The sequence below is a fragment of the Rhodococcus sp. P4_B6 genome (assembly GCF_056402215.1).
In genome coordinates, this window is sequence record NZ_JBFUHV010000059.1 from 1 (window position 1) to 49162 (window position 49162).

Here is a 49162-nt window from a genome sequence, read left to right on the forward strand (position 1 = left end):
GTCCGGGCAGACGACCCCGGTACCGCCTCAACCGGGGCGGTGACCGGCAAGCCAACCGGGCACTGCACGTGATCGTGCTCTCCAGACTCCAAGTACGACGACCGCACCCGCGCCTACCGGGACAAACGACTCGCCCCAAAGCAAAAGCCCAAACGCGACATCATCCGCTGCCTCAAGCGAGCCGTCGCCCGAGAAATCTTCGCCCTCCTCAACCCCGCAAACCCGGGTTGACACTCATAGGAGCATCACCTGGGGGGTCGCTCACCTGGGGGTAATCGCTCACCTGGGATTGGCGCCGACGACGACGGTGGCGCCCACCTCGCCGGACGTCTCGATCCGGGTGGTGAGCCCGGCCGCCGCGAACGCCTCGGCGGTAAGCGGGGCCTGACTCTCGCTGGTCTCGATCAGCAGATGGCCGCCCGGCGCGAGCCAGTCGCACGCCCCGGCGGTGACGCGCCGCTGGATGTCGAGTCCGTCGGCGCCGCCGTCCAGTGAGACCCGCGGCTCGTGGAACCGGGCCTCCGGCGGCATCAACCTGATCGCGTCGGTGGGCACGTAGGGGGCGTTGGCCACCAGGACGTCGATGCGTCCCCTCAGCGCGGTCGGCAACGGTGCGTACAGGTCGCCCTCGAACACCCGGGCCGGTTCGGCGAGGTTGCGTCGCGCGCACCGGACCGCGGCAGGGTCGATGTCGACCGCGTACAACTCGACGCCGTCGAGGGTGTCGGCGAGCGCGGCGCCCACCGCTCCCGAACCGCAGCACAGGTCGACCACGACCGCGTGCGGGCACGCGAGGGCGGCGGCCTGCTCGACGAGGAACGCGGTGCGACGCCGCGGCACGAACACCCGCGGATCGACCTCGATCCGGAGCCCGCAGAATTCGGCCCAGCCGAGGACGTGTTCGAGCGGGACGCCTGCGACGCGGCGGTCCAGCATCGAGGCGAGTTCGTCCGACGTCCGGGCGGCGGCGACGATCAGGCGCGCCTCGTCCTCGGCGAACACACAACCGGCGGCGCGCAGCCTCGTGACGAGGACGAACTCGAGGGACGGGGAGAGAGACACTGGCATGGGAGAGCCTTTCGGAATGCCGATGGGCGCTCTCCCGGTCACCTTATGTCGGTACGACCGCGCGGTCGCGAAGTGAGAGCACCCGACCTGAACGAACGGACACGGGTCTCACCTCCTCGATACGGATCCTGCTCGGAGTCGCAACACTACCGACAGCGGTGGTCGCCGGGAAGCCGAACAGCCGGAATCGGCATACACCGGAGCGACGGTGGGTATCCCCTGGGCGTGCCGAGCTGACCAGGTGGATCGGTCGTCGGCGCGAAGCTCGGACCGCTCCATCCGCATTGTGCCGGCGGATACAATCGAGGTTTCCGCGCTACGTATGGCGGATCTCGGATAGGACCTCGTATGGCCGATCAGGCGAAGCTTCTCGACTATCTGAAGCGCGTCACCGCGGACCTCTATCAGGCGCGGGAGAAGCTCCGTGAGGTCGAGGGCGTGAGCCGCGAACCGATCGCCGTCATCGGCATGGGCTGCCGGTTCCCCGGCGGTGTGCGATCGCCGCGGGACCTGTGGCGGCTGGTCGAGTCGGGTTCGGACACCGTCGCCGGGTTCCCCGAGGACCGCGGCTGGGGCCTGGCGGATCTTTACGACCCGAAGGCCGAGCAGGCCGGTAAGACGTACACGGTGCAGGGCAGTTTCCTCGACGACCCCGCCGGGTTCGACCCCGAGGTCTTCGGCATCTCGCCGCGCGAGGCGCTGGCGATGGATCCGCAGCAGCGGCTTCTCCTCGAGACGAGCTGGGAGACGTTCGAGCATGCCGGCATCGACCCGCGGTCGGTGCACGGCAGGCAGGTCGGCGTCTTCACCGGGCTGTCCGGCATCGACTATGCGGCGCGGGCGGGCGGCATGCCGCCCGAGGATCTGGAGGGTTACTTCATCACCGGCAACGCGATGAGCGTCGCGTCCGGCCGGGTGGCGTACAGCTTCGGACTGAACGGACCCGCGATCACGGTCGACACCGCGTGCTCGTCGTCGTTGGTGTCCATCCACCTCGCCATGCAGGCGCTGCGCAGCGGTGAGTGTGAACTGGCGCTGGCGGGCGGAGCGACCGTCATGGCGACCCCCGCGGTGTTCGTGGAGTTCAGCCGTCAGCGCGGGCTGGCCCGCGACGGGCGGTGCAAGGCGTTCTCCGCCGCGGCGGACGGCACCGCGTGGGGTGAGGGCGCGGGGATGGTCGCGCTGGAGCGACTGTCCGACGCGGAGCGCAAGGGCCGCCGGATCCTGGCCGTCATCCGGGGCAGCGCGGTGAACCAGGACGGCGCCAGCAACGGCCTGACCGCACCGAACCGGCAGGCTCAGGAGCGGGTGATCGCGCAGGCACTGGCGAATGCGGGGCTCGGACCCGGCGACGTCGACGTGGTCGAGGCGCACGGCACGGGCACGAAACTGGGTGACCCGATCGAGGCGGCCGCCCTCCTGGCCGGTTACGGCCGCGAGCGCCCCGCCGACCGTCCGTTGTGGCTCGGCTCGGTGAAGTCGAATCTCGGGCACACCCAGGCGGCCGCGGGCGTCGCCGGGGTGATCAAGATGATCATGGCGATGCGGCACGGTGTCCTGCCGAAGACTCTGCACGTGGACCGGCCGACCCCGCACGTCGACTGGTCCGCCGGTGCGGTGTCGCTGCTCACCGAGAACCGGGAGTGGCCCGAATCCGACCGTCCCCGCCGGGCCGCGGTCTCGTCGTTCGGCATCAGCGGCACCAACGCCCACGTCGTGCTGGAAGAGGCGCCGCCGGTCGAGCCTTCACCTGACGAACCACCCCGTCCACCTGACGAAGTCGTCGCCTGGTTCGTGTCGGGACACACCGAGCCCGCACTGCGCGCGCAGGCCGAGCGGTTACGCGAGTACGTCACCGGCCACCCCGACCTGACGCCGGCCGCGGTGGCAGGCGCCCTGCTGGGTTCCCGGGCCACGTTCGACCACCGCGCCGCCGTGATCGGCGCACAGCCCCACGCCCTGCTGAACGGCCTCGACGCGCTCAGCCGCGGCGCGCCCAGCGCCGACGTGGTCACCGGTGTGGCGCTGGAGGCCGGCGACCGTCCGGTGTTCGTCTTCCCCGGCCAGGGTTCGCAGTGGGTGGGCATGGCCACCGAACTGCTGGACACGTCACCGGTGTTCGCCGACACCGTGCGGGAGTGCGCCGAAGCGCTGGCTCCGTACACGAACTTCTCGCTGCTGGACGTGCTGCGCGACCGCGATCCTGCCGCGCTCGACCGGGTCGACGTGGTGCAACCGGCGCTGTTCGCGATGATGGTCGGGCTCGCCGGGCTGTGGCGTTCCCACGGCGTCGAACCGGCGGCGGTGGTCGGGCATTCGCAGGGCGAGATCGCGGCCGCGTACGTCTCGGGGGCGCTGAGTCTTTCCGACGCGGCGCTCGTCGTGGCGGCCCGCAGCCGGGTGATCGGCGCGTCGGCCCGGCGGGGCGGCGGGATGGCGTCGGTGACGCTGCCCGCGGACCTCGTGCGGGAGAAGATTCAGCCCTGGGCCGGGGCCGTCGAGGTCGCGGCGATCAACGGTCCGTCCGCGACGGTGATCTCCGGCCCCGTCGACGCCCTCGACCTGCTGATCGCACAGTTGCAGAGCGACGGCGTCCAGGCCAGGCGGATCGCGGTGGAATACGCCTCGCACTGCGCGGACGTGTCCGTACTGCGTGAGCCGATTCTCGACGTCCTCGCGTCGATCACCCCCCGCCGGTCGCGGATTCCGTTCTACTCGTCGGTGACCGGTGGCGTGCTGGACGGCACCGCGCTGGACGCCGACTACTGGTACCGCAATCTGCGCCGGACCGTCCGGTTCGAGCAGGCGACGAGATCACTGGCCGCGGACGGGTACCGGTTGTTCGTCGAGTCGTGCAGCCACCCCGTCCTCACAGTGGCGTTGCAGGAAACCCTCGACTCGGCGGGCGTCGCCGGCCGCGCCATCGGCACCATCCGCCGCGACCGCGCGGGGCTGCGGCAGTTCACCGCCGCGCTCGCCGAGGCGCAGGTCCACGGACTGCACGTCGAGTGGGACCGGGTGAGCTGGGCCCGGCACGACAACCGGCAGCAGTGGGTGGACCTCCCCACGTACGCCTTCCAGCATCGCCGCTACTGGCTGGAGAGCCCGGTTCCGCAGGGCGATTTCGCGTCCACAGGCATGGAGTCGGGCGGACACCCGATGCTCGCCGCGTCGGTCGAACTCGGCGACGGCCGGGGCGCCGTGTTCACGGGACTGCTGTCGCCCCAACGCCTTCCCTGGCTGAGCGACCACGGCGTCGACGGCACGGTCATCCTGCCGGGCACGGCTTTCGTGGAACTCGCCCTGCACGCGGGGAACCGCGTCGGGTGCGGCCGGCTCGAGGAACTCGCCATCGAGGCACCCCTGGTGATTCCCGCGGAGGGCGAGGTGGCATTGCAGGTGAGCGCGCTCGCCGACGGCGAGGCGGGCCGATCCACGGTGTCGGTGCACTCCCGGCCCGCGGATGCCGCGCCGGACACGCCATGGACCCGGCATGCCACCGGCACGCTCACGGTCGCCGCGGACACCGCCGACTCCCTCGAACAGCAGTGGCCACCCGCGGAGGTCACGCCGATCGACGTGCGGGGCCTGTACGACGTGCTCGACGACGCCGGCTACGAGTACGGCCCGGCCTTCCGGGGCCTGAAGGCGGCGTGGCGCCGGGGCGACGACCTGTACGGCGAGGTCCGGCTGAGCGGAGAGGACCCGGCCGCCGCGGTCGCGGGGTACGGGATCCATCCGGCGGTACTCGATGCGGCGCTGCACCTGATTGCGCTCGGAGCCGCGGACACCGGCATCCGGCTGCCGTTCGCCTGGGACAAGGTGCAACTGCACGCCGTGGGCGCCACCGCCCTGCGCGTGCACGTCACCACGACCGGGCCCGAGCGGTACCGGGTCTCCGCGTACGACGCGGCAGGCAGACCGGTGTTGACCGCCGAGTCGCTGGCGCTGCGGCCGCTCGGCGAGGCGGGTGTGCCTGCCGCCCGGGTCCGCGACAGCCTGTACCGGGTGGAGTGGATGCCGGTGGGTGCGTCCAGCACTTCGCCGGCGGACCTGCTGCCGCTCGACGAGGCGCTGGCGGGCGGCGATCCGGACGGTCGCGTGCTGTGGCTCGACCGCGCACCGGGCGACGAGGCGGACGTGCCGGCCCGGTCGCACGCCGCCGCGGAGTCGACGCTGCAGGCGGTCCGGTCCTGGCTCGGCGACGATCGCCTGGCCGAGACCCGCCTGCTGGTCACGACGCGGCTCGCGGTGGCGGTCCGGGACGACGACCCGGTCGACGACGTGTCCGCCGCGCCCGCGTGGGGGCTGATCGGCGCGGTGCAGAACGAGCACCCGGACCGCATCACCCTGGTCGACCTGGACGCGGCGGCCGGTGAACTCTCCGATCCCGCGCTGCTGTCCATGGCCCTGGCCTGCAACGAACCTCAGCTGGCGGTCCGGGACGGGGTGCTGCTGGCGCCGATGCTCGCCGCGGTGACCCCCGCGACGGCCGCGCCCGACGAGGGCCCCGCCACGTTCGGCCCGGACGGCACCGTCCTGATCACCGGCGGCACCGGCACCATCGGCAGGCTGATCGCCCGGCACCTCGTCGCGCAGCACGGGGTGCGGCGGCTGGTGCTGACCGGCCGGCGCGCGCTCGACGCCGAGGCCGAAGACGAACTGCGGGCCGAGTTCGCCGAGTCGGGAACGGACGTCGACGCTGTCTCGTGCGACGTGGCCGACCGCGACGCGGTGGCCGCGCTGCTCGCCGGCATTCCCGACCTGTCCGGCGTGATCCACGCCGCCGGCGTGCTCGAGGACGCCACCGCCGCCACCCTGAGCGCGGAGCAGTTGCACGCGGTTCTGCGCCCCAAGGTGGACGGCGCCTGGCATCTGCACGACCTCACGCGGGACCGCGACCTGTCGGCGTTCGTGCTGTTCTCCTCGGCGGCGGGCGTGCTCGGCGGCGCGGGACAGGCGAACTATGCGGCGGCGAACGTCTTCCTCGACGCACTCGCACAGCACCGCCGTGCCCGCGGGCTGCCCGCGACGTCCATGGCCTGGGGGCTGTGGGACCGGCCCAGCGGGATGACGTCCCATCTGAATGCGGCCGATCTGGACAGGTTGCAGCGCAACGGCATCGACACCATCAGCCCGGAGGCAGGGCTGGCACTGTTCGACGCCGCACTCGCCGTGAATCGTCCGTTGATCGTGCCGGTCCGGCTGTCGACGCGCGCCTCCCGATCCGAGGGCGAGTCGCTGCCGCCGATCCTGCGCCGGGTGCTCGGGGTCCGTCGTCGCCGCGCCGCTGCCGCCGATTCCCCGACCGGCCTGACCGAGGAGTTGCGGGCACTGGACCCCGGAGAGCGGCACAGCCGGGTGCTCGACATCGTCACCACCCACGTGGCGGCCGTGCTGGGTCACGAAGGCAAGGAGGCGATCGACCCGGAACGTGCCTTCAAGCAACTCGGTTTCGACTCGCTGACCGCGGTGCAACTGCGCAATCAGCTGGCGACCGCCACCGGTGTGCGTCTGGCCGCGACGGTGGTGTTCGACCATCCCACCGCGGACGCGCTCACCCAGGAACTGGTGTCCCGCCTGCTCGGGGACGAGGCGGCTCCGCAGCCGGCAGGCCCGACACGGGCCCGGCGGGACGACGACCCGATCGTGATCGTCGGGATGGCGTGCCGCTACCCGGGCAAGGTGTACAGCCCGGAGGACCTGTGGCGACTCGTCCGCGACGGCCACAACGCGGTGGGCGCGTATCCCCACAACCGGGGCTGGAATCTCGACGAGGTGTACGACCCCGACCCGAACCGGCCCGGCACCACGTACATGAAGGAGGGCGGGTTCCTCTACGACGCAGACGAATTCGACGCCGCATTCTTCGGAATCAGCCCGCGCGAGGCGATCGCGATGGACCCACAGCACCGGCTGCTCCTCGAGAGCGCCTGGGAAGCCCTGGAAGAGGCCGGGATCCAGCCGACCGCGCCCGGGCTCACCGACACCGGTGTGTTCGTCGGGCTGATGGGCGGCGACTACGGCTTCCACCTGATGGCGCAGCGCAACGTCGACGCCGAGGGCTATCTGATGACCGGGACCAGCAACAGCGTGGCGTCCGGCCGGATCTCCTACACGCTCGGCTTCACCGGTCCCGCGGTCACGGTGGACACGGCGTGCTCGTCGTCGCTGGTGGCCATGCATCTCGCGGCGCGGGCGCTGCGCGACGGTGAATGCGCGCTGGCGCTGGCCGGCGGGGCGACGGTGATGGCCACACCCGGTGTGCTGGTCGAGTTCAGCCGCCAGCGCGGGCTCGCCTCGGACGGACGCTGCAAGCCGTTCTCCGACCGGGCCGACGGCACCGGGCTCAGCGAGGGCGCGGGAATGGTGGTGCTGGAACGGCTCAGCGACGCCCGGCGCAACGGGCACCGGGTGCTGGCGATCGTCCGCGGATCCGCGGTCAACCAGGACGGGGCGTCCAACGGGTTGACCGCCCCGAACGGGCCGTCCCAGGAACGCGTCATCCGCCAGGCTCTGGCCGACGCCGCGCTCGGCCCCACCGACATCGACGCCGTGGAGGCGCACGGCACCGGCACGACGCTCGGCGACCCGATCGAGGCGCAGGCGCTGCTCGCCGCGTACGGGCAGGGCCGGGAGGGCAGGCCGCTCTGGCTCGGTTCCGTCAAGTCGAACATCGGCCATTCCCAGGCGGCGGCGGGCGTCGCCGGCGTGATCAAGATGGTGATGGCGATGCGGCACGGGGTGCTGCCCCCGAGCCTGCACGGCGACGTCCCCACCCGGCACGTCGACTGGACCGCGGGCGAGGTGTCGCTGCTCGGCGAATCGGTTGCGTGGCCGGAAACCGGGCGGCCCCGGCGGGCGGCCGTGTCGTCCTTCGGGATCAGCGGCACCAATTCGCACATGATCCTCGAACAGCCACCCGAGGACGTGGTGCCGGAGGCCTCGCCGCCGTCGGCGTCGCCACTGGTGTGGGTGCTCTCAGGGAAGACCGGCGACGCACTGCGCGCGCAGGCCACCCGGTTGGCGGAATTCCTCGACACGAGCGAGACCGAACTCCCGGACCCGGCCGACCTCGCCTACTCGCTGGCCACCACCCGATCCGGTTTCACGCACCGCGCCGCGGTGATCGGGCAAACGCTGGACGACCTGCGCGACGGCCTCGCCCGCATCGTCACGGAGCGTCCCGGCGGCAACGTCGTCACCGGGACGAGCGCCCGCGGCAAGACGGCGTTCATGTTCACCGGCCAGGGCGCGCAGCGCATCGGCATGGGCCGCGGCCTCTACGACACCTACCCGGTGTTCGCGACGGCACTGGACGAGGTCTGCTCCGTCCTCGACGAGCATGTGGAAACGCCGGTACGGCAGGTCATCTGGGACGAGGACGACGGCGCGAAGCTCGACAGCACCGAATACACCCAGCCGGCCCTGTTCGCGATCGAGGTCGCGCTGTATCGGCTGCTGCGGGAGTGGGGCATCACCCCCGACTACCTGATCGGCCATTCGATCGGCGAGATCACCGCGGCCCACGTCGCGGGTGTCTTCAGCCTGCCCGATGCGGCTGCCCTGGTCGGTGACCGGGGACGGTTGATGCAGTCCACCAAACCGGGTCTGATGATCGCCGTCCGGGCACGCGAGGAGGACATCCTGCCGCGGATCGACGGCCGCGTCGATCTCGCGGCCGTCAACGGCGCCGAATCCGTCGTCCTCGCCGGCGGCGAACGCGACGTGCACGCCGTCGCCGCCGAACTGTCCGCCGCCGGACTGAAGACCACGAGCCTGCGGGTCGAACGGGCCTTCCACTCGACCCTGATGGATCCCATCCTCGACCAGTTCACCGCCGTGCTGTCCAAGCTGACGGCGCAGCCGCCGAAGATCCCGGTCGTCTCCAACGTCACCGGACGCGTCGCCGCCGCCGAGGAACTCGTGTCCCCGGAGTACTGGACCCGGCACATCCGGCACACGGTGCGGTTCCACGACGGCATTCGCGCCCTCGACGAACTCGGCGTCACCCGCCTCGTCGAGGTCGGTCCCGGCGCGACCCTGGCGGCACTCGCCGCCGAGGTCGTCCCAAACACGATCGCCACACTGCCCGGGCGCGAGAACGAGGCGCACGGGATCATCGAGGCGGTCGCCGCCGCCTACGTGCAGGGCGCAACCGTCGACTGGGATCGGGTGCTGCCCGGCCGCCGCCGCGTGGCCCTGCCCACGTACGCATTCCAGCGCCGCTCCTACTGGCCGACGGCGGCCGTCCGGAACACCGGCGATCCGACCGAACTGGGGCTGACCCCGTCCGATCATCCGCTGCTCGGTGCCGCGGTGACCCTCGACGACGATGCGACCCTGTTCACGGGACAGCTGTCGCTGCACCGGGATCCCTGGCTCGTGTCACCGTCGGTCGACGACGGCGACACCCCGGTACCCGACCACGGCGAGGCGAAGACGGTGCTGCCCGCGGTGCCGGTCGAACTCGCCCTGCACGCGGCCCACCACGTCGGTCTCGACCACATCGACGAACTCACCCTGCACCACCCGCTCGTCCTCCCGACGTCGGGGCTGGCCTCGATCCGGGTGCTCGTGTCGCCGCCGGGCACCACCGGGGCCCGCAGCGTCACCGTCTCGTCGAAGTCGGGTGACCCCGACAGCCCGGACAGCTGGGTTCGGAACGCGTCGGCGACAATCGACGACGTCACCGGCTCGTCGGCCCAAGTGCCGCAACAGGATCCGGGCGACACCGAGACCGAGGTGCGGCTCGGGGACGGCGTCGACACGAGTGGGTTCGGCATCCACCCGGTGCTGCTGCAGGCCGCGATCGAACCCCTCCTCGGGTGGGACGGCTGGCCCCAGACGTGGTCGGGAATCCGTCTGCACACCGTCGGTGCCGACGCGGTGACCGCCCGGTTCACGCCCGGCGACGACGGGAGGCACCGCGTCGCCGCCGTCGACCCCGCCGGTGAACCGGTGCTGACCGTCGATGCGCTGCGCGTGGTGCAGCGGGCGGACGACGGGGGTCGTCCGGCGTCGCTGCGACTGCACCGGACCGCCTGGATCCGGGTGGAGGTCGCGCCGTCCGAGCCTCGCGGACCGGTGGTCGTCCTCGGCGCCGACGGGTTCGGCGACCCGGGCACCGGTTCGACGTTCCCGGGGTGTCCCGACCTGGAGGCGTTGCGGACGGCGATGGAGTCCGGGCCGGACGAAGACGACCGGCGTCCGTGGACGGTGCTGGTCGGGTGCGCGACCGACGGCGACCACGGTCCGGACGCGACCCACGAACTGTGCGCGCGGGTGCTGCGACTGCTGCAGGAGTGGCAGGACGACGACACGTTCGCCGACAACCCGCTCGTGATCGTGACCCGCAACGCCATGGTCACCGACGACGGGCAGGACCACGACGCTCGCCCCGACCTCGCGGCCGCGGCGGTGTGGGGCCTGGTGGGCTCCGCCCAGAACGAGAACCCGGACCGGTTCGTGCTGATCGACCTCGACGACGCATCGGACGCCGAGGCCGCGATCACGTCGGCACTGGCGAGCGGGGAACCGCAGGTGGCGGCCCGGAACGGCACCCTCTGTGCACCGCGGTTGCGGCGCATGCCCGCCGTCGACGAACCGACCCCGTTCGATCCCGGCGGCACGGTGCTGGTCACCGGCGGCACCGGCACGGTCGGGTCTCTGGTCGCCCACCACCTGGTGACCGAGCACGGGGTACGACACCTGCTGCTGACCAGCAGGCGCGGGCCCGGCGCCGAGGGCAGCGACCGGTTGCGCCGTGAACTGGGCGATCTGGGCGCCGAGGTGAGCATCGTCGCCTGCGACACCGCGGACGAGTCGGCGGTCGCCGGGTTGCTGGCGGGGATACCGTCCGAGCATCCACTGACGGCGGTGATCCACGCGGCAGGCGTGATCGACGACGGCACCCTGGCGTCGCTGACGCCCGAGCGACTCGACACGGTCCTGCGGCCGAAGGTCGACGCGGCCTGGCACCTGCACCGGTTGACCGCGGACAGCGACCTGCGGGCGTTCGTCGTGTTCTCCTCACTCGCCGGCGTCCTCGGCGCTCCCGGGCAGGCGAACTATGCGGCCGCGAACATGTTCCTCGACGCCCTCGCCCACCACCGGCACGCCCTCGGGCTGCCCGGACTCTCGATCGCGTGGGGCATGTGGGCGACACCCAGCGCCATGACCGACAACCTCGGTGCCATCGACCTCGCCCGCGCCCGCCTCAGCGGGATGGTTCCCATGCCCGCAGCCGACGGCCTGGCGCTGTTCGACAGCGCGCTGGCCGCCGGTGCCCCCACCGTCGCGGCCGCGCGGTTCGACCACTCCGGTTCGGCCGCACCGTACGTTCCCCCACCGCTGCGGGGCCTGATCCGGGAGTCGCGCCCCCACGCCGCGGGATCGGACTCGGTCGTGACCGGGCCGAAGGGGTCGGGGCCGTCGGACTGGTCGCAGCGACTCGCCGACCTGTCGATCCCCGAACAGCGGCACCTGATGCTCGACCTCGTGCGGGGCGGGGCCGCCACCGTGCTCGGCTACGACGCGTCCGACTCCGTGGACCCCGACCAGGCGTTCAAGGAACTCGGCTTCGATTCACTCGCGGCCGTCGCGCTCCGCAACCATCTCGGCGCCGCTACAGGGCTGCGGTTGCCGCCGACCATGGTGTTCGACCACCCGAGTCCGCGGGCCGTCGCCGAGTTCCTGCGCTCGGAACTCGTTCCGGATCCGATGTCGGTGGCGCTCGCCGACGTCGACCGGCTTCGCGCCACCATCGCCGAACTCGGCGACGACGCCGAGGCGCGGTCGGCCATCGCGCACCGCCTCGGAAGCCTCCTCGCCGAGGTCGGAACGTCCGACGACGCGCATGCCGCCGCGGTCGACAAGATTCATGCCGCAACGAGTGAGGAGATCCTGGACCTGATCGATCGCGGTCTCTGACCGGGAACAGCGTGGGTGATCGCCGCCGGGAACACCGGCCCCGCAGGCGATACGATCGTCGCCGTCACAGGCCTCGAAAGGAATCACACGCCCCATGCGCCGCACCCTTGCTCTGACCGCCCTCACCGTCTGCTCCGCGGCACTCCTCACCGCCTGCGGTGGTGGCGACACCGACACCGCAGCATCCGAGACCACGTCCGCCTCGGCGTCCGTGGCGGCGCGGACGACCGCCGCCACCGCGCCCGGCAGCCGAGTGTTCGCGGTCGCCGACGACCCGCAGACGGCCGCCGACTATCTGGCCTACCTGCGCGCGAACAACCAGACCGTCACCGACGACGACCTGGCGGTCCATCAGGCCGGCGAGATCTGCACCGCCCTCGACGCGGGCAAACCGCTCGACCAGGTGCGTGAGGAGTGGACGCCGATGCTCACCAACGACGGCGTCTACCCGTACATCATCGGCGCGATCACGCGGTACTGCCCGGACCACGAGAACGTCCTCAACTAGGCGCTCCGCGCCCGTGCGTGGTTAACGAGTCTCTGCGCTCGCCGGCCACGCACGGGCGGCGGAGCCGCCCTGTGGGAATACCTGGACGCAGCGGGTGTTACACACCATGCAGTAGTTGAACAATCAATTACCTGAGTACGAGGAGACACCCCATGCCAGCCGTGACGGTCGACAACATCCTTGCCCTGCCGCGTATCGACGCGCCTGCTCCCGGCGCCGTCGACCGCCCGGTCCGTTCGCTCACCACCGCACCCGTCGGGTACGAGGGCGAAGGGTTCCCGGTGCGCCGCGCGTTCGCCGGCATCGACCTGCCGGCCCTCGACCCGTTCATCCACATGGACCAGATGGGCGAGGTCGACTACGCACCCGGTGAACCCAAGGGCACCCCGTGGCATCCGCACCGCGGCTTCGAGACCGTCACCTACATGATCGACGGCATCATGGAGCACCAGGATTCCAACGGCGGCGGCGGAACCATCGGTGGCGGCGACACCCAGTGGATGACCGCGGGTGGCGGCATCCTGCACATCGAGACCCCGCCCGAGCATCTGGTGACGAGCGGTGGCCTGTTCCACGGCGTCCAACTGTGGGTGAACCTGCCGCGCGACAACAAGATGGCCGCACCCCGCTACCAGGACATCACCGGCGCGAAGGTGGCCCTGCTGTCCTCGTCCGACGGCGGCGCTCTCGTTCGCGTGATCGCCGGCGACGTGGACGGTCACCACGGTCCCGGTTCCACCTACACGCCGATCAGCCTCGTCCACGCGACGGTCGCGCCGGGCGCGAGCCTGACGCTGCCGTGGAACCCCGAGTTCAACGCGCTCGCCTACGTCCTCGCGGGCGAGGGGCTCGTCGGGTCGGAGCGCCGTCCGATCCGCATGGGTCAGACGGCCGTCTTCGGACGCGGTGACACCCTGACGATCGCCGCGGCCGACACGCAGGATTCGCGGACCAAGTCGTTCGAGGTGTTCGTCCTCGGCGGCAAGCCGATCCGCGAGCCCGTCGCGATGGCCGGACCGTTCGTCATGAACACCAAGGCCGAGGTGCTGCAGGCGTTCGAGGACTTCCAGGCCGGTCGCCTGGGTTCCGTTCCCGCAGCGCACGAGACGCTCGCCTGACGGGTACGTGAGCGGCAAAGCGCGCGCGAGCACACTTTGCCACTCACGTACCGGAAGTCCCAGCGCGACAACCGCTCAGGGGGCGACCCGTCAGGGTCGCCGGATCTTCGCGTCGATGCGGTGGATGCGCAGGTCGTGTGGCGGGATCCGGAACGTCTCGACCACCCGGACCGTCGCGAGGGTGCGGCCGAGGAGTCCGGCGTCCAGGAGGTAGTCGACGGTGACGTCGTCGCCGTCGACCGTCCACACGCAGTCGCGGATCGACCGGATCACCCGGTACTGGGGGCCGCCGGACAGGCTTCGGCGCAGGTGATTTCCGGAGAATGCCGTCTTCAGCCCCATCTCGTACCGCACGGCCCGGGGTTCGATGGGCACCGAGTTGCCGTCGTGGCTGAGCAACGCGTCCAGATAGGCCCGGGCGACATCGACCTGTGTGTTCATCTCAGTAGTCGAACACTTCGGTCGCGGCGAGCACCAGCGTTTCCGCGTCGTCGCAGCTAGGTGCGGACGCCGCGACGGACGCCGTCAGCCGGTTGCCGATTTTGTCCCGTTCGCTCATCGGGCTCGACGGCACGTTCGTGTCGAACACTTCCCCCGGATAGAAGTAGTAGTGGCATTCGATCGCGTCCCGGAAGTAGGTGAACGGCTTGTCGTCGAGTTCGACCGTTTCGGGTCCGCCGGCCTGCGACGGTTCCGGCGACAGCGCCAGCTGCACGGACGCCTCGGCGCCGCCGCGGAGTGTCAGGAGACATTCGTAGGGGCGGCTGCCGGGGGTGAACGCCTCGACGCCCCGTCCGGACAGCTGCTCGACCACCCGGCACGGATCCTGTTGCGCGAGAGGAATATCCGACGGCCAAGACACCGGGGACCCCAGCCTGCCCACGACCGATGCGAGTACCGTGCGCGCCTCCGCGCAGTCGTCGCCCGCCGCGGAGTCGCCCGTCCCGCCTGCCCCGTCGAGGTACGACACGTGCCCCCAGCGCCCCGGCGCGTCTGCCGCGCCCGGGACCGGCGGCAGCGAGAAGTAGAGGGTGCACGTGCCCGGGAGTGCGCCGGCCGCGGGACGCACCTCGATTCCCGACGTCGCCTCCCCCGCACCGGTGCGCTCCGTGGGTTCGCGTTCACCCACCGTCACCTCGACCCAGACGGGGTTGGCGGGTGTGCCGCGGGCAGGCACCAGTTCGGCGTGGCAGGTCGACAGGTCGCCGACGGGCCCGTACGCGGTGACCTGCCCGAACGAGGCGATCAGATCTCGGTCGAGCAGACCGCACGGGGCGAGGTCGCGGGCCGCGGCGGCGACGGCCAACTCCGCGCGGGTGTGCTCGCTGACCGGCAGGCCGTAGATCGGCTCGCCTGTCCGGGTGACGCTCGGCGCCCCCGCGACGACGCCGGAACACGACACCAGCAGCATCGCAAAAGTGGCGGCCACCAGCGGTGATACCACCGTCGCGCTGCGGCCCACCGCTCTCTCCTCACTCGGACTTCGAACCCCGGCACGCGAACGATGGTGCCCGGAGTACAGTCTGAGTATGCAGCGCGCACTCCTCCTTGGTTGCCGCGACGGGGTCTGATCCAGACTGGCTTCCCGTCGCGGGGTTTCGCGTGCGCCGGTCGACACAGCCGTTGGACTCAGAAAGTCCACATCGAACCTGGAGATCAATCCCATGTCCCCCGCTGACGCCTTTACCTCCGGAACGCGCACCATCACGCCGCCTTCCAAGCCTGCTCCCTCCGATCAGCCGGAATGGAACACGCAGAAGAATTCGTCGATGCCGACGTTCCGCTACCGCTCCTTCTCCGAGGAAGTGGAGCCGGTGTCGCTGCCGGATCGCACGTGGCCCGACAAGATCATCGACCGCGCCCCGCAGTGGTGCGCCGTCGATCTCCGTGACGGCAACCAGGCACTGATCGACCCGATGAGCCCCGCCCGCAAGCGCCGCATGTTCGAACTGCTGGTGCGGATGGGGTACAAGGAGATCGAGGTCGGCTTCCCGTCGGCGAGCCAGACGGATTTCGACTTCGTCCGCGAGATCATCGAAGACGGCGCGATTCCGGACGACGTCACCATTCAGGTGCTCACGCAGTCCCGGCCGGAGCTGATCAAGCGCACGTTCGAGGCCTGTGAGGGCGCGAACAAGGTGATCGTCCACTTCTACAATTCGACGTCCGTCCTGCAGCGCCGGGTGGTGTTCAAGGCCGACCGCGAGGTGATCAAGAAGATCGCGACGGACGCGGCGACCCTGGCCCTCGAAGAGGCGAAGAAGTACCCGGACACGCAGTGGCGCTGGGAGTACTCCCCCGAGTCGTACACCGGCACGGAACTCGAGTACGCCAAGGAGGTGTGCGACGCCGTCACCGAGGTGCTGCAGCCGACGCCGCAGAACCCGGTGATCCTGAACCTGCCCGCCACCGTGGAGATGGCGACGCCGAACGTGTACGCCGACTCCATCGAGTGGATGCACCGCAACCTGGCCCGCCGCGACTCGGTCATCCTGTCGCTGCACCCGCACAACGACCGCGGCACCGGCGTGGCCGCCGCCGAACTGGGTTACCAGGCCGGGGCCGACCGCATCGAGGGCTGCCTGTTCGGTAACGGCGAGCGCACCGGCAACGTCTGCCTGGTCACGCTCGGACTCAACATGTTCACCCGGGGCGTCGACCCGCAGATCGACTTCTCGAACATCGACGAGATCCGCCGCACCGTCGAGTACTGCAACCAGCTGCCCGTCCACGAGCGCCACCCGTACGGCGGCGACCTCGTGTACACCGCGTTCTCCGGCAGCCACCAGGACGCGATCAACAAGGGTCTCGACGCGATGAAGTTCGACGCCGACTCGCAGGACGCGGACGTCGACGACATCCTGTGGGCGGTCCCCTACCTGCCGATCGACCCGAAGGACGTGGGCCGCACGTACGAGGCCGTGATCCGCGTGAACTCGCAGTCCGGCAAGGGCGGCGTCGCGTACATCATGAAGGCCGATCACGGGCTGGTGCTGCCGCGTCGCCTGCAGATCGAGTTCTCGCAGGCCGTCCAGCGGATCACCGACGGCGAGGGCGGCGAGGTGTCGCCCAAGGAGATGTGGGACGTTTTCCACGAGGAGTACCTGGCTCCGATCACGCCGCTCGAGCGGATGAAGCAGAAGGTCACCGCGGCCGAGGAGGACGGCGGCACCGACTCCATCACCGCGACGGTGAAGGTCGACGGCAAGGAGCACGAGATCTCGGGTTCGGGCAACGGCCCGCTCGCCGCGTTCGTCGACGCGCTCGCCACGATCGACTTCGACGTGCGCGTCCTCGACTACTCGGAGCACGCCATGTCGGCGGGCGACGACGCCCAGGCGGCCGCGTACGTCGAGTGCGCGGTGACCGCTCCCGACGGGCGGAACACCGTGGTCTGGGGTGTCGGCATCGCGACGTCGATCACCACCGCGTCGCTGCGCGCCGTCGTCTCGGCGGTCAACCGGGCGCACTGACCGCTGCCGCACCACCGCTGCCGCAGGCGCGCATCACGTGCACCTGCGGCAGCGTCGTTTCCGGGGCCGCTCATTTTCAGGCCCTCGGAAAATGGCGCTCTCCGGGCACCGGGTGACTACCCTGGTAACGGAGTCCACACCGGACCCGAACCGCCTCGGACCCCTCGGGGGGCGTCGTGAATCTGGCATTTCAACAGCATCGTCCGGTCCGTCCGTATCCGGCCCGGCGCCGCGCCAAGGGCAGCTTCTTCTACAAGATGATCACGACGACGGATCCCAAGGACCTGGGGATTCTGTACCTGATCACGTCGTTCGCCTTCTTCATGGCCGGCGGTCTGATGGCGCTGCTGATCCGCGGCGAACTGGCCGTCCCGGGTCTGCAGTTCCTGTCGAACGAGCAGTACAACCAGCTGTTCACGATGCACGGCACGATCATGCTGCTGCTGTATGCGACGCCGATCGTGTTCGGGTTCGCCAACTACATCCTGCCGCTGCAGATCGGTGCCCCCGACGTCGCGTTTCCCCGCCTCAACGCATTCAGTTACTGGGCGTTCCTGTTCGGCGGGACCATCGCGATCGCGGGCTTCGTCACCCCGGGCGGTGCCGCGGACTTCGGCTGGACGGCGTACTCGCCGCTGACGAGCGCGCTGCACTCGCCGGGCGTCGGCGCCGACCTGTGGATCATGGGGCTGGCGCTGTCCGGCCTCGGCACCATCCTCGGCGGGGTCAACATGATCACCACCGTCATCTGCCTGCGGGCGCCGGGCATGACGATGTTCCGGATGCCGATCTTCACGTGGAACATCTTCGTCACCAGCATCCTGATCCTGGTCGCGTTCCCGATCCTCACGGCCGCGCTGATGGGTCTGTTCGTCGACCGGCACCTGGGCGGGAACCTGTACGACCCGGCGACCGGCGGCGTGCTGCTGTGGCAGCACCTGTTCTGGTTCTTCGGCCACCCGGAGGTGTACATCGTGGCGCTGCCGTTCTTCGGCATCGTCACGGAGGTCTTCCCGGTGTTCAGCCGCAAACCGGTGTTCGGGTACAACGGGCTCGTCTACGCGACGATCGCCATCGCGGCCCTGTCGATCGCCGTGTGGGCGCACCACATGTACGCGACCGGCGCGGTGCTGCTCCCGTTCTTCTCGTTCATGACGTTCCTGATCGCGGTGCCCACCGGGGTGAAGATCTTCAACTGGGTCGGCACCATGTGGAAGGGTCAGCTGACGTTCGAGACCCCCATGCTGTTCTCGCTCGGCTTCCTCATCACGTTCATCTTCGGTGGCCTCACCGGCGTCATCCTCGCGAGCCCGCCGCTGGACTTCCACGTCACGGACAGCTACTTCGTCATCGCCCACTTCCACTACGTGCTGTTCGGGACGATCGTCTTCGCCACCTACGCCGGCATCTACTTCTGGTTCCCGAAGATGACCGGACGCATGCTCGACGAACGCCTCGGCAAGTGGCACTTCTGGACGACGTTCACCGGGTTCCACGGCACGTTCCTCGTCCAGCACTGGCTCGGCGCGGAGGGGATGCCGCGCCGCTACGCCGACTACCTGCCCTCGGACGGCTTCACCGTTCTCAACTCGGTGTCGACGGTGTTCGCGTTCGTCCTCGGCGCGTCGACGGTGCCGTTCGTCTGGAACGTCTTCAAGAGCTACCGGTACGGCGAGGTGGTGACGGTGGACGACCCGTGGGGTTTCGGCAACTCCCTCGAGTGGGCGACCAGCTGCCCGCCGCCGCGGCACAACTTCACGGAGTTGCCGCGCATCCGCTCCGAGCGGCCGGCGTTCGAACTGCACTATCCGCACATGGTCGACCGGATGCACCGCGAGGCGCACGTGGGCCTGCGGGGCGCGGTGGCGCACGCGACCGAACCCGCGGCCGTCGAACCGAAGGTGAACCCTCAGTAACTTCCGTGTGAAAGTTCCCGTCTGCGAGAACATCTCGAAAAACCGGACGAAACCGACTCTGTGACAACGGGTTGCAGACAACTCGCCGAAGGACGCCCAGTTCGACGAAATTCCGGCCTTCTTACTCTCTCGTAGGGTCGACACGCAAGTCCTTGAAGACTTGACAAGCCGATCGGGGCTCCGCAGAAGTTACGCGCGGGTACATATTTTCGACGTTATGCTCGCATTCCCCGAGCATCGGCCCTGCAACGACGCAGGTCCGACGATCGCGTTCGGGGCGCCCCTGGAGGTAGTCAAGCGGGTTGTGCAGGGGTGCACGTGTCCGCGAAGGCGGCACCCAGTCCTCGGCGGACATGGCCTTGGCCATCGAAACACTCTGCGGATCAATGAGTTTTACGGAAACGGAGCGATAACAGATGTTCAAGCGAATAGCGATAGTGAACCGCGGCGAGGCGGCCGTCCGCCTGATTCGCGCGGTGCGCGAACTGAACGCCGAGCACAACTACGGCATCCGCACGATCGCCCTGCACACCGAGGCGGAACGTCGCGCGATGTTCGTCCGGCAGGCCGACGAAGGTGTGTGCTTGCGCACAGTCAAGACCGGCACCGCCTACCTCGACCACGCCGAGCTGGCCCGCGCGCTGCGCGAGAGCAAGGCCGACGCCGTGTGGGTCGGCTGGGGCTTCGTCGCCGAGGATCCCGCGTTCGTCGAGGTCTGCGAGCAGCTCGGCATCACGTTCATCGGCCCGCCCGCCGAATCGATGCGCCTGCTGGGCGACAAGGTCGAGGCCAAGCTCCTCGCCGAGAAGGTGGAGGTCCCGGTCGCACCGTGGAGCGGTGGCCCCGTCGCCACCCGCGCCGACGCCCGCCGTCACGCCCAGGCCATCGGCTACCCGCTCATCATCAAGGCCCGCTCCGGCGGCGGTGGCCGCGGTATCCGCAAGGTGTGGTCGGAAGACGAACTCGAACTCGCGCTCGAACGCACCCAGGGTGAGGCCCAGCGGTCCTTCGGCGACCCCGTCGTGTTCATCGAACGGCTGGTCACCGACGCACGCCACGTCGAGGTACAGGTCATTGCCGACAACTTCGGCAACGTCTGGGCTCCCGGTGTGCGCGACTGCTCCATCCAGCGCAAGAACCAGAAGGTCATCGAGGAGTCCAGCTCCCCGCTCCTCACCACCGAGCAGTCGAACCACTTGCGCACCGTCTCCGCCGAGCTCGTGCGCGCCGCCGGCTACCGCGGCGCCGGCACGGTCGAGTACCTGTACCAGCCCGAGCAGAAGACGTTCACGTTCCTCGAGGTCAACACCCGCCTGCAGGTGGAGCACCCCATCACCGAGGCCACCACGGGCATCGACCTGGTGAAGCTGCAGATCCTCGTCGCCAGCGGTGAGCCGCTCGTCGGCGACTGCCCGCCCGAGTTCGGTCACGCCGTCGAGGCCCGCCTCAACGCGGAGGACGCCGCCAACGGCTTCGCTCCCGCACCCGGCGCCGTGCAGCTGCTCAAGTTCCCGCTCGGCAGCGGTCTCCGCGTCGACACCGGCATCGCCCAGGGCGACGTCATCCCGCCCGACTACGACTCGATGGTCGCCAAGGTCATCGCCTGGGGTCGCGACCGCTCCGAGGCCCTCGCGCGTCTGCGCACCGCACTGCGCGAGACCACCGTCGTCCTGCAGGGCGGCACCACCACGAAGTCGTTCCTCCTCGAACTGCTCGACCGCGACGAGGTCATCTCCGCGTCCGCGGACACCGGCTGGCTCGACCGCACCGGCGTCGGTAGCGTCACGACGCCCACCAAGGTGGCCGATGTCGCACTGATCGCCGCCGCCATCGACGTCTACGACGCCGAGGAGAAGCTCGAGCGGGAGGCGTTCCTGTCGTCCGCTCGCGGTGGCCGCCCCCGCGCCGGTCACGCCATCGGCCGCAAGGTGGAGCTCAGCTACCAGGGTCAGGCCTACGGCCTCACCGTCACGCAGGTCGGCGCCCACACCTACCGTGTCGACGGCGACAGCCCCGACGTCGAGGTCGAGGTCGATCGGCTCAGCGAATTCGAGAGCCGCCTCGTCGTCGGCACCCGCCGCCACCACGTGGTGTCGGTCGCCGGCCGCGCCCAGTACCTCGTCGAGGTCGACGGCATCAGCCACCAGATCAGCCAGGACGAGGCCGGTGTCGTCCGCGCACCCGCTCCCGCAGTCGTGGTCGCGGTGCCCGTGTCCGTCGGCGACGAGGTCGAGGTAGGCGACACGCTGGTCGTCCTCGAGAGCATGAAGATGGAGACCGCCGTCCGTGCGCCCGTCGCAGGCCGGGTCCGCGAAGTTCTCGCGATGGTCAACTCCCAGGTCGACGCCGGCACCGCACTGCTGCGCGTCGAGGAGACCGCGGAGGAGTCCACCGCTCCGAAGTCGCCGCGCGTCGAATTCGCGGTCGCCGTCCCCGCCTCGAAGGGCGACGTCCGCACCGACGCCCTCGAGCAGATCGACGCGCTCGCCGCGCTGCTCACCGGGTACGACGTCAGCGCGAAGCGGGCAGGCGTGCTCCTCGCCGACTACGAGAAGCTTCGCGCCGACATCGCGGGCGACGCGGATCTGGTGCAGGCGGAACTCGCCCTGCTGAACACGTTCGCCGACATCTGCGAGATCGGACGTAACCGTCCCACCGCAGCCGAGGAGGACGCTGACGAGCGCGTCCACAGCCCGCGCGAGCACTTCCACACCTACCTGCACACCCTCGACGTCGAACTCGAAGGCCTGCCGGAGTCGTTCACGACCCGTCTGTCGCGGGCGCTGCGTCACTACGACGTCACCGACCTCGAGCGCAACGGCGAGCTGGAGGAGGCGGTCTACCGCCTGTTCCTCGCGCAGCAGCGCATGGACAACCAGGTTCCCGTCATCGCCGCCCTGCTCGACCGGTGGCTGAACGAGGGCAACGCTCCCGGCCGCGCACCCAGCGGACTCGGCGAGGTCCTGGACCGGCTCATCACCGCCACCCAGGTCCGTTACCCGGTGATCGGCAACGTCGCCCGCAACGTGCGGTTCCGGTTCTTCGACGAGCCGCAGATCCGCAAGGCCCGCGAGCAGGTGTACGACGGTGTCCGCGGCAGCCTCGAGTACCTCGCCGAGAACCCCGGCGCCGGCGACTACCAGGAACGCCTCGAGGCCCTGGTCGCCACCCCGCAGTCGCTGACCGAGCTCCTCGGACAGCGGATCGCACGCAAGAGCACGACCGTGGGCCCGCTGCTCGAGGTCGTCACCCGGCGCTACTACGACATCCGCACGCTCGAGGACGTCACCGCCTTCGAACGCAACGGACGCCGTTTCGTCACCGGCAACTTCGACCTGCTCGGCGAGCGCCTGAACCTGGTCTCCGCCGTCGGCGAGTACGCCGAACTGCCCGGCGCGCTCGACGAGATCGGTGCCGTCGCCTCGGAGAACCCCGAGAACCTCGTCCTCGACCTCTACCTGTCGTGGACCGCGCCGCCCGCCGACCCGGACACCATGTCCGAGGACCTGCGGAAGGCGCTGACGGCGCTGCCGCTGGCCGCGACCTGCCGCCGCGTCACGGTGTCCGTCTTCGGCGGAACCGACGTCGACGTCCGCAAGTTCACCTACCGCCCGGACGCTGGTGTCCTCGCGGAGGAGAAGCTGATCCGGGACATGCACCCGCTCACCGGCCAGCGACTCGACCTGTGGCGTCTGAAGAACTTCGACGGCACCCGCCTCCCCGCGGCCGCCGAGACGTTCCTGTTCAACCTGGTCTCGCGCGACAACCCCACCGACGAACGCCTCATCGCGCTCGCCGAGGTCCGCGACATCACGCCGGTCCGCAACGAGGACGGCCAGGTCATCGGTGTTCCCGCCGCGGAACGCGTGCTGCAGTCGTGCCTCGACGGCATCCGCCGGGCGCAGGCCACGCGCGGCAGCAAGCGCAAGCTCGACGCCAACCGCGTCGTGCTGTACGTGTGGCCGAAGATCGACGTTCCCGTCGAGGATCTCGAGGCGTTCGCCCGGGTCGCGGCACCGCTCACCGCGGGTGCCGGACTCGAGGAGATCACCGTGATCGCCCGCCTCCAGGGCGAGCCCGGCACGGAGTCGCGGGAGAAGGCTCTGCGCTTCTCCTACCGCACCGGCGCCGGTGTGGTCGTCAAGGTCACCGAACCGCCGACCGAGCCGCTGCAGCCGCTCGACGCGTACACGCAGAAGGTCCGCAGCTCCCGTGCCCGCGGCACCGTCTACCCGTACGAGCTGATCCCGCTGCTCACCGGTCGCGACGGCAGCTTCGTCGAGCACGACCTGGACGAGTCGGGCCAGTTGGTGCCCGTGGAGCGTCCGTACGGCCAGAACAAGGCCGGCCTCGTCGTCGGTCTGGTCACGGCCCGCACCGACCGGCACCCCGAGGGCATGACCCGCGTCGCGCTGTTCGGTGACCCGACGAAGGCACTGGGCACCGTCGCGGAGGCCGAGTGCGCCCGCCTCGTCGCCGGTGTCGACCTGGCCGAGAAGCTGGGTGTTCCCGTCGAGTGGTTCGCGCTGTCGTCCGGCGCGACGATCTCCATGGACAGCGGCACCGAGAACATGGACTGGGTGTCCCGCGGCCTGCGTCGCCTCATCACGTTCACGCAGGACGGTGGCGAGGTCAACGTGATCGTGGCCGGCATCAACGTCGGTGCGCAGCCGTACTGGAACGCCGAAGCCACGATGCTGATGCACACCAAGGGCATCCTCGTCATGACGCCCGACAGCGCCATGGTGCTCACCGGCAAGAACTCGCTCGACTACTCGGGTGGCGTCTCGGCCGAGGACAACTTCGGCATCGGTGGTTACGACCGCGTGATGGGCCCCAACGGTGAGGCGCAGTACTGGGCGCCGAACCTGCCCGCCGCGTGCGAGATCCTGTTCGCGCACTACGACCACGCGTACGTCGTTGCCGGAGAACGCTTCCCGCGTCGGGCGCAGACCAGCGACCCGATCGGGCGCGACGTGCGGTCCTTCCCGCACATCCACCCGTCCAGCGACTTCACCACGGTCGGCGACATCTTCTCCGCGGAGACGAACCCGGAACGCAAGAAGCCGTTCGACATTCGCACGGTGATGCGTTCACTCGTCGACCAGGACCACACGGTGCTGGAGCGGTGGGCCGACATGGCGGACGCCGACACGTCCGTCGTGTTCGACGCACACCTCGGCGGATACCCGGTGAGCGTCATCGGCATCGAGTCGCGGGCCATCGCCCGTAAGGGATGGTCGCCGGCCAACGGTCCCGACCAGTGGACCGCGGGCACGCTGTTCCCGCAGTCGTCGAAGAAGACGGCCCGCGCGATCAACGCCGCCAGCGGCAGCCGGCCGCTCGTGGTGCTGGCCAACCTGTCCGGATTCGACGGTTCCCCGGACTCGCTGCGGCACATCCAGCTCGAGTACGGCGCCGAGATCGGCCGCGCCATCGTCAATTTCGACGGCCCGATCGTGTTCTGCGTCGTCTCCCGCTACCACGGTGGCGCGTTCGTGGTGTTCTCCGGAGCACTGAACGACAACATGGAGGTGCTGGCGGTCGAGGGCTCGTTCGCCTCGGTCCTCGGTGGCGCCCCCGCCGCGGCCGTCGTCTTCACCCGTGAGGTCAACTCGCGGGTGGCGGCGGACCCGTCGATCCGGGAGCTCGAGGCCAACCTGGCGGGCGCCCAGAACGACGCCCAGCAGGCTCACCTGCGGGTGGAGCTGGCGGCCCAGCAGGCTGCGGTGCGGAACGAGAAGCTCGGTGAGGTCGCGGCCGAGTTCGAGGCCGTGCACAACATCCAGCGGGCACAGCGGGTCGGCTCCGTCGACGCCGTCATCCCCGCCGTGGAGCTGCGTCCGTACATCATCGGTGCGGTCGAGCGCGGCATGCGCCGGGCGGTCGAAGCCGGCAAGTAGTCCCCACCCGAACGGCCGCGGCACCTACCGGTGTCGCGGCCGTTCGGCGTTCGCGGGCGTGGCGTCAGGTCGGCCCGCATTTCACCTGTTTCGGATGACGCGGGCGCCCCGACCCGGTGCGATAGTCAGCGCAGAGTGAATTCGACTGTGAATGGAGCGCTGCTATGGACTCTTTCTGGGACTTTCTCTGGGTGATCATCGTCACCTTCGGCTTCGTGGCCTACCTGATCCTGTTGTTCTCCATCATCACCGACCTGTTCCGCGACCATAAGACGTCGGGCTGGGTGAAGGCGATCTGGATCGTCTTCCTGTTCTTCGTCCCGCTGCTGACCGCGCTCGTGTACCTCATCACCCGGAGCAAGAGCATGGCCGAGCGGTCGATGGCGGCCGCGCAGGAGGCGAAGCAGGCGCAGGACAGCTACATCCGTTCCGTCGCGGGCAAGTCCTCGGCCGAGCAGATCGCGGACGCGAAGGCCCTCCTCGACGCGGGCACCATCACGCAGGCGGAATACGACACGCTGAAGGCGAAGGCGCTGAGCAGCTGAGCGCCCGCCCCGATGAAGGCCCGCCTGCCCGGCGGGCCTTCTTCCGTTTCCGGTCCCTTCACTCCGCGATCCGGGCCGCGACGTCCCGGAACGCCTGCAGCACGGTGGCGACGGCGGGAACGTCGTCGGCTGCGGGTCTGCGCGCCAGTTCGTAGATGCGGGCGGCGCGCACCCCGGCCAGGGGAAGCTGGACCACCGCGCGGCTGGTCACCGCGTGCCGGGCCAGCAGGGCCACGCCGTGACCGCCGGCGACGAGTTCCTCGATGACCCGGAAGTCGTTGATGCGCATCGCCACGTGCGGCTGCACACCGGTCGCGGCGGCCACCGACATCAGCACGTCGTCGACGGGAAATCCGCCGCGCACACTGATCCACCGCTCGTCCGCCAGCTGGTCCGGCCGGACCGCGTCCTGTCCGGCGAGCGGATGGCCGGGCGGCAGGATGAGGTCGATGGGCTCGCGCATCAGCGGCTCGGCCGTCACCCGCGGCGAAGACGTGTCCGGGGCCCGCTCGTCGCGGTGGGTCAGCACCACGTCGTAGTCGGCGAGCAGTGCGGGCACCGCGGCCGCGGGCAGGTCCTCGTCCCGCGCCTGCACATCCACCCCGCTTCCCGCGAGCGCGTCCAGTAGTCCGGGCAGCAGCAGCGCGGCGCCGGACGGGAACAGCGCCACCCGCACCCGGCCGCGCGGCGAACCGCGGTAGGCGCTCATCTCCGCCGCCGCGCGGTCCAGGGCGGCCACGACGTCATCGGCGCGGACGACGAGGGCCTGACCGGCATCGGTGAGCCGCAGCCGGCGGCCTGCCGGTTCGAGCAGCGTCACCCCGGCCTCCCGCGAGAGGATCTTGAGCTGCTGCGACACCGCCGACGGCGTCATCGACAACGCCTGCGCGGTCGCCGCCACCGTCCCGCGGTCCGCGAGCTCGCGGAGCACGCGCAACCGGGTCGCATCCATGTAGCAAAACTACATCGATGGTGCACTTTAATGCGCTTGTCCTGATTGTTTCCCGCCCTCACGATGGAATGCATGACCTCCCGCGACCGGCTGCTCGGACTCACCGTCGTCGTCCTGTGGGGGCTCAACTTCCTCGCCATCCGCGCCGGCCTCGACCACTTCCCGCCGTTCTTCTTCGCGGCCCTGCGATTCTTCGTCATCGCGATCCCGGTGATCCTGTTCGTTCCCCGTCCGCAGGTCCCGCTGAAATGGCTGCTCGTGTACGGCCTCGGATTCGGCGTCGGCCAGTTCGCGTTCCTGTTCTGGGCCATGCACGTCGGGATGCCGACCGGGCTGGCGTCGCTGGTGCTGCAGTCCTCGGCGCCGTTCACGGTGGTCCTCGGCGCGGCCGCGCTGCGGGAGCGGCTGCGGCCGACGCAGGTGGGCGGGCTGCTCGTGGCGATCGCCGGGATGACCCTCATCGGCTGGGACCGCGCCCAGCACGCCGCGCTGCTGCCGGTGGCCCTGACCCTGCTCGCGGGACTTTCGTGGGCGCTGGGCAACATCGGCAATCGCAAGGCCGCGTCGGATCAGCCGATGCGTCTGATGCTGTGGATGTGCGTCATCCCGCCGCTGCCGATGCTGGCGCTGTCGCTCGGTGTGGAGGGCCCGTCGGCCGGCTGGGACTCCCTGACGTCCTCGCTGCACGGCGCCGGCCCGCTGGCGCTCGCGGGCCTCGCCTACATCGTGATCCTCGGCACGGTCGCGGGCTCGGGTCTGTGGACGGCGCTGCTCAGCCGCTACCCCGCCGGGATGGTCGCGCCGTTCTCCCTGCTGGTCCCGATCGTCGGGATCGGGGCGTCCTGGCTGGTGCTGCACGAGGAGCCGAGCGTCCTGTCGCTGATCGGCGGGGCCGTCGTCATCGCCGGTGCCACCGCCACCCAGGTGAGTGGCAAAGTGCGTCCGAGCACACTTTCGCACTCACGTGCGCCCGCGCGAGTCGGCGTCTGACCGGACCCTGTGCAAAACTCGCGGAGTGAGTACTGGAACTGGGATCACGACGCGCGGCAAGGTCGCCCTGCGCGCAGCGGCCGCGGCCTCGTGGGCGTCGCAGAAGGCCGGGCGCGGCAAGGGCTCGATGATCGGCGGACTGATCGCCCTCAAGATCGACCCGACCCTGATGGAACAGCTCGGCGCCCACCGGCGCACCGCGGTGATCACCGGCACCAACGGCAAGTCCACCACCACCCGGATGACAGCGGCGGCGCTCTCCACGCTCGGTGAGGTCGCGACGCAGGCGGACGGCGCCAACATGGACGCCGGCATCGTCGCCGCGCTCAGCACCCGCGTCCACGCGCCCCTCGCCGCCCTCGAGGTCGACGAACTGCACGTCCCGCACGTCAGCGACGCCGTCAACCCCGAAGCCCTCGTTCTGCTCAATCTCAGCCGCGATCAGCTCGACCGCGTCGGCGAGATCAACATGATCGAACGCAAACTCCGCGCCTGCGTCGCCGCGCACCCGGAGTCCGTCGTGATCGCCAACTGCGACGACGTCCTCGTCACCTCGGTCGCCTACGACGCGAAGAACGTCGTCTGGGTCGCCGCGGGCGGCGGCTGGGCCAGCGACGCCGCCAGCTGTCCGCGCACCGGCGAACCCATCGTCTGGGAGGGCTCCCACTGGCGCAGCACCGGCTCCGACTTCGCGCGCCCCACCCCCGACTGGTGGCTGGACGACGAAAACCTGTACGGGCCCGACGGTCTGAAGATCCCGATGACGCTCGCCCTACCCGGGCGCGCCAACCGCGGCAACGCCGCGCAGGCCGTCGCGGCGGCCGTCGCGATGGGCGCCAAGGCGGAGGACGCGGTCGCCGCCGCGGCCACCGTGCAGGAGGTCGCGGGCCGCTACAGCACCGTCGAGGTCGGTTCGCACTCCGTGCACATGCTGCTCGCCAAGAACCCCGCCGGCTGGCAGGAAGCGCTGTCGATGATCGACCCCACCGTCGACGGCCTCGTGATCGCCGTGAACGGGCAGGTCCCCGACGGCGAGGACCTGTCCTGGCTGTGGGACGTGCGGTTCGAGCACTTCGAGGGCGTCAAGGTGGTGGCGGCCGGCGAACGCGGCACCGACCTGGCCGTCCGCCTCACGTACGCCGGAGTCGAGCACACCCTCGACCCGAACCCGTTGCGGGCCATCGCGTCCTGCCCGCCCGGACGCGTCGAGGTGCTCGCCAACTACACCGCGTTCCGCGACCTCAACACCGCCATCGCGAAGGAGGCGCGCAATGCCTGACTCGACCGTCCGCATCGGCCTGGTGCTGCCCGACGTGATGGGCACCTACGGCGACGGCGGCAACGCCCTGATCCTCCGGCAGCGGCTGCGGATGCGCGGCTACGACGCGGAGATCGTCGAGATCACGCTGAACGACCCGGTCCCGGAGTCCCTCGACGTGTACACGCTCGGCGGCGCCGAGGACTCGGCGCAGCGCCTCGCCACCCGGCACCTCGCCAAGTACCCCGGACTGCAGAAGGCCGCCGAACGCGGCGCCCCCGTCCTGGCGATCTGTGCCGCCATCCAGGTGCTCGGCAACTGGTACGAGACGTCGAGCGGCGAACGCGTCGACGGTGTGTCGATGCTCGACGTCACCACGTCCCCGCAGGCGACGCGGTCCATCGGCGAGGTGATCACGGCCCCGCAGATCGACGGGTTGACGCAGCCGCTGACGGGGTTCGAAAACCACCGCGGCGGAACCACACTCGGCGCCGGAGCCCGCGGCCTCGCCCGGGTCACGCACGGCGTCGGCAACGGTGTCGGGGACGGGCTCGAGGGCGTCGTCCAGGGTTCCGTGATCGGCACGTACATGCACGGACCCGCGCTCGCCCGCAACCCCGAACTCGCCGACCTGCTACTGAAGCGGGCACTGGGCGTCGACGAACTCGCGCCCCTCGACCTGCCCGAGGTCGAGCAGCTGCGCCGGGAGCGCCTGCGCGTCTAGGTGAGCGCCAAAGCGTGGTCCCGCACGCTTTTCCACTCACCTGCGCAGGTGAGTGGGAAAGCGTCCCCGGACACTCTTTTTCACTCACGTGGGCAGGCGGGACAGCGGTGCGTCGTGTCGGCCCAGCCCTCGCGGACCAGCACCCGGCGCACCTCCTCGAACACCCCGCACGGGTCGCGGGTGGTCTCGTCCCACCCGTAGACCAACCGCGGACGATCGGCGAGTTCCGCGGCATTGTCACGTCGACGGTCACGGAAGCGGGACTGCCGGCCGCTGTGGTACTGCTGCCCGTCGAGCCGGACGATCAGCGGGACTCCCGTCGGGCTGTAGTCGACGTCCTCGTACAGAATCCGGCCGTCCACGACGTGCGGCATCTGGCGTTTCCCCGTCGGCAGTCCGTGCGACCTCTCGACGTCGAGCGCATATCGGTGTTCGAGGACGGATTGGACGCCGTCGCCGAGCAGCGTCACGGCGTCGGCGATGTCCGTCGCGTGCCGGTACGGGCGCCGCAGCTCGAGTTTCCGACGGAGGGCGTCGACGTGGACCTTGCCGTTCGTGGCCGCTTCGATCAATCGCGCGGCCGCTTCCTTCGGGGTTGCCTCGGACACAGCGAGGTCGAACACCGTGTCGGCCTTCGACGTTCGGGGTTGGCGGAACGGGACGGCGATGTGCCCGAACGCCCGGGACCGATGGACCACGACGCCACCGTGCACGACGGCGTTGCCGGCGGAGGTCGGGCGTGGACCGCCCGGTGCACGTACCGTCGGCCCCTGGTTCACCGCCGAGCACTTGTAGGGCACGGTGATGTGGACGGGAGCGGACGGGTCGTCGATGCGGAGCATCCCCCACTCCTCGGCCGCGGTCCGGTGACTGAGGATCGCGCGCCCGCCACCGTAGAGAAGCGCGGCGGAGAGGGCCATCGGGCGTGTGAGCGGGCCGTTGGTCACCGCGATTACCCGGGGAAACACCCTCAACCATTGCCCGGTGACCACCCGGTGCCGGAGTGCGGTGGCACTGACGCCGTGCGCCCGTAGCTGTGCCGTGGTGACGACGCCGTCCTGGGCGTCGAGAAGTGCTTGCCAAGAGTCGTGTTCCATGCCGGAAACGGTGTCGGCCCGCTCCGACACGGATCGGTCCCGCAGACCCAGTTATCCACAGGCTGTGCATAAACCAGGTGGGCGACATATGCAACCATGGAGTTGCAGAATAACCCGCGAGGAAGGTGGCCGTCATGGACGCATCGAGCAGCATCACCCGGACCGTTGTCGTGAACGCCCCGAGATCGGCGGTGTGGGCGGCGATCACGGATCCCGACAAGATCAGTCAGTGGTTCGGGCAGCGCACATCGCTCGATCTCAGCGTCGGCGGCGAGGCCGCCTTCACGTGGGACGAGCACGGCACCGCCCGCGCCGTCGTCGCGGAGGTCGACGAACCGAACGCGTTCGGCTTCCGCTGGGCCGCCGACATCGACGCCGACCCGGTGATCGGCAACTCGACTCTGGTGCGGTTCACGCTGTCCGAGCACGCCGCCGGCACCGAACTGACCGTCGTCGAAACTGGATTCGACGACCTCGACCGCGACGTTGCCGACCAGAAGCGGGCCCGCGAGGCCAACGTCCAGGGCTGGCACGCCGAACTCGACGAACTGGTCGCGTACCTGCACGGCGTGAAGGCATGACGGTGGGCACGTATGCCGAACTGGCCTCGGTGTTCGCGGCGCTGTCCGACGAGACCCGCTGGGAGATCCTGACCGAACTGGGGCGATCAGACCAGTCGGCGTCGTCGCTGGCCACGCGACTTCCGGTGTCGCGGCAGGCCATCGCGAAGCACCTGACCGCGCTACAGGCGTGCGGGCTGGTCGAGTCGGTGAAGGTGGGCCGCGAGATCCGCTACCGCGCGCTGGGCGCCGAACTGAACAAGACGGCGCGGACGCTGGAGCGGATCGGGGCCGAGTGGGACCGTCGTTTGGCCGCAATCAAGGAGATCGCGGAATCGATGGAGGAGTAAAGACCCCAGACAGGGGTTCGGCCGGGAATGCTTCTGCATTCTCGGCCGGATCTCTGCTTCTCGAGTTTTCTCTGCTCACAGGTACATTTCCTCGATCCGCATCACTGACGATACACGCGAGTGATCTACGTCACAAGGGGTTCCACCGGACTTTTCTTCGGCCGATCATGCCCGGGCAGGATCAGGGACACCGCGAACACCAGGACCGCGAGCACGGCGCACACCCCGTAGGCGATCGAGAATCCGGCGGCGGAGGCGACCCCGCCCACCATGCTCGCCGCCAGGACCGTCGCGACGACCGCACTGCACATGGTCGTGCCCATCGTCCGCAGCAACACGTTGACGCCGTTGGCCGCGGCCATCTGCGTGGACGGCACGGCCCGGACGATCAGCATCGGCAGCGTGCTGTACACCAGCGCCGTGCCGGTGGCCGCGACCCCGAGAGCCGCGATCACCAGCCACAGCTCCTTGTGCGGCACGGTGTGCAGTGCGTAGCCGAGGACCAGGCAGATCGCGCCCGACAGGATCGTCACCTTGGACCCGTAGCGCTCGGACACCCGGGCGCCGACCTGCGCGAACACGATCATCGACAGGCTCGTCGGGAGCTGGCACACCGCGGCCTGGAGGATGGTCAGGCCGTAGCCGGCGTCGCCACGGGGCGCCTGAAGCAGTTGCGTGGTGATGAGGGCGTTTCCGTAGAACGCGAAGCCGACGAGCAGCGCCGTGACGTGGGGCAGCAGCACCGACCGTCGCGCCGACACCCGCAGGTCCACGAGCGGGTTCCGGTTGCGTAGCTGCTGATATCCCCACAGCGCGAACAGGAACACCGCGGACCCGAACATGCCGAGCACCGCGGGACTTCCCCAGCCCCACGAGCTGCCCTGGGTGATCGGGACGAGCAGGCAGACGAGCGCGGCGGTGAGGCCGACGGCGCCGACCCCGTCGAACCGCCCGCCCGACCGCACCTCGGACTCGCGGATGAACAGCACCGCGGCCGCGGTGACCGCGAGCCCGATTCCCGCGATGACCCAGAAGAGCACGTGCCAGTTGGAGTACTCGGCGACGGCCGCCGCGAACGGCAGTCCGAGCGCGGTGCCGATCCCGAGGGTCGAACTCATCATGGCAATGGCGCCGTGGACCTTCTCACGCGGCAGTTCGTCGCGGAGGATCGAGATTCCGACCGGGATGACGGCGGCGCCCGCCCCCTGCAGTCCCCGCGCGAAGATCAGGAAGGCGATGTCGGACGTCACGGCGCAGATCAACGCGCCGATCGTCATGAACGCGAATGCGACGAGAAGCATCCGCTTCTTGCCGAACATGTCGGCGAGCCTGCCGAAGATCGGGGTGACCACCGCGCCGACCAGGAGGGTGGTGGTGATCAGCCAGGACACCGACGTCTGACTCGCGCCGGTGAACGTCGGCATCCTGGGCAGGAGGGGCACCATGACCGTCTGCAGGACGGCCTGGAACACGCCCGCGAACGCGAGAATCGGGAAGAGGTAACGCGATCCGTTGGCCGATGCGGGTTGCGCGCCCGGGTGATCCGCGAGCGCCGAGAGCGGGCGCGGCAACGAGATCGTCAAATGTCACCCCTCGCGCAGCTGGTAAATGGTTGTTCACCACATTAGGTGAACAACCATTTACCCCGCAAGCCCGACAATCCGCCCTCAGCCGTCGAGCAACTCCTGCACCAGCGGGGCGTACTGCGCCACGACCTCGTCCGGGGTGCCCGTCGCATGCTCCTGCATCATCTTGCGGCGCATGACGGCGAGACCCGTCAGCATCGACATCACCAGTTCCGCGCGCAGCCGGCCACCCGACCCGGGCAGTCGTTCGGCCAGCGTGTCGATCATCTGCGTCGAATAATTGGCCCGCAGCTTCCGGCTGGCCTCCTCGCTCGGCCCGCTCATGAACAGGATGCTCAGCGACAACGGCTTGTACGGCTCGAGCGGCCGCGCGAACATCGACACCATCCGCTCACCGAGACCGTCCAGCGGACCGCTGAACAGCAGCTCCGCGGCGGCACGGAAGTCGACGAGGGCGTCGAACAGCTGCTCCTTCGACCCGAAGTACTTGATGATCAGCGGTGCGCTGACCCCCGCGTCCTCGGCGATGTCCTTGAGCGTGATCTCCCGGTACGGACGCGTCGCGAACGCCCGGCCCGCAGCGTCGACGATCAGCGACCGCGACTGTTCGGCCGTCCGCTTCACCGGCGCCGCGGTGCCCGGATCCGACGTCACAGCGTGCGCCTCCCCGACAACGCCCGGCCCAGCGTGAGCTCGTCGGCGAACTCGAGGTCGCCGCCCATCGGCAGACCCGACGCGAGCCGGCTGACCGTGAGACCAGGGAAGTCCCGAAGCATCCGCACCAGATACGTCGCGGTGGCCTCGCCCTCGGTGTTGGGATCGGTCGCGATGATCACCTCGGAGACGTCGACGCCGTCCTCCTGATTACCGATGCGCGCGAGCAACTCCCGGATCCGCAGCTGGTCGGGGCCCACCCCGGACAGCGGATCCAGCGCGCCGCCCAGAACGTGATAGCGGCCCTTGAACTCGCGGGTGCGCTCCACGGCCTGGACGTCCTTCGGCTCCTCGACCACACAGATCACCGTGCGGTCGCGGCGCGGATCGGCGCAGATGCGGCAGTGCTCCTTGTCGGACACCGTGCCGCACACCACGCAGAACTGGACGCCGTCACGCACCCGCTGCAGCGCGTTCTTGAGCCGGTCGATCTCCGGCGGCTCGACACTGAGCAGGTGGAACGCGATGCGCTGCGCGCTCTTCGGCCCGACGCCGGGCAGCTTGCCCAGCTCGTCGATCAGATCCTGAACCGGACCTTCGTACACGCCGCGCCTCTAGAAACCGGGGAGGCCAGGCAGGCCGCCCCCACCGAATCCACCCGCGAGCGGACCGAGCTTCTGCGCCGCGATCTCCTGTGCCTTGCTCGACGCGTCCTCGATCGCACCGATCACGAGGTCCTGCAGAGTCTCCACGTCGTCGGGATCGACGACCTTCGGATCGATCTTCAGACCGACCACTTCACCTGTCCCCTTGACCGTCGCGGTCACGAGTCCGCCACCGGCCTGCCCGGTGACCTCGGCCTCGGCCATCTCCTGCTGCGCGGCCATCAGCTGCTGCTGCATCTGCTGCGCCTGCGCGAGGAGCTGCGACATGTCGGGTTGTCCACCTGGTTGCACTGACGTGGTCCTTTCGTCTGTTTCCCCTGCCAGCGTAGACCGTGACCGTCAGCGCGGTCCGGCGCCGACGCCGTCGTGCGAATCCCGTCGACGGCGCCGGAGCGAACGGGACCGGGTCAGCCGAGTTCGCGCTCGAGGTTCGCCAGCACCTGCCCCTGGATCTTCTTCAGACCCAGCGGGGCGAACGTCTTCTCGAAGAAGCCGCCGATGCCGCCCGCACCCTTCCACTCGGTGGTCGTGGTGACCGTCGACCCGCTGCCGCTCGGCGCGACGACCCACGTGGTGACGAGCGACGAGTTCGCGTCCGTCTCGGTGATCGTGTTGCCCGCCACGGTGACCGTCGCCTTGATGTCGCGGGACCGCTTCTCGGTGGCCTTCAGCGTCCACTGCGCGACGGTGCCGTCGCCCTGCCCGCCCTCGAGGACGCGGTAGTCCAGGTACTGCTCCGAGAGGATGCGCGGACGCACCGTCTCGTAGTCCGTCAAAGCCGCGAGCGCCTTCTCCGGTGTGGCTGCGACGGTGATCGAACTGCTCGCGCTGACCTGGCCCACTGTCTGACTCCTCTTGTACGATTTGTACGAAACTGCTTCCTCCTCCCATCCTGCCTTCCGTCCTCGAGTCCGGGCGATGACGTGGCAATCTATTGTGAGGTAGCTCACTTCGGCATGGTCGCGACCCGCACATTGATGAGACATTTGTGTGAATCTTGGGTCGCGCGCGCCGATATGCGTGGCTTGAACCCCCGGAGAGGGATAGCGTCAAGGTGTGGCTGCCTCTTCGGTTGAACTACTGAAAAGCATGCGGGAGGGTGGACGCCCCTTCCGTGCGCATCGCACTCTGCCCGTCACGGGGATCGACGCCCATCGCGCCGGCGTCCGACGACTCCTCGCGTCCTACCGCGCGATTCCCACGGACGCCACCGTGCGGCTCGCGAAGAAGACGTCCAATCTGTTCCGGGCCCGGGCGCAGACCAGCGCACCCGGCCTCGACGTCTCCGGCCTCGGCGGGGTCATCGCCGTCGACCCGCAGGCCCGGACGGCGGATGTCGCCGGAATGTGCACCTACGAGGACCTGGTGGGCGCCACCCTGCCGTATGGGTTGGCGCCGCTGGTGGTTCCGCAGCTCAAGACCATCACCCTCGGTGGCGCGGTCACCGGCCTCGGCATCGAGTCGACGTCGTTCCGCAGCGGGCTCCCCCACGAATCGGTCCTCGAGATCGACGTCCTGACCGGCACCGGCGACATCGTCACCGCGACACCGGAAGGCGAGAACTCCGACCTGTTCTGGGGGTTCCCCAACTCCTACGGAACACTCGGCTACTCGACGCGTCTGCGCATCCAGCTCGAGCCCGTCAAACGGTATGTGGCACTGCGGCATCTGCGTTTCGACTCGCTGGACGAACTGCAGTCGGCGATGGATCGCATCGTCACCGAGCGCGTCCACGACGGCATCCCCGTCGACTACCTGGACGGTGTCGTCTTCACCGAGTCCGAGAGTTACCTCACGCTGGGCCATCAGACCGACGAGGGCGGCCCCGTCAGTGACTACACCGGCCAGAACATCTTCTACCGGTCCATCCAGCACAGTTCCGTGAACCACCCGAAAACGGACAAACTCACCATCCGAGACTATCTGTGGCGCTGGGACACCGACTGGTTCTGGTGCTCGCGCGCCTTCGGCGCCCAGAACCCCACCGTCCGCCGGCTGTGGCCGAAGAAGCTCCTCCGCAGCAGCTTCTACTGGAAGCTCATCGCCCTCGACCACAAGTACGACATCGGCGACCGACTCGAGAAGCGCAAGGGCAACCCGCCGCGGGAACGCGTCGTGCAGGACGTCGAAGTGCCCATCGAGCGCACCGCGGACTTCGTCCGCTGGTTCCTCGACGAGATCCCCATCGAGCCGCTGTGGCTGTGCCCGTTGCGGTTGCGGGAACCCGCCCCCGCAGGCGCGTCTTCGCAACGCCCCTGGCCCCTGTACCCCCTCGAACCGAAACGTACCTACGTGAACATCGGCTTCTGGTCCTCGGTACCCATCGTCCCGGGCCGGCCCGAGGGGGCGGCGAATCGGCTGATCGAAGACAAGGTCAGCGACTTCGACGGACACAAGTCCCTCTACTCCGATTCGTACTATTCACGAGAAGACTTCGAACGCCTCTACTACGGCGGCGATCGATACACGGAACTGAAAAAACGCTACGACCCCAAATCACGATTACTGGACCTTTTCTCCAAGGCGGTGCAACGTCGATGACAACCCTGAAAGCTTCACGCTCGCAAGACCACAAGCTGACCATCGCAGAGATTCTCGAAACTCTGTCCGACGGCATGCTCCCCCTGCGGTTCTCCGCCTACGACGGCAGCGCCGCAGGCCCGGAGGACGCCCCCTACGGGCTCCACCTCAAGACGACCAGGGGCACCACCTACCTGGCGACCGCCCCCGGCGACCTCGGCATGGCCCGGGCCTACGTATCCGGCGACCTCGAGGCCCGCGGCGTCCACCCCGGCGATCCGTACGAGATCCTCCGCGTCATGGGCGACGAACTGCACTTCCGTCGTCCGTCCGCGCTCACGCTCGCCGCCATCACCCGCTCGCTCGGCTGGGATCTGCTGCGCCCCATCGCCCCTCCCCCGCAGGAGCACCTCCCGCGGTGGCGTCGGGTCGCGGAAGGACTGCGGCACTCCAAGTCCCGCGACGCCGAGGTCATCCACCACCACTACGACGTCTCGAACACCTTCTACGAGTACGTCCTCGGGCCATCCATGACGTACACGTGCGCGTGTTACGAGAACGCCGAGCAGACCCTCGAAGAGGCACAGGAAAACAAGTACCGCCTCGTCTTCGAGAAGCTCGGCCTCCAGCCCGGCGACCGCCTGCTCGACATCGGTTGCGGCTGGGGATCGATGGTCCGGTTCGCCGCACGCCGCGGCGTCAAGGTCATCGGCGTCACCCTGTCCCGCGAACAGGCCGAATGGGCGCAGAAGGCCATCGCCGAAGAGGGGCTGTCCGACCTCGCCGAGGTCCGGTTCTCCGACTACCGCGACGTCCCCGAAACCGGATTCGACGCCATCTCCTCCATCGGACTGACCGAGCACATCGGCGTCGGCAACTACCCCGCCTACTTCGGACTGCTGCAGAGCAAACTCCGCGAAGGCGGCCGGCTGCTGAACCACTGCATCACCCGGCCCGACAACCAGAGTCAGGCCCGCGCAGGCGGGTTCATCGACCGGTATGTGTTCCCCGACGGCGAACTCACCGGCTCCGGACGCATCATCTCCGAGATCCAGAACGTCGGACTCGAGGTGCGGCACGAGGAGAACCTGCGCGAGCACTACGCACTCACCCTCGCCGGATGGTGCCAGAACCTGGTCGACAACTGGGACGCCTGCGTCGAAGAGGTCGGGGAAGGCACCGCCCGCGTGTGGGGCCTCTACATGGCCGGGTCGCGACTCGGCTTCGAACGCAACGTCGTTCAGCTGCACCAGGTCCTCGCCGTCAAACTCGGGCCGAAGGGCGAGGCGCACGTCCCGCTCCGGCCGTGGTGGAAGTAGGCGGCTCCGCCGCCCGTGAGTGGTTAAGGAGTCTCTGCACTCCTTGACCACTCACAGGCCCGGCAGGGGTTTTCGCCGGGCCTGCTCCACCCCTCCCGCACCAGCACGGTCTCCACTTCCTGGGCCACGACGCACGGATTTTTCGTCACCTCGTCGAACCCGTACACGAGTCGCGGCCGCCCCTGCAGTTCCGCCGCGTTGTCGCGTCGGCGGTCCCGGAACGCCACCTCCGCCATCGCGTGCGCGCGGCGACCGTCGAGTCGGACGATGAGCGGCACACCGTGGTCGGAGTAGTCGCAGTCCTCGAAGAGGGTGCGTCCGTCCACGACTACCGGTGACTGCCTCCGCGCCCGCGGCAGCGCGTGCGCATCCTCGACGTCGGTGGCATAGCGGTACTCGAGCACCGACTGGACGCCGTCGGCGAGCAGTCGTACCGCATCCACGAGCGCCTTGCCGTACCGACGTGGTCGTCGCTCCTCCATGCGTCGCCGGATGTCGCGCAGTGGGATCCGGGCATTGGTCACGAGCGCGACGAGCCGGGTGTAAGCGTCCCGTGCCGTGGGCTCGGCGATCGCCACATCCAGAGCCGTGTCCGCCCTTGCCGTCCGGGGTTGCTCCGTGTCGACGGCAAGGTAATCGTGCGCCCGCGACCGGTGCACGATCACACCGGGATGCAATGACGAGGACAACGCGATCGGGTTGCCCGGCTTACGCGACCGACGCATGCCGGTTGCGCTCTGGCACCGCGAAGACTTCCCGTACGGCACCGTGATGTGTATCGGTTCGCCGTCGCGGACGGGAACCATCCCCCATTCCTCCGCGGCGGTGATGTGGCTGAGCATCGAATGGCCGCCGCCGTAGAGGAGTGCCGCGGACAGGATCATCTGCCGCGTCAATGGGCCGTTGGTGACGGCATAGACGCCCTGGAGGACACGGCGCCACTGCCCCGAGTCCAGGAGATGGCGAACGCTCCCCCGGGAGAAGCCGAACGGCTCGAGTTGGGACTGCGTGACGAGCCCGAACTGGGTGTCGACGAGGCGTTGAAAGTCGTGGAGATCGATGTCGGTCATACGGCGCATCGTGCGATGCGAGTCCGACTCCGATGCCGACAAAAACGCGGTTATCCACTCTGCCTGTGGATAACCGCGAAGTTGTGGATAACCCGCCCCGTGCGCCTTTTTGGTTGTTGCAGCTACCAAAAAGGCGCACGGGCGGCGGAGCCGCCTACGCCTTCAGCGACGCCGGCGGGGTGAAGCGCTCGCCGTACTTGGCGGCGAGTTCTTCGGCGCGCTTGACGAAGCCGGCCTGGCCGCCTTCGTAGCCCTGGATGTACTGCGACACACCGCCGGTCCAGGCGGGGAAGCCGATACCCATGATGGAGCCGATGTTGGCGTCGGCGGTGGTGAGGAGTACGCCCTCGTCGAAGCATTTCTGCGTCTCGATGGCCTCGATGAACAGCATGCGTTCGATGAGGTCCTGGAACGGGACTTCGAGTTCCTTGGAACCGAAGTTCTCCCGCAGCCCGGGCCACAGGCCGGTGCGCTTGCCGTCGGCGTAGTCGTAGAAGCCTGCGCCGCCGAGTTTGCCCTTGCGGTCGAACTTGTCGACCATCGTGTTGATGACGTCGCCTGCCGGGTCGGCGGGCAGTTCCTTACCTTCGGCCTTCGCGGCTTCCGCGGTTTCCTTGCGGATCTTCTGCATCAGCGTGAGGTTCAGCTCGTCGGACAGCTGGAGCGGTGCCGCCGGGTAGCCGGCCTGCATGCCCGCCTGCTCGATGGTGGCGGGCTCGATGCCCTCCGCCAGCATGGCGATGGCCTCGTTGATGAACGTGCCGATGACGCGGGAGGTGAAGAAGCCGCGCGAGTCGTTGACGACGATCGGCGTCTTGCGGATGGCCTGCACGTAGTCGAAGACGCGGGCGAGGGCTTCGTCGGACGTCTTCTCGCCGCGGATGATCTCGACGAGCGGCATCTTGTCCACGGGAGAGAAGAAGTGGATTCCGATGAAGTCCTCTTGCCGCTTCACGCCCGTCGCCAGACCGGTGATGGGCAGGGTCGACGTGTTCGAGCCGAGCAGCGCCTTCGGGTCGACGATGTCCTCGATCTCCTGGAAGACCTTGTGCTTCAGTTCCTGCGACTCGAACACGGCCTCGATGACGAAGTCGACACCGGCGAAGTCGGCGGGGTCGGCGGTCGGCGTGATGCGGTCGAGCAGCGTCTTCGACTTCTCCTCGGTGGTCTTGCCCCGCGACAGCGCCTTGGCCTCGATGCCCTCGGAGTACGCCTTACCCTTGTCGGCCGCCTCGATGGTGACGTCCTTGAGGACGACGTCGAAGCCGGCTTTCGCGGAGACGTAGGCGATTCCGGCGCCCATCATTCCGGCACCGAGCACACCGACCTTGGTGATGAGTGTCTTCTCGATGCCCTCAGGGCGGGACGCGCCGGAGTTGATAGCCTGCAGGTCGAAGAAGAACGCCTGGATCATGTTCTTCGCGACCTGACCGGTGACCAGCGACGTGAAGTAGCGGGCCTCGATGAGGAGCGCGTTGTCGATGTCGACCTGCGAACCCTCGACGGCGGCGGCCATGATGGCGCGCGGTGCCGGCATGGGTGCGCCCTTGAGCTGCTTGCGCAGGTTCGCGGGAAACGCGGGCAGGTTCGCGGCGAACGCCGGGGTGGACGGGGTGCCGCCGGGGATCCGGTAGCCCTTCTTGTCCCACGGCTGGGCGCCGCCCTCGGGGTTGGCCTTGATCCACGCCTTCGCGGCGGGCACCAGATCCTCGACCGAGGACACGACCTCGTCGACGAGTCCGACCTCCTTGGCCTGCACCGGTCCACGCTGCTGGCCCTGCAGCAGCACCTGCATGAGGGCGTTCTGCAGTCCGAGCATGCGGACGGTGCGCACGACGCCACCGCCGCCGGGCAGCAGGCCGAGGGTGACCTCGGGCAGGCCGATCTTGACGCCCTTCACGTCCGCCGCGACGCGGTGATGCGTGGCCAGGGCGATCTCGAGTCCGCCGCCGAGTGCGGCGCCGTTGATGGCGGCGACGACGGGCTTGCCCAGAGTCTCGAGGCGGCGCAGATCCGACTTGATCGCGACGCTGTGGCTGTAGATCTCGTCGGCGTTCTCCGGGCCGACCTTGATCATGTTCTTCAGGTCCCCGCCGGCGAAGAACGTCTTCTTGCCGGACGTGATCACGACACCGGTGATGGAGTCCTTCTCGTCGACGAGGCGGTCGACGGTCGCCTTCATCGAGGAGATGTAGGCGTCGTTCATGGTGTTCGCGCCCTGGTTGGGATCGTCGATGGTGAGCAAGACGATGCCGTCGGCGTCCTGCTCCCAGTTGATGATGTTCTGCTCGCTCACTGCTTCAAGTCTCCTGATGGTCCGGGCGGTCAGACGCGCTCGATGATGGTGGCGACGCCCATACCGCCGCCGATGCACAGGGTGATGAGGGCGTACCGGGCGTTCCGGCGCTCGAGCTCGTCGATCATGGTGCCGGTGATCATGGCGCCGGTGGCTCCGAGCGGGTGCCCCATCGCGATGGCACCGCCGTTGACGTTGAGCTTCTCGTCGGGGATGTTCAGGTCCTTCTGGAACTTGAGCACCACGGACGCGAACGCCTCGTTGATCTCGAACAGGTCGATGTCGTCGACGGTCAGACCGGCGGCGGCGAGCACCTTCTTCGAGGCCGGGGTGGGGCCGGTGAGCATGATCGTGGAGTCGGCACCGCTGGTGGCCGTCGCGACGACGCGGGCGCGCGGGGTCAGGCTCATGTCCTTGCCGGCCTGCTCGGATCCGACGAGGACCAGTGCGGCGCCGTCGACGATGCCGGAGCTGTTGCCGCCGTGGTGGACGTGGTTGATCTTCTCCACCCAGTGGTACTTCTGCAGCGCCACGGCGTCGAAGCCGCCCATCTCGCCGACGCCGGCGAAGGACGGGTTGAGGCCCGCGAGGTTCTCGAGAGTGGTGCCGGGACGCATGTGCTCGTCCTGGTCGAGGACGACGAGGCCGTTGATGTCCTTGACCGGGACGACGGACTTGGCGAAGTAGCCGCCGGTCCACGCCTTCGCGGCGAGGTCCTGCGAGCGGACGGCGTACGCGTCGACGTCCTCGCGGGAGAAGCCTTCGATGGTGGCGATCAGGTCGGCGCCCACGCCCTGGGGGACGAAGTAGTTGTCGTAGTTGGTGGCCGGGTCGAGCGCCCACGGTCCGCCGTCGGAGCCCATCGGCACGCGGGACATGGATTCGACGCCGCCGGCAATGACCAGTTCGTCCCAGCCGGACCGCACCTTCTGCGCGGCGGTGTTGACGGCCTCGAGGCCGGACGCGCAGAACCGGTTCAGCTGCACGCCGCCGACGGTATCGGGCAGTCCGGCGTCGTTGACCGCGACGCGGGCGATGTCCATGCCCTGGTCGCCGACGGGGGTGACGACGCCGAGGACCAGATCGGAGATGCGATCCTCGTCCAGGTCGGGAAAGCGGGCGCGGAGCTCGTCGATCAGGCCGGTGACCAGCGAGATCGGCTTGACCGAGTGCAGGGAACCGGTCTTCTTTCCGCGGCCGCGCGGGGTCCGGATGGCTTCATAAATGAATGCCTCTGTGGTCACTGTGGAGTGTTCCTTCCTTATCTGCGTCGACGCCGACCGTGCACACGGCGCTCTGCACGGGGCATACCCCGGCACATTTACCTTAGAACGTGTTGCAAAACAGGAGGAAGGACCGAAGTGATCGTGGATCGTGACCCAGGCGATCACGACGGGGCGATCTCGGCCCTGCCGGACCCGCCGTTTCGTGCTGTAATGGCGCGGCGCTCGACGCGACCCGAGCGGAGGAGAACACGCTGTGACCACCCGACTGTCCCGCCGGCAATTGTTCGGCGCCGCGAGCGCGGGTGCGGTGACCGTTGCCGGCCTGGGGCGTGCCGGCGCGACCGCGAATCCGGCACGCCGCCTGCCGTCGCCCGCCGCGATTTCCGCGTCCGATCCGGCACTTCTGAGTGCCGTCGAGGCGGCGGCGCTGTTGCAGTCCCGGGCGCTGCATCCGCGCGAACTGCTCGACGCGTGCCTGTCGCGCAGCGCGGCGCACGACGGCGGCGTCGAGGCGTGGATCCGGATCTACCCGGAGCAGGCCTACGAGGCCGCGGAGTCCGCCGCGCGGCAACTGGCGGCCGGGTCCGCCCCGCTGGTCTGCGGACTGCCGATCGCGCTGAAGGATCTGTACGCGGTGGCCGGGCTGCCCGTGACCGCGTCGAGCGGCGTCCTCGACGGGAACATCGCCGCGGGCGACGCCGGGGTGTGGCGGCAACTGCGCGACGCGGGCATGGTGCTGATGGGCCACGCGCACACCCACGAATTCGCCATCGGAACCGCGACGCCGCAGGTCGGGAACCCGTGGGACGTCGCGTATTCGCCGGGCGGCTCGTCCGGTGGCAGCGCCGCCGCCCTCGCCGCCCGGTTCACGCCCTGCGCGCTGGGAACGGACACCGGCGGTTCGTTGCGCATCCCCGCGAGCGCGTGCGGGATCACGTCGATCAAAGCGACGTTCGGTCGGTGCAGCACCAGCGGGGTGATTCCGCTGACCTGGACCCGCGATCACACCGGTCCGATGGGTCGCAGCATCGCCGACGCGTCGCTGCTCCTGAGCCACATGGCGGGCGTCGACGTCGACGATCCCAGCACGTCGGTGGGCCCCGACGTTCCCGCGGAGGGGTACCCGCTGGCCGCCGCGGGCGGGTCACGTCCGCTGTCCGGCAGACGTTTCGGGTTGCCGCACGGTGTCGCCGACGACCTGCCCGGCCCGATCGGGACGTTGTTCGCCGGGTTCCTCGACCTCGTCCGCGCGTTGGGCGGCGAGATCGTCGACGTTATCGAGCCCGAGGTCCCGACGGGGCTGCTGAGCGGGGATTACGCCGAATTCGGCTCGTACCACCGGCAGTTCGCGGACCGGCTCTCGGCATACGGCGCGGAGTCGGCGCTCGCCGCGACCGCGGCGATGGCGAGCCTCGCCCTGCCCGTCGCCGACTACTTCGCCCTCGAACGCGCGCGCCTGCGTTTCCAGCACGACTACAACCGGATGTTCGCCGAGCACCGGCTGGACGCAATTCTGCGTCCCGGCGCGCTCACCGACGGGGTACGGCGCGACGACCTCTCCGATTCGAGTGTGTTCGCCGGTGCGCGGGAGAACTACTTCTGGGCCAACTACACGGGCGCACCGGTCGTCTGCACGCCGGTGGGCCGGTCCGCGGCCACCGGCATTCCGTTCGGGGTGCAGCTGGGCGGGGTCCCGTGGTCCGAGGCGGCGCTGATCTCCATCGTCCTGGAACTGCAGGAGGCGCAGCCGGTGTGGCGGGACGCGCCGCCACTCGGCGCCGCGCGCCGGCAGATCCCCGAAGTGCGGGTCGCGGCCCCGGGCGCTGGGCCCACCGCGACCAACACGGACGACACCGGCCCGGGCATCCGATTCGTGCCGACCACCTCGACTGCGGCGGTGTGACCCCGGCGCCTCAGGTGTCGAGTCCGAGGCCCGCGTCCCGTGCCCGCACGATGGCGGCGGGACGGTCGGGCACACCCAGCTTGGCGAGCACGTTCGACACGTGGTTGCGCACCGTCTTCGGGCTCAGCACGAGTCTGCGCGAGATGCTCGCGTTGTCGTAGCCGCGGGCGACGAGGTCGAGAACCTCCCGTTCGCGGTCGGTGAGTTCCGGAAACACGGTGGGTTCCATCCGGCGCGAGGCGGCCATGAAGCTCATCGCGCGGGCCGCGACCGCGGCGCCGAGAATCACCTCGCCGTTGGCGACCGCCCGGACCGCGCGTTCGACCTCCCCCGGATCGGCCCCCTTCACCAGGTAGCCGCGCGCCCCGGCACGCACCGACGCGACCAGCGATTCGTCGTCCTCGTGCATGGTGACCACGAGCACCCGCAGGGCGGGGTACCGCTCGACGAGCCGCCGGGTGGCGTCCACCCCCGAACCGTCGCCGAGTTCGAGATCCATGAGCACGACGTCGACGTCCCCGTCGACGACGTCGAGCGCCTCCGCGACGGAACTGGCCTGCGCGGCCACCTCCATGCCGTCCAGGGTCGACAGCAACGCGACCATGCCCAGCCGGAACACCGGGTGGTCGTCGACGACGGCTACCCGGATGGACGAGGTGGTGGAACTTTTCGTGCCCGCGCTCATGATGCGGTCAACGGTAACCGGGCGGTGACCACCGTGCCTGTCGGACGGCCGGATTCGATGTGCAGCGTGCCGCCGAGTTCGTGTGCCCGCTCGCGCATCGACCGGGTGCCGACGCCGCCGCCCCCGGCCGGATCGAACCCGCACCCGTCGTCGTGGATGACGACCGTCAGCACCTCCCGGGCGACCGTGGCGTCGACCCGGCAGCCGTCGGCACCGCTGTGCCTGCGCGCGTTGGTGACGGCCTCGACGACGATCCCGTACGCCGCGGCGCTGATCTCCGCGCCCAGCCTCGGCGGCGGATCGGCCTGCACCCGCAGCTGGAACCCGCTGCGCGACTGGCTGGCCGCCAGTTCGTGCAGCGCCGGGACCAGTCCGAGTTCGTCGAGCACCGGCGGGAACATGCTGCGCGACAGCTGCCGGACGCCTTCCACCTGATGGTCGAGTTGCTCCTGCAGCGCGTCGATGAGTTCCGCGGCGGCGGCCGGATCGGAGCCGAGCAGGTTCCGGGCGCCCTGCAGGCCCAGCCGGATGCCCGCGAGCGAGGGACCCAGGCCGTCGTGCAGTTCGCGGCGAATCATCTGCCGCTCCTCCAGTCGCACGGACGCCAGCCGACGCCGCGCCTCCTGCAGGTTCTCCGCCGACTGCAGCACGACGAGACCGGCCGTCACGACCGCCGACAGTTCGGTGAGCGATCGTCGGGTGCGCGCCCCCAGCGACTCCCCTGGCGGCGCCGTCACGACCATCGTCCCCAGCACCGCACCGCGGTGCACCAACTCCACCGACTCGGCAGGTCCCGTCGCCGAACCCCACACCGCAGCAACCCCGCTGATGCGCTGCACGGACACGGATTCGAGCCGCAACGCGACGCCGACGCCGGCAGCGAGACCCTCGAGGAGTTGTTCCGGGGTCTCGGCGCTGCCGAACTGCCTGCCGAGGGTGCGGACGGCCCGCGCCGGATCCTCGCCCTCCCCGTACACCAGGCGGTGCACCCGCCGCTGCAACCACAACCGCACCGGTTGCACCGCGACGGCGACGACACCCGCCGCGACCACCTGCGCCCCCACCGAATCGCCATCGGGCAGCAATGCCGTCAGCGCCGCGACCACCACCACATACAGCACCAGCAGCGCAACGGTGAGGGTGCCGGCCACCGTCGCGCGGCTGACGGCCAGGTTCAACCCCCACATGCGCTGGCGCAGGATGCACACCAGGATCGCGACCGGGTAGAAGGCCTGAACCGCCAAGTGCACCAACGGGTTGAGCACCCACAGCCCCGGCAGCGACGCGGGCAGCGCCAGCGGAATGTACGCGGCCGTCATCAGCGCCGTGCCGAGGCACATCCAGCCGAGACCGACGCGCTCGCCGGGTGGGCCGTGCCGCCACCGCCACCCGCAGTCCGCTGCCGCCGCGAAGCCGACCACGAGGACGGGCGCGATCTGCCAGACCGCGGGGATCCCGGTAAACGTGCGGGACCAGAAGTACCAGGCCGTCGCGGCGACACCGGCGAGGACGCCGAGTTTCGCGCCGACGCCGAGCGGATGGTCGCGGATCAGCCACGGCACGATCAGGAACAGGCTCAGCGTCCCGGGAATCCACGCCGTGTTCTGCAACGGCGACAGCACATCGACCCACGGCAGCCCCGAACGCACGGCCGCGAGTTGCGAGTAGCTGTAGCCGAGTGCGGCGAGACCCACGCCGATCGCGGTGAGCCCCAGGATGATCGGCACCGGGTGCACCCGCCGCGCGAGCACGACACCCGCCACAGTTCCGTAGACCGCCGCCCCGACGACGTCCACCAGGAAGAACAGCTGATTCGAATCGATGCCCGGATCGGCCCGGACGAACGCCACCACCGACAGGACGACCAGGATCCACGCGGACACCGCCATGACGGCAGCGGGTACGGGCGCACCGCCCGCACCTGCCGACCCCTCGGTCCTCGGAGTGTCCTTCTGCTTCGCCATGGTGCGAACGAGTATCTCCCTTACTCGCGCACGGTGTCGGCGAAAGCGAACCCGATCGCGCTCACCAGCACCCACAGCGGCCCGGTGAACCCCGCGAGGTACTGCAGCGGTGAGACGCCGATGACGGCGGTCACCAGGCCCAGCACCAGGCTGACCCAGCCGATCCACCGCGGGCCCGCGTGCCCGCGGAGCAACGCGACGGCCACCGCCAGCGCACTGACTCCCGCACCCGCCCACAGCCACGGAATGGTGCCCATCCAGTGGCCGCCGACCACCGCGAACTCCGGCACCAGCCGGCTCGTGTCACCGAGGCCGAACACCAGCTCGGTGGTCAGCCCGGTCCCCAGCAGGCACGCCGCCGACGTCAGGACCAGTCCGAACGCCGCGACCGACGGCAGGATGCTCTCGGCAGGTAACGCCGCCCGCAGTCGCTGGCACAGCCCGGCGGCGAAGACGAGGATCAGCAGCGCCGCGGTCATGATCGACACGTGCATCACCAGGATCCCGGTGCGCTGTCCGACGAGCCCGGTCATGATGGCGACCGCGTCGCCGGCCGACGCCTCCACGTACACCGCGTCGACCGACATGCTCGCCTGGATGCCGACGATTCCGGCCACGCCGGCGACGACCCCGACGTAGGCCCACCACCGGCCGCTTCGCGGTCGCGCGGTCGCCGGGACCTCGTTCTGCACGCCGTCTGGAACATTCACTGTGCTCATGAGACGACGATCGGGCACCCGGCGTCCCGGGCACCAGGGGCGGATGTCCCGATGTGGCGGGACCGCGCCGTCCGGTTCAGCCTTCGAGCTTCTTGGCCCCGAGCATGTCCTTGAGCAGTTCGAACGCCACGTCTTCCGGGTCGCGGCGAGTCGCGGGGTCGGCGGGTTCCGCCGCCTCCTTGAACATCTCTTCTTCGTCCTCGGGTGTGGAGACGGGCGGCGTCGACGCCGAAGCCTCGTAGTCGATCGGCCCGGGATCGTCCGGGTAGTCCGGTGCCTCCGGCGGCGGAATGTCGTCGTCCGGTTCGGACGACGGACGTGCCTGCGCCGCACCCGGACCCGCATCGGTGCTCCGTGCGTCGGACTGCTGCTGCGGGCGCTGCGCAGCCCGCTCCTGGCTGGGCCGGGAGAACCGGGGTGCGCCTGCAGGCTTCGTCGGCGCCGCGGCAGCCTTCGCGACCGGTGGGGGCGGCGCCGTCGGGGCACCGGCCTGATACTCCACTTCCCAGGTGCCGCCGAACATCTCGGACAGCACCTCGGTGATCACCTGAGCGTTGTGCGGCGACGCGATCCGAGCGCCCAGATTGGGGACCGGGTGCGCCAGGATCAGGCGGTTGCCTTGCACGTCGTGCACCGTGGCGGCGGACAACATCGCGGGCAGGATCTTGTTCCGCTGGCTCACCTTCTCGCGCAGCGAATTCCAGGCCTCGCGCAGGACCGCAGCATCCGGACCCGCGGATGCGGCGGGTGCCGCCTCCACCTCGGGTGCGAGCGGCGGCTCCGGCTCCGGTTCGGGAGTCGGCTCGGGTTCGAGAGTCGGCTCCGGCGCAGGAGTGGGAGCGGGCTCGGGCGCCGGGACCGGCGCGGGTGCAGGAGTCGGCTCGGGTTCGGGGACCGGAACGGGCGCGGGTTCGGGCGTCGGCTCGGGCACGGGCCGCGGCGTCGGCTCGGGTGCCGGCGTCGGCTCCGGAACGGGCGTCGGCTCGGGCTGCGGCGTCGGCTCCGGTTCGGGAACGGGGGCGGGGGCGGGCTCCGGAACGGGCCGCGGCGTCGGCTCGGGTTCCGGCTCGGGCGGCGGCGGCACGGTGGCCGCCGCGGCCTGGCGCATCGACGGTCGCTGGAACTTCGGCTCGGGTTCCGGTTCGGCGGGCGGTTGCGGCG

The 49162-nt window shown here is 69.6% G+C and carries 31 protein-coding genes and 2 pseudogenes; 16 read left to right on the plus strand and 17 right to left on the minus strand.

Annotation, left to right across the window (positions count from 1 at the left end; all coding sequences use genetic code 11):
- Nucleotides 1-231 (plus strand): annotated as a pseudogene (locus tag AC1DWT_RS25475) (IS110 family transposase); the annotation flags it as partial.
- Nucleotides 232-279: 48 nt separating this feature from the next.
- On the opposite strand, the gene AC1DWT_RS25480 reads toward AC1DWT_RS25475, so the two are convergent.
- Nucleotides 280-1068: a putative protein N(5)-glutamine methyltransferase gene (locus AC1DWT_RS25480; protein WP_477922696.1), complete on the minus strand. Its 789-nt coding sequence runs from the start codon at nt 1066-1068 to the stop codon at nt 280-282.
- Between the two features lie 348 nt (nt 1069-1416).
- Here AC1DWT_RS25480 and AC1DWT_RS25485 point away from each other — a divergent pair, with 348 nt between their 5' ends.
- From AC1DWT_RS25485 to AC1DWT_RS25495, 3 genes are all read left to right on the plus strand, one after another.
- The gene (locus tag AC1DWT_RS25485) at nt 1417-12000 is read left to right on the plus strand and encodes an SDR family NAD(P)-dependent oxidoreductase (protein WP_477922698.1); all 10584 of its coding nucleotides are present in this window, start codon (nt 1417-1419) and stop codon (nt 11998-12000) included.
- 94 nt (nt 12001-12094) lie between these two features.
- Nucleotides 12095-12508: a DUF732 domain-containing protein gene (locus AC1DWT_RS25490; RefSeq protein ID WP_072938179.1), complete on the plus strand. Its 414-nt coding sequence runs from the start codon at nt 12095-12097 to the stop codon at nt 12506-12508.
- Nucleotides 12509-12660: 152 nt separating this feature from the next.
- Nucleotides 12661-13626: a pirin family protein gene (locus AC1DWT_RS25495; RefSeq protein ID WP_095862920.1), complete on the plus strand. Its 966-nt coding sequence runs from the start codon at nt 12661-12663 to the stop codon at nt 13624-13626.
- A gap of 90 nt (nt 13627-13716) precedes the next feature.
- Here AC1DWT_RS25495 and AC1DWT_RS25500 read toward each other — a convergent pair whose 3' ends face one another.
- Together AC1DWT_RS25500 and AC1DWT_RS25505 are read right to left on the minus strand one after the other, a co-directional pair.
- On the minus strand, nt 13717-14067 hold the full coding sequence (locus tag AC1DWT_RS25500; RefSeq protein ID WP_072938185.1) for a DUF8021 domain-containing protein: 351 nt from the start codon (nt 14065-14067) through the stop codon (nt 13717-13719).
- Nucleotide 14068: 1 nt separating this feature from the next.
- A complete protein-coding gene (locus tag AC1DWT_RS25505; protein ID WP_477922700.1) occupies nt 14069-15088 on the minus strand; it encodes a hypothetical protein in 1020 nt (339 codons plus the stop codon).
- 202 nt (nt 15089-15290) lie between these two features.
- Between AC1DWT_RS25505 and leuA the strand changes: the two genes are divergently transcribed.
- The 4 genes from leuA (at nt 15291) to AC1DWT_RS25525 (ending at nt 25463) form a co-directional block, all read left to right on the plus strand.
- The gene (leuA, locus tag AC1DWT_RS25510; RefSeq protein ID WP_276137407.1) at nt 15291-17099 is read left to right on the plus strand and encodes a 2-isopropylmalate synthase; all 1809 of its coding nucleotides are present in this window, start codon (nt 15291-15293) and stop codon (nt 17097-17099) included.
- 176 nt (nt 17100-17275) lie between these two features.
- Nucleotides 17276-19015 carry an aa3-type cytochrome oxidase subunit I gene (gene ctaD, locus AC1DWT_RS25515; protein ID WP_095862917.1) on the plus strand — a complete coding sequence of 580 codons (1740 nt, stop codon included), beginning with the start codon at nt 17276-17278 and terminating at the stop codon, nt 19013-19015.
- A gap of 416 nt (nt 19016-19431) precedes the next feature.
- Nucleotides 19432-24918, plus strand: coding sequence for an ATP-binding protein (locus tag AC1DWT_RS25520; protein ID WP_072938199.1), 5487 nt, complete (start codon nt 19432-19434; stop codon nt 24916-24918).
- Between the two features lie 164 nt (nt 24919-25082).
- Nucleotides 25083-25463 (plus strand): SHOCT domain-containing protein, encoded by a 381-nt coding sequence (locus tag AC1DWT_RS25525; protein WP_072938202.1) that lies wholly within the window; start codon nt 25083-25085, stop codon nt 25461-25463.
- A gap of 58 nt (nt 25464-25521) precedes the next feature.
- Here AC1DWT_RS25525 and AC1DWT_RS25530 read toward each other — a convergent pair whose 3' ends face one another.
- Complete coding sequence (locus AC1DWT_RS25530; RefSeq protein ID WP_095862914.1) at nt 25522-26415, minus strand: LysR family transcriptional regulator; 894 nt, start codon at nt 26413-26415, stop codon at nt 25522-25524.
- Between the two features lie 72 nt (nt 26416-26487).
- Here AC1DWT_RS25530 and AC1DWT_RS25535 point away from each other — a divergent pair, with 72 nt between their 5' ends.
- From AC1DWT_RS25535 to AC1DWT_RS25545, 3 genes are read left to right on the plus strand one after another with little or no spacing between them, the layout of a single operon-like run.
- Nucleotides 26488-27405, plus strand: coding sequence for an EamA family transporter (locus AC1DWT_RS25535; RefSeq protein WP_095862913.1), 918 nt, complete (start codon nt 26488-26490; stop codon nt 27403-27405).
- A 25-nt stretch (nt 27406-27430) separates the two neighbouring features.
- Nucleotides 27431-28684 carry a Mur ligase family protein gene (locus AC1DWT_RS25540; protein ID WP_072938465.1) on the plus strand — a complete coding sequence of 418 codons (1254 nt, stop codon included), beginning with the start codon at nt 27431-27433 and terminating at the stop codon, nt 28682-28684.
- Nucleotides 28677-29387, plus strand: coding sequence for a type 1 glutamine amidotransferase (locus AC1DWT_RS25545; protein WP_072938210.1), 711 nt, complete (start codon nt 28677-28679; stop codon nt 29385-29387). Before AC1DWT_RS25540 ends, AC1DWT_RS25545 begins: the two co-directional genes overlap by 8 nt.
- Before the next feature lie 80 nt (nt 29388-29467).
- Here the strand turns inward: AC1DWT_RS25545 and AC1DWT_RS25550 are convergent, their stop codons facing one another.
- Nucleotides 29468-30484 carry a type IV toxin-antitoxin system AbiEi family antitoxin domain-containing protein gene (locus tag AC1DWT_RS25550; RefSeq protein WP_095862912.1) on the minus strand — a complete coding sequence of 339 codons (1017 nt, stop codon included), beginning with the start codon at nt 30482-30484 and terminating at the stop codon, nt 29468-29470.
- Nucleotides 30485-30618: 134 nt separating this feature from the next.
- Here AC1DWT_RS25550 and AC1DWT_RS25555 point away from each other — a divergent pair, with 134 nt between their 5' ends.
- Complete coding sequence (locus tag AC1DWT_RS25555; protein WP_477922705.1) at nt 30619-31065, plus strand: SRPBCC family protein; 447 nt, start codon at nt 30619-30621, stop codon at nt 31063-31065.
- Nucleotides 31062-31394 (plus strand): ArsR/SmtB family transcription factor, encoded by a 333-nt coding sequence (locus AC1DWT_RS25560; RefSeq protein WP_072938215.1) that lies wholly within the window; start codon nt 31062-31064, stop codon nt 31392-31394. Before AC1DWT_RS25555 ends, AC1DWT_RS25560 begins: the two co-directional genes overlap by 4 nt.
- Before the next feature lie 125 nt (nt 31395-31519).
- On the opposite strand, the gene AC1DWT_RS25565 is transcribed toward AC1DWT_RS25560, so the two are convergent.
- From AC1DWT_RS25565 to AC1DWT_RS25585, 5 genes are all read right to left on the minus strand, one after another.
- A complete protein-coding gene (locus tag AC1DWT_RS25565; RefSeq protein ID WP_477922708.1) occupies nt 31520-32977 on the minus strand; it encodes an MFS transporter in 1458 nt (485 codons plus the stop codon).
- An 84-nt stretch (nt 32978-33061) separates the two neighbouring features.
- Entirely contained in the window at nt 33062-33634 is a 573-nt protein-coding gene (locus AC1DWT_RS25570; RefSeq protein WP_072938221.1) for a TetR/AcrR family transcriptional regulator, read from the minus strand.
- A complete protein-coding gene (gene recR / locus AC1DWT_RS25575; RefSeq protein WP_005248644.1) occupies nt 33631-34239 on the minus strand; it encodes a recombination mediator RecR in 609 nt (202 codons plus the stop codon). Before recR ends, AC1DWT_RS25570 begins: the two co-directional genes overlap by 4 nt.
- Nucleotides 34240-34248: 9 nt before the next feature.
- On the minus strand, nt 34249-34590 hold the full coding sequence (locus AC1DWT_RS25580; protein ID WP_012691319.1) for a YbaB/EbfC family nucleoid-associated protein: 342 nt from the start codon (nt 34588-34590) through the stop codon (nt 34249-34251).
- 116 nt (nt 34591-34706) lie between these two features.
- Entirely contained in the window at nt 34707-35141 is a 435-nt protein-coding gene (locus AC1DWT_RS25585) for an SRPBCC family protein (RefSeq protein ID WP_072938224.1), read from the minus strand.
- A gap of 247 nt (nt 35142-35388) precedes the next feature.
- On the opposite strand from AC1DWT_RS25585, the gene AC1DWT_RS25590 reads away from it, so the two are divergent.
- Entirely contained in the window at nt 35389-36840 is a 1452-nt protein-coding gene (locus AC1DWT_RS25590) for an FAD-binding protein (protein ID WP_477922722.1), read from the plus strand.
- Entirely contained in the window at nt 36837-38138 is a 1302-nt protein-coding gene (locus tag AC1DWT_RS25595; protein ID WP_072938230.1) for a class I SAM-dependent methyltransferase, read from the plus strand. The genes AC1DWT_RS25590 and AC1DWT_RS25595 overlap by 4 nt, the downstream gene beginning before the upstream one ends.
- A gap of 23 nt (nt 38139-38161) precedes the next feature.
- On the opposite strand, the gene AC1DWT_RS25600 is transcribed toward AC1DWT_RS25595, so the two are convergent.
- The 3 genes from AC1DWT_RS25600 to AC1DWT_RS25610 all read right to left on the minus strand — a co-directional run bounded on the left by AC1DWT_RS25600 (nt 38162) and on the right by AC1DWT_RS25610 (nt 42748).
- Nucleotides 38162-39208: a type IV toxin-antitoxin system AbiEi family antitoxin domain-containing protein gene (locus AC1DWT_RS25600; RefSeq protein ID WP_477922712.1), complete on the minus strand. Its 1047-nt coding sequence runs from the start codon at nt 39206-39208 to the stop codon at nt 38162-38164.
- A 154-nt stretch (nt 39209-39362) separates the two neighbouring features.
- Nucleotides 39363-41504: a 3-hydroxyacyl-CoA dehydrogenase NAD-binding domain-containing protein gene (locus tag AC1DWT_RS25605; RefSeq protein ID WP_477922714.1), complete on the minus strand. Its 2142-nt coding sequence runs from the start codon at nt 41502-41504 to the stop codon at nt 39363-39365.
- 29 nt (nt 41505-41533) lie between these two features.
- Nucleotides 41534-42748: an acetyl-CoA C-acetyltransferase gene (locus tag AC1DWT_RS25610; protein ID WP_095862907.1), complete on the minus strand. Its 1215-nt coding sequence runs from the start codon at nt 42746-42748 to the stop codon at nt 41534-41536.
- 235 nt (nt 42749-42983) lie between these two features.
- Between AC1DWT_RS25610 and AC1DWT_RS25615 the strand changes: the two genes are divergently transcribed.
- Entirely contained in the window at nt 42984-44633 is a 1650-nt protein-coding gene (locus tag AC1DWT_RS25615; protein ID WP_477922717.1) for an amidase, read from the plus strand.
- A gap of 10 nt (nt 44634-44643) precedes the next feature.
- Here the strand turns inward: AC1DWT_RS25615 and AC1DWT_RS25620 are convergent, their stop codons facing one another.
- From AC1DWT_RS25620 to AC1DWT_RS25635, 4 genes and pseudogenes are all read right to left on the minus strand, one after another.
- Nucleotides 44644-45318: a response regulator gene (locus tag AC1DWT_RS25620; protein WP_095862905.1), complete on the minus strand. Its 675-nt coding sequence runs from the start codon at nt 45316-45318 to the stop codon at nt 44644-44646.
- A complete protein-coding gene (locus AC1DWT_RS25625) occupies nt 45315-47282 on the minus strand; it encodes a sensor histidine kinase (protein WP_477922720.1) in 1968 nt (655 codons plus the stop codon). Before AC1DWT_RS25625 ends, AC1DWT_RS25620 begins: the two co-directional genes overlap by 4 nt.
- Before the next feature lie 20 nt (nt 47283-47302).
- Nucleotides 47303-48001 (minus strand): hypothetical protein, encoded by a 699-nt coding sequence (locus AC1DWT_RS25630; RefSeq protein ID WP_179377629.1) that lies wholly within the window; start codon nt 47999-48001, stop codon nt 47303-47305.
- A gap of 76 nt (nt 48002-48077) precedes the next feature.
- Nucleotides 48078-49162 (minus strand): annotated as a pseudogene (locus AC1DWT_RS25635) (DNA polymerase III subunit gamma/tau); the annotation flags it as partial.

What these genes read in the sequence shown, in the direction of transcription:
- AC1DWT_RS25480 (WP_477922696.1), bottom strand. Translation starts at nt 1,068, where the DNA reads ATGCCAGTGTCTCTCTCCCCGTCCCTCGAGTTCGTCCTCGTCACGAGG.
- AC1DWT_RS25485 (WP_477922698.1), top strand. Translation starts at nt 1,417, where the DNA reads ATGGCCGATCAGGCGAAGCTTCTCGACTATCTGAAGCGCGTCACCGCG.
- AC1DWT_RS25525 (WP_072938202.1), top strand. Translation starts at nt 25,083, where the DNA reads ATGGACTCTTTCTGGGACTTTCTCTGGGTGATCATCGTCACCTTCGGC.
- AC1DWT_RS25535 (WP_095862913.1), top strand. Translation starts at nt 26,488, where the DNA reads ATGACCTCCCGCGACCGGCTGCTCGGACTCACCGTCGTCGTCCTGTGG.
- AC1DWT_RS25590 (WP_477922722.1), top strand. Translation starts at nt 35,389, where the DNA reads ATGCGGGAGGGTGGACGCCCCTTCCGTGCGCATCGCACTCTGCCCGTC.
- AC1DWT_RS25595 (WP_072938230.1), top strand. Translation starts at nt 36,837, where the DNA reads ATGACAACCCTGAAAGCTTCACGCTCGCAAGACCACAAGCTGACCATC.
- AC1DWT_RS25530 (WP_095862914.1), bottom strand. Translation starts at nt 26,415, where the DNA reads ATGGATGCGACCCGGTTGCGCGTGCTCCGCGAGCTCGCGGACCGCGGG.
- AC1DWT_RS25545 (WP_072938210.1), top strand. Translation starts at nt 28,677, where the DNA reads ATGCCTGACTCGACCGTCCGCATCGGCCTGGTGCTGCCCGACGTGATG.
- leuA (WP_276137407.1), top strand. Translation starts at nt 15,291, where the DNA reads ATGTCCCCCGCTGACGCCTTTACCTCCGGAACGCGCACCATCACGCCG.
- AC1DWT_RS25500 (WP_072938185.1), bottom strand. Translation starts at nt 14,067, where the DNA reads ATGAACACACAGGTCGATGTCGCCCGGGCCTATCTGGACGCGTTGCTC.
- AC1DWT_RS25555 (WP_477922705.1), top strand. Translation starts at nt 30,619, where the DNA reads ATGGACGCATCGAGCAGCATCACCCGGACCGTTGTCGTGAACGCCCCG.
- AC1DWT_RS25520 (WP_072938199.1), top strand. Translation starts at nt 19,432, where the DNA reads ATGTTCAAGCGAATAGCGATAGTGAACCGCGGCGAGGCGGCCGTCCGC.
- AC1DWT_RS25560 (WP_072938215.1), top strand. Translation starts at nt 31,062, where the DNA reads ATGACGGTGGGCACGTATGCCGAACTGGCCTCGGTGTTCGCGGCGCTG.
- AC1DWT_RS25495 (WP_095862920.1), top strand. Translation starts at nt 12,661, where the DNA reads ATGCCAGCCGTGACGGTCGACAACATCCTTGCCCTGCCGCGTATCGAC.
- AC1DWT_RS25630 (WP_179377629.1), bottom strand. Translation starts at nt 48,001, where the DNA reads ATGAGCACAGTGAATGTTCCAGACGGCGTGCAGAACGAGGTCCCGGCG.
- AC1DWT_RS25600 (WP_477922712.1), bottom strand. Translation starts at nt 39,208, where the DNA reads ATGACCGACATCGATCTCCACGACTTTCAACGCCTCGTCGACACCCAG.
- AC1DWT_RS25625 (WP_477922720.1), bottom strand. Translation starts at nt 47,282, where the DNA reads ATGGCGAAGCAGAAGGACACTCCGAGGACCGAGGGGTCGGCAGGTGCG.
- AC1DWT_RS25620 (WP_095862905.1), bottom strand. Translation starts at nt 45,318, where the DNA reads ATGAGCGCGGGCACGAAAAGTTCCACCACCTCGTCCATCCGGGTAGCC.
- AC1DWT_RS25550 (WP_095862912.1), bottom strand. Translation starts at nt 30,484, where the DNA reads ATGGAACACGACTCTTGGCAAGCACTTCTCGACGCCCAGGACGGCGTC.
- AC1DWT_RS25490 (WP_072938179.1), top strand. Translation starts at nt 12,095, where the DNA reads ATGCGCCGCACCCTTGCTCTGACCGCCCTCACCGTCTGCTCCGCGGCA.